The sequence below is a fragment of the Blautia sp. AM47-4 genome (assembly GCF_003479865.1).
GTDB classification, from domain to species: Bacteria; Bacillota; Clostridia; order Lachnospirales; family Lachnospiraceae; genus Fusicatenibacter; species Fusicatenibacter saccharivorans.
On sequence record NZ_QUHY01000009.1, the window covers coordinates 1 to 57,671 of the forward strand.

At 49.0% G+C, this 57,671-nt stretch carries 46 protein-coding genes and 3 pseudogenes (1 of these 49 running past the window's edge); 10 read left to right on the plus strand and 39 right to left on the minus strand.

Features of this window, described 5'->3' with window-relative positions; genetic code table 11:
• Positions 1-55: 55 nt before the first annotated feature.
• The 3 genes and pseudogenes from spoVG to DW965_RS07800 form a co-directional block, all read right to left on the minus strand.
• Positions 56-345, minus strand: a pseudogene (gene spoVG / locus DW965_RS07790) (septation regulator SpoVG).
• A gap of 28 nt (positions 346-373) precedes the next feature.
• A complete protein-coding gene (glgD, locus tag DW965_RS07795) occupies positions 374-1,489 on the minus strand; it encodes a glucose-1-phosphate adenylyltransferase subunit GlgD (RefSeq protein WP_119198219.1) in 1,116 nt (371 codons plus the stop codon).
• A 1-nt stretch (position 1,490) separates the two neighbouring features.
• Positions 1,491-2,762, minus strand: coding sequence for a glucose-1-phosphate adenylyltransferase (locus DW965_RS07800; protein ID WP_022463227.1), 1,272 nt, complete (start codon positions 2,760-2,762; stop codon positions 1,491-1,493).
• 560 nt (positions 2,763-3,322) lie between these two features.
• Here DW965_RS07800 and murC point away from each other — a divergent pair.
• The 5 genes from murC to DW965_RS07825 all read left to right on the plus strand — a co-directional run bounded on the left by murC (position 3,323) and on the right by DW965_RS07825 (position 11,276).
• Positions 3,323-4,714, plus strand: a complete 1,392-nt coding sequence (gene murC / locus DW965_RS07805; protein WP_119198220.1) for a UDP-N-acetylmuramate--L-alanine ligase — start codon at positions 3,323-3,325, stop codon at positions 4,712-4,714.
• Between the two features lie 535 nt (positions 4,715-5,249).
• Positions 5,250-6,413 (plus strand): DnaD domain protein, encoded by a 1,164-nt coding sequence (locus DW965_RS07810; RefSeq protein WP_119198221.1) that lies wholly within the window; start codon positions 5,250-5,252, stop codon positions 6,411-6,413.
• 21 nt (positions 6,414-6,434) lie between these two features.
• Complete coding sequence (locus DW965_RS07815) at positions 6,435-7,433, plus strand: ATP-binding protein (RefSeq protein ID WP_119198222.1); 999 nt, start codon at positions 6,435-6,437, stop codon at positions 7,431-7,433.
• The gene (locus DW965_RS07820) at positions 7,430-8,620 is read left to right on the plus strand and encodes a ribose-phosphate pyrophosphokinase (protein ID WP_117802611.1); all 1,191 of its coding nucleotides are present in this window, start codon (positions 7,430-7,432) and stop codon (positions 8,618-8,620) included. The genes DW965_RS07815 and DW965_RS07820 overlap by 4 nt, the downstream gene beginning before the upstream one ends.
• 223 nt (positions 8,621-8,843) lie before the next feature.
• Positions 8,844-11,276 (plus strand): GH36-type glycosyl hydrolase domain-containing protein, encoded by a 2,433-nt coding sequence (locus DW965_RS07825; RefSeq protein WP_118659506.1) that lies wholly within the window; start codon positions 8,844-8,846, stop codon positions 11,274-11,276.
• Positions 11,277-11,368: 92 nt separating this feature from the next.
• Here the strand turns inward: DW965_RS07825 and DW965_RS07830 are convergent, their stop codons facing one another.
• From DW965_RS07830 to DW965_RS07965, 29 genes and pseudogenes are all read right to left on the minus strand, one after another.
• A complete protein-coding gene (locus tag DW965_RS07830; protein ID WP_055219216.1) occupies positions 11,369-12,148 on the minus strand; it encodes a tRNA threonylcarbamoyladenosine dehydratase in 780 nt (259 codons plus the stop codon).
• 45 nt (positions 12,149-12,193) lie between these two features.
• On the minus strand, positions 12,194-12,649 hold the full coding sequence (locus tag DW965_RS07835; protein WP_117761736.1) for a threonine/serine exporter family protein: 456 nt from the start codon (positions 12,647-12,649) through the stop codon (positions 12,194-12,196).
• 70 nt (positions 12,650-12,719) lie between these two features.
• Positions 12,720-13,427: a threonine/serine exporter family protein gene (locus DW965_RS07840; protein WP_330421022.1), complete on the minus strand. Its 708-nt coding sequence runs from the start codon at positions 13,425-13,427 to the stop codon at positions 12,720-12,722.
• Positions 13,424-14,785 (minus strand): MATE family efflux transporter, encoded by a 1,362-nt coding sequence (locus DW965_RS07845; RefSeq protein WP_119198269.1) that lies wholly within the window; start codon positions 14,783-14,785, stop codon positions 13,424-13,426. The genes DW965_RS07840 and DW965_RS07845 overlap by 4 nt, the downstream gene beginning before the upstream one ends.
• A 142-nt stretch (positions 14,786-14,927) precedes the next feature.
• Positions 14,928-16,028, minus strand: coding sequence for a hypothetical protein (locus tag DW965_RS07850; RefSeq protein WP_118666814.1), 1,101 nt, complete (start codon positions 16,026-16,028; stop codon positions 14,928-14,930).
• Positions 15,986-16,417, minus strand: a complete 432-nt coding sequence (locus DW965_RS07855) for a helix-turn-helix domain-containing protein (RefSeq protein WP_119198223.1) — start codon at positions 16,415-16,417, stop codon at positions 15,986-15,988. The genes DW965_RS07850 and DW965_RS07855 overlap by 43 nt, the downstream gene beginning before the upstream one ends.
• 189 nt (positions 16,418-16,606) lie before the next feature.
• Positions 16,607-18,112: a serine hydrolase domain-containing protein gene (locus tag DW965_RS07860; RefSeq protein WP_119198224.1), complete on the minus strand. Its 1,506-nt coding sequence runs from the start codon at positions 18,110-18,112 to the stop codon at positions 16,607-16,609.
• Positions 18,113-18,138: 26 nt separating this feature from the next.
• A complete protein-coding gene (locus DW965_RS07865; protein WP_055219204.1) occupies positions 18,139-19,506 on the minus strand; it encodes a glycoside hydrolase family 32 protein in 1,368 nt (455 codons plus the stop codon).
• 32 nt (positions 19,507-19,538) lie between these two features.
• Positions 19,539-20,936, minus strand: a complete 1,398-nt coding sequence (locus tag DW965_RS07870; RefSeq protein ID WP_119198225.1) for a glycoside hydrolase family 32 protein — start codon at positions 20,934-20,936, stop codon at positions 19,539-19,541.
• 201 nt (positions 20,937-21,137) lie between these two features.
• On the minus strand, positions 21,138-22,949 hold the full coding sequence (locus DW965_RS07875) for an extracellular solute-binding protein (RefSeq protein ID WP_118700359.1): 1,812 nt from the start codon (positions 22,947-22,949) through the stop codon (positions 21,138-21,140).
• 124 nt (positions 22,950-23,073) lie between these two features.
• The gene (locus DW965_RS07880; protein WP_119198226.1) at positions 23,074-23,985 is read right to left on the minus strand and encodes a carbohydrate ABC transporter permease; all 912 of its coding nucleotides are present in this window, start codon (positions 23,983-23,985) and stop codon (positions 23,074-23,076) included.
• A gap of 19 nt (positions 23,986-24,004) precedes the next feature.
• The gene (locus DW965_RS07885) at positions 24,005-24,946 is read right to left on the minus strand and encodes an ABC transporter permease (RefSeq protein ID WP_022461554.1); all 942 of its coding nucleotides are present in this window, start codon (positions 24,944-24,946) and stop codon (positions 24,005-24,007) included.
• A gap of 141 nt (positions 24,947-25,087) precedes the next feature.
• Positions 25,088-25,243, minus strand: a complete 156-nt coding sequence (locus DW965_RS19100; protein WP_158565053.1) for a hypothetical protein — start codon at positions 25,241-25,243, stop codon at positions 25,088-25,090.
• Between the two features lie 251 nt (positions 25,244-25,494).
• On the minus strand, positions 25,495-26,472 hold the full coding sequence (locus tag DW965_RS07890; RefSeq protein ID WP_022461553.1) for a LacI family DNA-binding transcriptional regulator: 978 nt from the start codon (positions 26,470-26,472) through the stop codon (positions 25,495-25,497).
• Between the two features lie 327 nt (positions 26,473-26,799).
• On the minus strand, positions 26,800-27,729 hold the full coding sequence (locus tag DW965_RS07895; protein WP_022461552.1) for a DUF4097 family beta strand repeat-containing protein: 930 nt from the start codon (positions 27,727-27,729) through the stop codon (positions 26,800-26,802).
• On the minus strand, positions 27,726-28,127 hold the full coding sequence (locus DW965_RS07900) for a hypothetical protein (protein WP_119198227.1): 402 nt from the start codon (positions 28,125-28,127) through the stop codon (positions 27,726-27,728). Before DW965_RS07900 ends, DW965_RS07895 begins: the two co-directional genes overlap by 4 nt.
• 14 nt (positions 28,128-28,141) lie before the next feature.
• Entirely contained in the window at positions 28,142-28,342 is a 201-nt protein-coding gene (locus DW965_RS07905; RefSeq protein ID WP_119198228.1) for a DUF1700 domain-containing protein, read from the minus strand.
• Positions 28,339-28,656, minus strand: coding sequence for a PadR family transcriptional regulator (locus DW965_RS07910; protein WP_022461550.1), 318 nt, complete (start codon positions 28,654-28,656; stop codon positions 28,339-28,341). The genes DW965_RS07905 and DW965_RS07910 overlap by 4 nt, the downstream gene beginning before the upstream one ends.
• Positions 28,657-28,794: 138 nt before the next feature.
• The gene (locus tag DW965_RS07915) at positions 28,795-29,346 is read right to left on the minus strand and encodes a flavin reductase family protein (RefSeq protein ID WP_119198229.1); all 552 of its coding nucleotides are present in this window, start codon (positions 29,344-29,346) and stop codon (positions 28,795-28,797) included.
• 85 nt (positions 29,347-29,431) lie between these two features.
• Positions 29,432-30,556, minus strand: coding sequence for a non-canonical purine NTP pyrophosphatase (locus tag DW965_RS21130; RefSeq protein WP_119198230.1), 1,125 nt, complete (start codon positions 30,554-30,556; stop codon positions 29,432-29,434).
• A 12-nt stretch (positions 30,557-30,568) separates the two neighbouring features.
• Positions 30,569-31,504: a carbohydrate kinase family protein gene (locus DW965_RS07925; RefSeq protein ID WP_119198231.1), complete on the minus strand. Its 936-nt coding sequence runs from the start codon at positions 31,502-31,504 to the stop codon at positions 30,569-30,571.
• A 161-nt stretch (positions 31,505-31,665) separates the two neighbouring features.
• Positions 31,666-33,054 carry a 23S rRNA (uracil(1939)-C(5))-methyltransferase RlmD gene (gene rlmD, locus DW965_RS07930; RefSeq protein WP_119198232.1) on the minus strand — a complete coding sequence of 463 codons (1,389 nt, stop codon included), beginning with the start codon at positions 33,052-33,054 and terminating at the stop codon, positions 31,666-31,668.
• Between the two features lie 19 nt (positions 33,055-33,073).
• On the minus strand, positions 33,074-33,904 hold the full coding sequence (locus DW965_RS07935) for a deoxyribonuclease IV (protein WP_117509937.1): 831 nt from the start codon (positions 33,902-33,904) through the stop codon (positions 33,074-33,076).
• A gap of 60 nt (positions 33,905-33,964) precedes the next feature.
• Entirely contained in the window at positions 33,965-35,497 is a 1,533-nt protein-coding gene (locus tag DW965_RS07940) for an ATP-binding protein (protein ID WP_117509938.1), read from the minus strand.
• Positions 35,400-36,587 (minus strand): metallophosphoesterase family protein, encoded by a 1,188-nt coding sequence (locus tag DW965_RS07945; RefSeq protein ID WP_119198233.1) that lies wholly within the window; start codon positions 36,585-36,587, stop codon positions 35,400-35,402. Before DW965_RS07945 ends, DW965_RS07940 begins: the two co-directional genes overlap by 98 nt.
• A gap of 129 nt (positions 36,588-36,716) precedes the next feature.
• Positions 36,717-38,107: pseudogene (gene asnS / locus DW965_RS07950) on the minus strand (asparagine--tRNA ligase).
• Between the two features lie 76 nt (positions 38,108-38,183).
• Positions 38,184-40,652 carry a hypothetical protein gene (locus DW965_RS07955; RefSeq protein WP_119198234.1) on the minus strand — a complete coding sequence of 823 codons (2,469 nt, stop codon included), beginning with the start codon at positions 40,650-40,652 and terminating at the stop codon, positions 38,184-38,186.
• Positions 40,652-41,809 (minus strand): class I SAM-dependent methyltransferase, encoded by a 1,158-nt coding sequence (locus DW965_RS07960; protein WP_119198235.1) that lies wholly within the window; start codon positions 41,807-41,809, stop codon positions 40,652-40,654. The genes DW965_RS07955 and DW965_RS07960 overlap by 1 nt, the downstream gene beginning before the upstream one ends.
• Positions 41,810-41,956: 147 nt before the next feature.
• Entirely contained in the window at positions 41,957-42,382 is a 426-nt protein-coding gene (locus tag DW965_RS07965) for a hypothetical protein (RefSeq protein ID WP_082424871.1), read from the minus strand.
• A gap of 232 nt (positions 42,383-42,614) precedes the next feature.
• Between DW965_RS07965 and DW965_RS22515 the strand changes: the two are divergent.
• Both DW965_RS22515 and DW965_RS19105 read left to right on the plus strand, forming a co-directional pair.
• Positions 42,615-42,980 (plus strand): annotated as a pseudogene (locus tag DW965_RS22515) (TM7S3/TM198-like domain-containing protein); the annotation flags it as partial.
• A 515-nt stretch (positions 42,981-43,495) separates the two neighbouring features.
• On the plus strand, positions 43,496-43,636 hold the full coding sequence (locus tag DW965_RS19105; protein WP_158582819.1) for a hypothetical protein: 141 nt from the start codon (positions 43,496-43,498) through the stop codon (positions 43,634-43,636).
• 77 nt (positions 43,637-43,713) lie between these two features.
• On the opposite strand, the gene DW965_RS07975 is transcribed toward DW965_RS19105, so the two are convergent.
• The 5 genes from DW965_RS07975 to DW965_RS07995 form a co-directional block, all read right to left on the minus strand.
• A complete protein-coding gene (locus DW965_RS07975) occupies positions 43,714-44,973 on the minus strand; it encodes an ABC transporter substrate-binding protein (protein ID WP_119198236.1) in 1,260 nt (419 codons plus the stop codon).
• 119 nt (positions 44,974-45,092) lie between these two features.
• The gene (locus tag DW965_RS07980; RefSeq protein ID WP_119198270.1) at positions 45,093-45,758 is read right to left on the minus strand and encodes an RluA family pseudouridine synthase; all 666 of its coding nucleotides are present in this window, start codon (positions 45,756-45,758) and stop codon (positions 45,093-45,095) included.
• A gap of 895 nt (positions 45,759-46,653) precedes the next feature.
• Positions 46,654-48,942, minus strand: coding sequence for a hydratase (locus DW965_RS07985; RefSeq protein ID WP_199681635.1), 2,289 nt, complete (start codon positions 48,940-48,942; stop codon positions 46,654-46,656).
• 119 nt (positions 48,943-49,061) lie between these two features.
• Positions 49,062-50,153, minus strand: a complete 1,092-nt coding sequence (locus DW965_RS07990; protein WP_117762063.1) for a PucR family transcriptional regulator — start codon at positions 50,151-50,153, stop codon at positions 49,062-49,064.
• Positions 50,154-50,349: 196 nt separating this feature from the next.
• On the minus strand, positions 50,350-51,462 hold the full coding sequence (locus DW965_RS07995) for an ABC transporter ATP-binding protein (RefSeq protein WP_055219170.1): 1,113 nt from the start codon (positions 51,460-51,462) through the stop codon (positions 50,350-50,352).
• A 349-nt stretch (positions 51,463-51,811) separates the two neighbouring features.
• Between DW965_RS07995 and DW965_RS08000 the strand changes: the two genes are divergently transcribed.
• Positions 51,812-52,627 (plus strand): YesL family protein, encoded by an 816-nt coding sequence (locus DW965_RS08000; RefSeq protein ID WP_243036514.1) that lies wholly within the window; start codon positions 51,812-51,814, stop codon positions 52,625-52,627.
• 104 nt (positions 52,628-52,731) lie between these two features.
• Here DW965_RS08000 and DW965_RS08005 read toward each other — a convergent pair whose 3' ends face one another.
• Positions 52,732-55,410 (minus strand): sensor histidine kinase, encoded by a 2,679-nt coding sequence (locus DW965_RS08005; protein WP_119198238.1) that lies wholly within the window; start codon positions 55,408-55,410, stop codon positions 52,732-52,734.
• A gap of 16 nt (positions 55,411-55,426) precedes the next feature.
• Positions 55,427-56,122 (minus strand): response regulator transcription factor, encoded by a 696-nt coding sequence (locus tag DW965_RS08010; RefSeq protein ID WP_022461396.1) that lies wholly within the window; start codon positions 56,120-56,122, stop codon positions 55,427-55,429.
• 248 nt (positions 56,123-56,370) lie between these two features.
• On the opposite strand from DW965_RS08010, the gene DW965_RS08015 reads away from it, so the two are divergent.
• On the plus strand, positions 56,371-56,772 hold the full coding sequence (locus tag DW965_RS08015) for a GGDEF domain-containing protein (protein ID WP_256372851.1): 402 nt from the start codon (positions 56,371-56,373) through the stop codon (positions 56,770-56,772).
• 420 nt (positions 56,773-57,192) lie between these two features.
• Positions 57,193-57,671: the start of a magnesium transporter gene (gene mgtE / locus DW965_RS08020; protein ID WP_022461398.1), read on the plus strand. Its footprint extends 916 nt past the window's final position; 479 of the gene's 1,395 nt are visible here — the first part of the coding sequence; its start codon is at positions 57,193-57,195; the stop codon falls past the right edge of the window.

The following is a 57,671-nucleotide window of genomic DNA, read 5'->3' on the forward strand; positions in this document are numbered from 1 at the left end:
GGAAAACGTAACCACTTCCGTTTTCCGCCCGGGGGCATTCTTTCTTCCTTTTTGCTCAGGCCTCTGCAGCAGCTTCCTCTGCTTCCGCTTCTGCCATCGCCTGTTCGTACTGTTTCAGGATAATAGTCTGGATTTTTTCTCTGGTTCCAGAGTTGATCGGATGTGCGATATCGCGGTACTCCCCGTCCGTACCTTACGGCTCGGCATTGCGATGAACAGTCCTTTTTCTCCTTCGATTACCTTGATATCATGTACGACAAATTCGTCATCGATTGTGATAGACACAACCGCCTTCATTTTTCCCTCTTTTGTCACCTTGCGTACTCTTACGTCTGTAATGTTCATAAACTTTTATGCCCCTTTCACCCCATAATCAGATGGCGTATCTTTCGTTTTTCTCGACAACAATTTTGATGCCGTCCTCCCCACAGTGATAGGAGTTTGCACGGATGGTGTCCCTGCTCTCCACAATACAGTTTTCAATGTGAGTGTTGTCTCCGAGATATACATCATTTAAGATGATAGAATTTTTAATCACACAATTGTTTCCAACATATACCTTCTTGAACAAAACAGAGTTCTCAACCTGTCCGTTGATGATACAGCCGCTGGATACAAGAGAATTTTTCACTACACAGCCAGGATTGTATTTTGCCGGCGGAAGATCGTCGATCTTGGAGTAGATGCCCGGATACTGGCCGAAGAAGTAATCTCTTACCTCCGGTTTCAGGAAATCCATGTTGGTTCTGTAATAGGAATCTACGGTAGCAATGTTGCTCCAGTAGGTATTGATCTTGTATCCGTAAATCCGTTTCAGGTTTTTGTAACGGATTAAAATATCCTTTACAAAGTCGTAACGGTCTTCCTGTGCGCTGCGCTCAATCATTTCGATCAGCTGGCGACGGCGGATGACATAGATACCGGTAGAGATCACATTGGAGCTCGAAACCATCGGTTTTTCCTCGAACTCCTCGATGCGGCAGTCCTCATTCATCTTCAGGACGCCGAAGCGGCTGGTATCTGCTTCCTTGGAATCCGTGCATACCACAGTAACATCCGCACGTTTTGCAATATGATATTCCAGTACCTTATTGAAATCCAGTTTGTATACGCCATCTCCCGATGCGATGACTACGTACGGTTCATGGCTGTTTTTCAGCCAGCTCAGGTTCTGACTGATCGCGTCTGCCGTTCCACGGTACCACCAGCTGTTATCTGATGTAACGGTTGGAGAAAATACAAACAGACCGCCATGTTTTCTTCCGAAATCCCACCATTTGGAAGAGCTCAAATGTTCATTTAAGGATCTGGCGTTGTACTGTGTCAGGACAGCCACCTTCTGAATATGAGAGTTTGCCATGCTTGACAGCGCAAAATCGATGCTGCGGAAGCTGCCTGCGACCGGCATAGCTGCAACGGCTCTTTTATTGGACAGCTCTCTCATTTTGTTGTTGTTACCGCCTGCAAGAATAATTCCCAATGCTCTCATATTACTCACCGTCCTTTTCTACAATTGCTCCGCCGGACGGAAGTGTGCCATCCGGGTAATCCTCAAGGGAAGTTTCGCCGGAAATGCAGACATTCTTTCCAATGGTTACGCCATCCGGAATGACTGCCTTTTCTCCAACGGTCACAAGTCCGAATCCGTAAATATTCGGTTTTAAGACGTTCGGCGCTTCCTCGCCAACGCCCATCACAACATGTTTGCCGACATGTACGTTTTCTGCAATAATGGCTTTATTGACCTGGGTTCCCTCGCCGATTGTGCTGTGGCGCATAATAATAGAATCTCTTACAACAACACCCTTTTCAATGCGCACATCCGCACCGATGACGGAATTATGTACCTCTCCGTAGATTTCAGCGCCCTCGCCGATAATACAGCGGTCGATGACAGCGTCCCCGGAAACATACTGCGGCCGGATGATATCACCTTTGGTATAGATCTTCCAGAATTCCTCATATAAATTGAATTCCGGAATAATATCGATCAGCTCCATATTTGCTTCCCAGTATGAGCCAAGCGTTCCGACATCTTTCCAGTAGCCGTTGAACTCATACGCAAACAGACGTTTTCCGTTGTCGCGGCAGTACGGCAGAATGTGTTTTCCGAAGTCACAGCTCGGCTGATCCTTCAGGGCTGTCAGAGATTCCTTTAATGCTTTCCAGCTGAAAATATAGATACCCATAGAAGCGAGGTTGCTTCTCGGGTGCTCCGGTTTTTCTTCAAATTCGGTAATTCTTCCGTTTCCGTCTGTGATCATGACACCGAAACGGCTTGCTTCTTCGATCGGTACCGGCATACATGCGATGGTCACATCTGCGTGGTTTGCTTTGTGATAGTCAAGCATCACCTCGTAATCCATTTTGTAAATGTGGTCGCCGGAAAGAATCAGAACATATTCCGGATTGTATGTTTCCATATAAGCCATGTTCTGGTAAATTGCATTTGCAGTTCCTGTATACCATTCGCTGTTTGTACTTTTTTCGTATGGCGGCAGAACGGTTACGCCGCCTTCGTTTTTATCGAGATCCCACGGAATACCGATTCCGATATGGGTATTCAGCCGCAGCGGCTGATACTGGGTCAGTACACCTACCGTATCAATTCCTGAATTGATACAATTACTGAGCGGGAAGTCGATGATTCGATACTTTCCGCCAAATGCTACTGCCGGTTTTGCCACTTTCTCCGTGAGCACACCGAGACGGCTTCCCTGGCCGCCTGCCAGCAGCATTGCTATCATCTCTTTCTTAATCATGCAATCACCTCTTGTCGTATCTAAAGATTTGCAGTAACTGTAAGAATGTACGGCATACTTCCTGTCTGCCTTCAGAAATGATCCCCTGTCGGTCCTGGCTTTTCATATCCACGCACTTCTTTGATAACTACAAGGTAAATTATACCACACTTCCGTCACATTGTGAACGTTTTTTATAATTTTTCTTTATTTTTTTCTTATATTTTATTGCTTTTGACTATACATTTTTCAACTTGCCAGAATCGCATCATGATTTTCAACAATTTTCGACAATCCGTTTATTTTTTTTACCAGTTTTTGTCACTTCCCGTCGTTTTCATTTTGCAACATTGCATTTTGCACATAGTCTGCTCCATAATGTTTATTTATTATTTTTTATTTCATTTTCCTTTTCCTTTGCTTTTTTTCTTTTACTTTTCCGGCAAATACGTGTATACTATTAGCCAGAACAGTTCCGGCCGGATTCCGGGGAAACGGCTTTGGATTTTACTCTGTTCTTTCCTATGATTAATTGAGAAAATTTCCCCAATTCAGTGAAAAGACACATTGAAGGAGATACTATGTACGAAGTAGATTTCAGTAAACCAATCCATATACATTTTATCGGCATCGGCGGCATCAGCATGAGCGGCCTTGCTGAAATTCTTTTAAAAGAAAATTTTACGATTTCCGGTTCCGATGCAAAGGAAAGTGACCTGACCCGCCACCTGACTTCTCTTGGCGCACAGGTTTTCTACGGCCAGAAGGCGGAAAATATCATTCCTGGCATCGACCTTGTCGTTTACACCGCAGCGATCCACCCGGACAACCCGGAATTTGCCGCCGCCAAAGCTGCAGGCATTCCGATGCTGACCCGTGCTGAACTGCTTGGACAGATCATGCGCAACTACAATACGCCGATCGCCGTTTCCGGTACCCACGGAAAGACGACGACAACCTCCATGCTCTCCCACATTCTGATGGCAGCCGACTGTGACCCAACGATTTCTGTCGGCGGTATTCTTCCGTCCATCGGCGGAAATATCCGTGTCGGCCATTCCGAAACTTTCCTGACCGAAGCATGTGAGTACACCAACAGTTTCTTAAGTTTCTTCCCGAAAATCGGCATCATCCTCAATATGGATGCGGATCATCTTGACTTTTTTAAGGATATTGATGATATCCGCCATTCCTTCCGCGAATTTGCCCGTCTGCTCCCGGCCGACGGCATGCTGATTATCAACGCCGATACGCCGAAATACGATTACGTAACCGAAGGCCTTGGCTGCAAAATTGTCACCTACGCGCTGGAGAATCAGGCTGTCGCTGATTATACCGCTGCCAACATCACCTACGATGAGTTCGATCACCCGTCCTTCGACTGCATCTGCCGTGGCGAGCTGCGCGGTCGCTACACGCTGATGGTTCCGGGACTTCACAACGTTTCCAACGCCCTGGCTGCCATTGCACTGGCCGATGAACTGCAGCTGCCGGAAAACGCCATCCATGAAGGCTTTTCCACCTTCCGCGGAACCGACCGCCGTTTCCAGTATAAGGGTACATACCACGGAGCAAAGGTGATCGACGATTATGCGCATCATCCAACCGAAATCCGTGCAACGATGGAAGCCGCTGAAAACTGTGCGCACAGAACACTGTGGTGCGTCTTCCAGCCGCATACCTACACCAGAACGAAAGCGCTGCTCGATGATTTCGCCGCCGCTCTTTCCCTGGCAGACCATGTGGTTCTCGCCGATATTTACGCAGCCAGAGAAACCGATACGCTCGGCATCTCCTCCAAAGATATCCAGGAGCGCATTGTAAAACTCGGCACTGCCTGCGAATATTTCCCATCCTTTGCGGAAATCGAAAACTATCTGAACGAAAATCTTGCCGAGGGCGACATGCTGATCACCATGGGTGCCGGAGACGTTGTAAAAATCGGTGAGGAGCTTCTTGCTTCCGAAAAATAAAATCATTCTTTCGCTTTACCTGCTCCCTGTGGAAATGGAGTTTTCCTTTTTTCCACAGGGTCTTTTTTTGCTCCGAATCCACACAATCTGTCTTTTCGCCAAATAGTTACGCACATTTTTATTCACAGCTATTTTCCTGTATTTTCGCCTGTTTTCAGAGTTATCCACATTGTCCACAATTTTATACACATTTTTACGATCCACACAATGTGGATTCCCTGTGTATAACTTTGTTTACATAACGATATCACCAGAAAGTCCTATACTTCCCTGTTTTCCTCCATTTTTCAACATTTTTGGTAGATGATAATATTTCACAAAACGGATTTCTCCACATTATCCACATTGTCCACAGTCCTTTTTCATCCACCGTGCCTTTTTCCCGGAATGTTTTTTCCGCAAAACACCTATTCACTTGTCGAAAATACTGTGTTATACTTGGTTGTGTATGAGAAGGCAAGACGTATAATAAAAAACAGATCGCTAAAAGTAAAAATCTGCCGCACGATAAGAACAGGATGGTGTAATTTTGAGTATGCTGACATTAAACAATGACTGCCTGGCCAGTGTGACTGCTGTGCCGGATCTTTTTCTGGAACAATATATGCCCGCAGCCAACGGAGAATTTGTAAAAGTGTACCTTTATCTGCTGAAGCTGGTCAAAGACCATCAGCAGGATTCCACTCTGTCATCGATGGCAGATTTTTTTTCCTGCACGGAAAACGATATCGTCCGGGCGCTGAAATACTGGGAGAAGCAGGGACTCCTCTCGCTCTCCTACACCACTGGGGAAAGCGTTCCGACCGGAATCGCCTTTCTGCCGCTTGTCCGGAAGGAAGAAAGCGGAATCCTTCCAACACCGGAATCCTCGATTTCCGGCCCGATTGCGGCTGCACCGGCTGTTTCTGCTGTATCCGTTGAAATCCCGCAGACGGAACAGACCCCGGCTCCATCACCACAGCCGGCCGTTTCTGCCCCATCTGCCTCTTCTCCGGCAGATGATCTTTCCAGTTCCGGTATTTCCAGACAGTCAGCAGAAAAAAAACACGCTCCCGGCAGCCGCGAAGAACTGCAGCACGTTCTTTACGTTGCGCAGACGTATTTCGGTCATCTTCTGTCGCCGACGGAAATCGAATGCATCATGTTTTTCTATGATGATCTCCACTTTTCCGCGGATCTTCTGGAATACCTGGTGGAATACTGTGTTTCGAAGGGAAGCACCAGCATCCACTACCTGAAAAAGGTAGGACTCGCCTGGCAGGAAAGCGGAATCCGCGATGTTGCCTCTGCCAAACAGGAGACCACGACATTCAACAAACATTACTACACAATTTTGAAAGCATTCGGCATCCGCAACCGCGCACCAGTGGAAAAAGAAGCCGAGATGATGGACCGCTGGCTGAATACCTACGGTTTTACGATTGATCTTATCACCGAAGCCTGTCAGCGCACCGTTTCCAAGATCGGCCAGCCGAGCTTCCAGTACGCGGAAGGCATTCTCTCCAAATGGAAGGAACAGGGCGTCCGCTCCATGGCAGACGTCGAACAGCGCGATGCGGAGCACCAGAAAAGGAAGAAAACCGCTTCTGATCAGAATGCGGCACGAAAAACCGCTCCCGCTGCTTCAAGTAACCGCTTCAACAATTTCCATCAGAGAGAATACGACTACCAGAAGTTAGAAGAACAGCTTCTGAAATAACGCCCGGAGGACGAAACAACTATGGCACTGACAAACCCGCAATACGATGCGATTATGCGCATGTACAACGAACGGCAGCTCCGCCACCAGAGAGAACAGCAGGCGCACATCCGCATTGCTTATGAAAAGATTCCGCGCCTTGCGGAAATCGACGCCGAGATTGCATCCCTCTCGGTTCGGAAAGCAAAAGCGATGCTGAACGGAGACGCTTCCATGGATCTCGACCTGAATGCTGCCATCCGTGACCGTTCCCAGGAACGCGCGGCGCTCCTTTCCATGCACGGCTACCCGGCAGACTATCTCGAGCTGACGTATGACTGCCCGCTCTGCCGCGACACCGGCTACATCAACGGCACGCAGAAATGCGCCTGCTTCAAAAAAGCTGCCGTCGATCTTCTGTACCGGCAGTCCAACGTGGAGGAGCTTCTGAAAGCCGAAAATTTCAGCCAGTTCTCTCTGGATTACTACTCGGACAGCCTGACCAGTACCGGAACACCGCTCACTTCCCGCGAGGCCGCTGCTGCCGCGCTCGAAAAAAGCCAGGCGTTCGTCCGCAATTTCGGCTCGTCGTTTGAAAATCTCTTCTTTTACGGCGACACCGGTGTCGGAAAAACGTTTCTTTCGCACTGTATTGCCCGCGAGCTGATCGAGCAGTCGTTCTGTGTGATTTATTTTACTGCATTTGATCTGTTTGACCTGTTTGCACGCTACACCTTTTCCAGTTCAGAAGAAGCAAAAGACGCTCACGCCAATATCTTTGACTGCGATCTTCTGATCATCGATGATTTAGGTACGGAACTGACCAACAGCTTCGTCTCTTCCCAGCTCTTTCTCTGCATCAACGAACGCATCCTGCGGAAGAAATCGACGATCATCTCCACGAACCTGCCCCTTGACCGCTTCATGGAGACGTACTCGGAACGTACCTTTTCACGAATTTCAAGTAACTACACCATCATTAAACTTTTTGGAAACGATATTCGGATCCAGAAAAAACTTTTGGGAGGAACCAAAGCATGAGTAAGGGAACTGAAGGACATTTTGACACACTGCCAATCGGAAGACTGGGACTGATCCCGCTGAACAGCAGCGCCGCACTTGGAAAAAAGGTCGACGATTATCTGGTCAGCTGGAGAAAGGGACGCGGCAATGAATTTGCGGAAAAATATGTCGCTGCCTATGAAGGATATGAGCGTGACAGCTACATTATCCAGTCTCAGGTTCCGCGTTTCGGTTCAGGCGAGGCAAAGGGTATCATCAACGAATCTGTCCGCGGTGACGATATCTACATTCTGCTCGATGTCTGCAACTACAGCCTGACCTATTCTCTGTGCGGCTACACCAACCACATGTCTCCGGACGACCACTTCCAGGATCTGAAGCGTGTCATCGCAGCCATCGGTGGAAAAGCCCGCAGAATCAATGTCATTATGCCATTCCTGTATGAGAGCCGCCAGCACAAGAGATCTGGAAGAGAGTCTCTCGACTGCGCACTTGGTCTGCAGGAGCTGACTGCTATGGGCGTAGAAAACATCATCACCTTCGACGCCCACGACCCGCGTGTCCAGAACGCGATTCCGCTGCATGGATTTGAAACCATCCAGCCGGCTTACCAGTTCATCAAAAACATCCTGCGCAATGCACCGGATATGAAGCTCGACAAGGATCATCTGATGGTCATCAGCCCGGATGAGGGCGGTATGGGCCGTGCTATCTACATGGCAAACAACCTCGGTGTTGACATGGGTATGTTCTACAAACGCCGCGACTACTCTACCATCATTGACGGACGCAACCCGATCGTTGCCCATGAGTTCCTCGGTGCTGATGTCAAAGGTAAGGATATGATCATCATCGACGATATGATCTCCTCTGGCGAGAGTATGCTGGAAGTTGCCAAACTCTTAAAGGATCGTGAGGCACGCAACATTTATATGTGCTCGACCTTCGGACTGTTCACCAGCGGCCTGGATAAATTCGACAAGGCTTATGAGGAAGGACTGTTCACAAAAGTTCTGACCACCAACGTCGTATACCAGACACCGGAACTTCTCTCCCGCGAGTACTACATCAGCTGCGACCTGAGCAAATATATCGCACTGATTATCGACAAGCTGAATCACGACGCCTCCATCAGCGGACTGCTGGATCCGGCGGATCGTATTCAGAAAGTTATTAAGAAATTTAAGAATCACGAGAAGATCTGATATTCCAGGGTTCGAATTTGGAACCCGCCAAACATGAGGAAGTAGCGCCAGCGGATTCCGAATATTTGCAGAATCGCGGAACAATTCGTGAATATCCACAAACGCCGAAACTGTCACGAAAACGGTTTCGGCGTTTTTTTATATTTTTAGCAAATTCTTGCTAGTTTTTTCTTTTTTCGGCTGTATAATGAAATTACATTGTACGACGAAGGAGGTATCACACATGCAATTTGGACATTTTGATGATGCGAAAAAAGAGTATGTCATCACAAGCCCGAAGACTCCGCTTCCGTGGATCAACTATCTGGGATCTGAGAACTTCTTTTCTCTGATTTCCAATACCTGCGGCGGATACAGCTTCTACAAGGACGCAAAACTTCTGCGTCTGACCCGTTACCGTTATAACGATACGCCGCTCGATCAGAACGGACGCTACTACTACATCAAGGACGGCGATACCGTCTGGAACCCGGGCTGGCAGCCGACCCAGACGCCGCTCGATTCCTACGAGTGCCATCATGGCCTTGGCTACAGCCGCTTTGTTTCTTCCAAAAACTTAGTTGCCGCTGAACTGACCGCTTTTGTTCCGCTGGCAGATTCCTGCGAAGTAAACCGTCTCATGCTGACCAACAACGGCACCGAAGAAAAAACACTGGCTCTGACTTCTTTTGTAGAGTTCTGCTTCTGGAACGCCGTGGACGATATGACCAACTTCCAGAGAAACTTCAGCATCGGCGAAGTTGAGATCCAGGGTTCTGAGATTTACCACAAAACTGAGTACCGCGAGCGCCGCAGACATTACGCTGTTTATGCAGTCAACTGCCCGATCGACGGATACGATACCGACCGCGACGCTTTCCTTGGCGCTTACCGCGGAAATGACCGCCCGGAGACGGTTCTTCGCGGCACTGCAGGCAACACCGTCGCCAGCGGATGGGGTGTGATCGGTTCCCACCACATCGACGTTACCTTAAAACCAGGCGAGTCCCGCTCCTTTATCTTTGTTCTCGGCTACTGTGAGAATGCAGCGGATGACAAATGGGAAGCTCCTGGCGTGATCAACAAAAAGCCGGCAAAAGAGATGCTCTCCCACTATCAGACCGACGAGCAGGTTGACGCAGCACTTGCAGAGCTTGCTTCCTACTGGGAAGGCCTGCTGGCAAAATATGCGCTCTCCTGTGCAGATGAAAAACTGGGACGCATGGTCAACATCTGGAACCAGTATCAGTGTATGGTTACCTTCAACATGTCCCGTTCCGCATCCTACTTTGAGTCCGGCACCGGCCGTGGCATGGGCTTCCGTGACTCCTGCCAGGATCTGCTCGGCTTCGTTCATCTGATCCCGGACCGCGCAAGAGAGCGTCTGCTCGATATTGCCGCTACCCAGTTTGAAGACGGAAGCGCATACCATCAGTACCAGCCACTGACGAAAAAAGGAAACATGGATATCGGAAGCGGCTTCAACGATGACCCGCTCTGGCTGATCGCCGGATGTGCCGCCTATATCAAAGAGACCGGAGATTTCTCTATTCTCGACGAGCAGGTTGATTTCGACAACGATTCCACCAAGGCTCAGCCTCTGATGGAGCACCTGAAACGTTCCTTCGACTTTACCGTAACCCATCTCGGACCGCACAAACTGCCGCTCATCGGCCGTGCAGACTGGAATGACTGTCTGAACCTGAACTGCTTCTCTGCAGAGCCGGGCGAACCGTTCCAGACGACAGGACCTTCCGAGGGACCGGTTGCTGAGTCCATTTTCATCGCCGCTATGTTCGTAAAATACGGCAAAGAGTACGCAGCCATCTGCCGCCGCAGAGGCAATGAGGAAGAAGCTGTTTACGCAGAAAAAGAAGTCGAAAAAGTTTACCAGGCAGTGCTCGATGCAGGCTGGGACGGCGAGTGGTTCCTGCGTGCGTATGACGCTGCAGGTGAAAAAGTCGGCTCCAAGGAATGTGAGGAAGGCAAGATCTATATCGAGCCGCAGGGCTTCTGTGTTCTTGCTGAAATCGGCGTCAAAGAGGGACTGGCTGAAAAAGCACTGACTTCTGTCAAAAATATTCTGGAAACCAAATATGGCGTTGTTCTTCTGCAGCCGGCTTACACCAAGTATTACCTGAATCTTGGTGAGGTTTCCTCCTATCCGCCGGGATACAAAGAGAATGCTGGTATCTTCTGCCACAACAACCCATGGATCTCCATCGCTGAGACCGTTGTCGGCCACGGAAACCGCGCATTTGATCTGTACCGCAAGATCTGCCCGGCTTACATTGAGGACATCAGCGAGATCCACCGCACCGAGCCGTACGTCTACTCTCAGATGATCGCCGGAAAAGACGCTGCCCACTTCGGTGAGGCAAAGAACTCCTGGCTGACCGGTACTGCCGCATGGACTTTTGTCAATGTTTCCCAGTACATCCTCGGCATTCAGCCGGATTACGACGGACTTTCCTTAAATCCGTGTATTCCGTCCGATATGGAAGAGTTCAAGATCCGCAGATACTTCCGCGGTGCATGGTATAACATCACCTTCCAGAATCCGGAGCACAGGGAGAAAGGTATTTCTTCCCTCACGGTAAACGGAACCGCAGTAGAAGGAAATCTGATTCCGCTCACCGAAGGCTGCACCGAATATGATGTTGTTGCCGTAATGTAATTTTTCAAATTTCAAATCTCCATAAACATAAGGCGAGCCCCGGAAAGCACAACTGCTTTTCCGGGGCTCGTCCCTTTTATTCTTATGTTTTCTTACGGTAACTGCCGTCTCTCTCTGACACCGGAAAGATCTTTGATGACCTCTCCCGCCAGAATCAGTCCTGCTACGGACGGCACAAACGCTACGCTGCCCGGGATATCACGCCGCTCCGTGCATTTTCTTGCAGCTCCCGGAGGACAAATGCAATTTGTCCGGCAGCTGATGCTCATATCCTCAAGCGGACGGAGGGATTTTTCCTCTGAATAGACCACTTTCAGTTTCTTCACGCCGCGTTTTTTCATCTCACGCCGCATGACCTTTGCCAGCGGACACATGTTCGTTTTATAGATATCCGCCACGCGGAACTTCGTCGGGTCCAGCTTGTTTCCAGCTCCCATGCAGCTGATGACCGGCACATTGCACGCTTTGGCGCGCATGATAATCTCAATCTTCGCTGTCACGGTATCAACAGCATCCACCACGTATGAATACTTCGAAAAATCAAAATCGTCCGCATTTTCCGGCAGATAAAAGCATTTGTATACCTCTACCTCCGCTTTCGGATTGATATCCAGAATGCGTTCTTTCATTACGTCTACTTTATATTTTCCGACACTGCTTCTCGTCGCAATAATCTGACGGTTGATGTTGGTGAGGCAGACCTTATCATCGTCTACCAGCACAAAATGGCCGACACCGCTTCTTGCCAGCGCCTCCACGGTATAGCCGCCCACGCCGCCGATACCGAAAACGGCAACGGTTGCATCCGCCAGAAGATCCATGCTCTCCTGTCCGAGCAGAAGCTGTGTTCTGGAAAACTGATTTAATGCCATTTGTTTTCCTTCCTCCTTGCTTATAATCTCTACTACAATAATAGGTTATTTGCTTTTGTCTGTCAACACCTTACGGAACCAGCTCTGCGGAAACTCAAAAACAAAGAGAATGCCAAGCACAATCGCAACTGCATCCTTCAGTGTCAGAAATCCTCTTGCACCGGCGCGCTCCAGATCATTGGTTACCACGTAAAAAGCAGTCCAGTAGATGCCGCTTCCCGGCACCAGCGGGAAAATACCCGCAATCAGAAATACCGTTACCGGGCAGCGCTTGTACACCGCAAAGCTGCGCGACAGAAGGATGACGAGCACCGTTGCAAAAAAGATGGACACCGGCTCTGTCGTATGCGGGAGGATCAGTTTATAGCAGATCCAGCCGCAGGCACCTGCCAGTCCGCAGTACAGGTAGTATTTCCGCGGCACCTGGAACAGCAGCGCAAACGCAATCGTTCCGACGCAGGCGGCAAAAAATTCCGCAATCAAACGAATGGTATCACTCATAGCTGCAGCCCTCCCGCCAGTTGATGATATCCTGTGATAATCAGTCCGACGCCGAGCGCAATGCAGAACGTCACAAGCAGTGCATCGAGCATCCGCACCGAGCCCGCGATGTAGTCTGATCCGCGATATCACGAATAGCATTCGTGAAATTGACCCCGGGCACCAGCGGAATAATCGAACCGATGATGACCTTGTCCAGATGGTGCCCAATCCCCGCCTGATACAGAAAAACGGCAATCAGCGTGACAAGCGCGCCGCCGGAAATATTCGTCGCAATCTTTGACATTCTGCCACGCAGCAGGTACAGCAGATAGAAATACAGAACAAAGCCCGACAGAAACGCTACCATGCTGTCCACCACATCGCCGCCGAACAGAAAACAGAAACAGGCGCTTCCGACACCGGATGCAAGCACCTGGTGCCATCTTGGTTTGTCCGGCATCCGCTGAATATCGAGCAGCCAGGCCTTCGCCTCCTTCGGCATGTGCAGACCCTCCTCGATTTCACGGGAGAGCTGGTTGACTGCCGTTACCTTGTCGAGCCGCGCCGCCGACAGCGGAATGTGACGCACGCGGGCAAATTCCTGCTTTTTTCCGCTCTCAGCTGTCAGGAAAATACCACTGCTCAACACAAACGCATCGCTGGAGTCAACGCCATACGCCCGCGCAATGCGGTCGATCGTCTCCTCCACACGAAAGATTTCCGCGCCGCTCGCCAGCAGGATGTCTCCCGCCAGCGATGCCACATCAAGCGCTTCTCTCGTCGATTCTGCGTTCATCTTTGTTTTCCTCCTTTTTCAAAACCGTATACCCATTTTCCTTTCAAAAACAGATACAGGAAAATGACAGAACTGATACTCCAGGTCAGCGGGTAAGCCCAGAAAATCACGCGGATATCCGGGATCAGCCGGACCGTCACGGTAATGTAGCTGACGCGGAACAGGCACCAGACGCAGAGCATGACAACCATGGGAACCGCGGCGTGCCCGGAACCGCGGAGCACAGCCGCGATGCAATGAGAAAACGCCAGCAGAAAATAAAACAGTGCAATCGTTCTCGCCTGCATCACGCCGTAATGGACAACGGCCGGATCGCTGTTAAACGCCGCAATCAAAGTCGGTGCGGCCGCATAGATCACAAACCCGATCAGCTCGGCGATGGTAATGGAACAGAGAATGCCAAACCGCGCTCCTTTTTTCGCCCGGTCATACTGTTTTGCACCGAGATTCTGGCTGACAAACGTCGTTAATGCCATCGTAAAGCATGTAACCGGAAGGAATGCAAAGCCCTCGATTTTTGCATATGAACCGCAGCCTGCCATCGCCATTTTCCCGAATGCATTGATGTTCGTCTGCACGAAAACGTTTGCGATCGAAATAACCGAGTTCTGGAAACCGGACGGCACACCATTGCGGATGATTTCACCGAGCACTCTGCCGTCGAAGCGGATTTTGCGGATGGAAAGACGATACTCTTCCTTCGTCCGCAGCAGATGGATCATACAGAGAATCGCACTTGTAAACTGGGAAATGACCGTTGCAAGCGCTGCCGCACCGACCCCAAGGCCAAGGCCGCCGATAAAAAGCAGATCGAGCGCAACATTGATGCACGACGATACGATCAGATAGATCAGCGGGTGACGGCTGTCGCCAACGGACTGCAGGATGCCGACGAAAATGTTATACATGATAAAACCAAGAGATCCTGCAAAATAGGTACGGAAATATTCGACGGACTGCGGCAGGACATCGGACGGCGTTCCCATCAGCACGAGGATTTTCGGCGCCAGATACATGCCAAGCACCGTCAGCGCTGCACCGGCCGCCAGGCCGAACGCCACGGTCGTATGGATCGCTTTCTGCAGATCTTCCCGGTTTTTCGCTCCGTAATACCTTGCAATGACGACGCCTGCGCCCATTGCGATACCGTTAATAAAACCAACCATCAGAAAGATCAGATTGCCCGAAGAGCTGACCGCTGCCAGCGCGTTGCTTCCCAGAAAATTTCCTACAATCAGCGAGTCGGCCGTATTGTACAACTGCTGGAACAGATTGCCAAGGAACAGCGGGATCGCAAACAGAATCATCTTTTTTGAAATACTGCCCTCCGTCATTCTTGTTTTACTTTCTGTACTCATTCGTAAAAACCCCCATTTCTTTTTCGTACAGTCAAAACCGGTCATCCGCAGGTTCCCGCCCGGTGCGTGTCCAGCCTTCTTTTCAGCAGACACGCACCGGAACTCACCCGAGATGACCGGTTTGGAAATATCCTTTTTTCTATTATATCGAACCTTCTCTGGAATGACAAGCCACAAATTCATGCAGAATGGCTTCGACACGTTCCAGCATCTCCTCTTCCGTGCAGAGTTCTTCCGGTTTCATGGATTCCAGGTAATCGTAGAATGCCATAAGAACGCTTGGCTCCCGGATACCGAGGTAAATCAGCCGCTCTGTCCGCGTCTGGAACAGAAGATAGCCCTCGTTTGCATTGACCGAAATATTCAGCGCATGCTCTGCTCTCTCTTTCGTTTCCCGGATCATACGAAGATTTGCGCGATCCCGCAGCGCCAGAAAGCGGCGGATCAGGGCGATACGCTCGTCAAAGTCCAGCGGAGAATAGCATTCTTTTGGATACTCATCCACGCGCCCCGTTTCCAGGAAACTTTTGATGCCATCCTCTGAAAAAAACATCGTCGTTTTTTTATCCAGTACCTGTGTCTGCATCACCTTTGCGTACTGTGCAACCGCCCGTATCATCTGCTCACGCCCCGGCATTTCTTTTACGAGATGGCGCTCCAGCATTTCTGCTGTCAGAAGGCCGGAAAGACACGGCATTCTCTGGAAGAAATACCGCGGGGAATCTGATGCGATAAAGTGACGAATCAGTGTTTCCGTATAGCCAAGCTGGGACTGTACCGTGTCAAGACGTTCAAACAACGGCTCCGACTGTTTGAAATAGCCTTCAAACATCTCGCGCATCATCCGCAGCGTCGTCTCCTCCCGGAACAAAAGTGCATTCTGGTAATCGGCGCTGAAAGCAAGCGCACAGTGCTCCGTCAGGATGAGGTACGGGAAAAGGCGGAACTCATTCAGCCGTGCCGTCACATTGTCGTAGTAGTACCGCGCACGGTAATCGCAGCCGCAGGCACAGATCGGGAGAATTTTCTGCAGACAACTCAGGTTGTAATTTTTCCGCATCGAAACCATCTTCTCGTTGTTGTTCATGCAGAACAGATGTTGAATCGTCAAATTCGGGTTCTGTTCCCCGAATACCTGCAGAAGTTCCATGGCAAAATCGAAGTCCGGCTGGACCAGAACGGAAATTTTTCCGTCTTCTTTTACAGCTTCACCGAAAAACAGCTGCAAAATTGCATGCCGCACATGCACTGTGCCCCGAAAGGGAATCTCTCCGCTACCCCCCCCCCGTTCAATTCCAGTTTTGCAATCTCCGCCTCATGGAAGATATATTCCTTTTTCCCCTCGCGGCAGCTGAACGTTTCAATCAGTTCTCCGACTGATTTGCGCCGGTAATAAACCTCTTCACCCATCTGGGTAATGTAAAATGCATCCATGAAATCTGTTTTTTCCCGTGGCGTCAGCTGCATGAACTGTGCCATCTTCCGCACAACATCCTCCCCGGACGGATTTCGTTTTCCATTGATGATCTTATACATGGAAGAACGATCGAGTCCGCAGAACTGCGAAAGCGGGTAAACCCCGACATCTTTCATGGTGATATATTCGGATAATAAATCTGAAAAAACTGACATAGAGCCTCCTGTATCTCGATATTTTGCGTCGATTCTTTTCCAATATAGGTAAAAGTTTACCATATTCAGGGAGACTTGGCAATTCTTCCGTTCGGCTTTGCATATCGTTTTTCTTTTTTTACAGGATTTTCACACTGTTATGGAAAAACCGACGGAAAATTCCGCCGGTTTTTCTCTCTTTCGACCTGTTTAATCTTTTTTTATTCCAAATACAGTCAGTGCCTGACGTGGTGAAATACCGAGTCCACCGACACTAATCAGCGTATCCTCTGCCTCCAGCAGAAGATTTTCCTCCTGGAATCTGACGATCATGCGGCCACCACTCAAACCGTCCATCCGCCGAATCTCCATCTCGAGCGTATTTAGCGTACGCCATGCAGCAGAACCAGCATAAATATGGTCATCCGCTTCACTATAGGCGAAATCCCGGCGCATGGAGAGGACAAATTCCTTTTCTTTCCCGCCTTCTTGTACTTTCCAGTACATCTTATCGCAGCCAAAAGCGAATCGCATCTCCTGAATCGGACTTGTCTCCAGCGAAAACAGGCCGCTTCCGCCGATCAGAATTTCTGCAGAATCCGGCAGCTGCTGGTTGTCCATCAGCGGAACAGATACATAAACATGCTTACTTACCTTTTCTTCCATAAACGGATTTCTCGTTCCTCTGCGCGGCTGCAGTGCCAGCTGCGCGGTACGCTCTTTTACCGCACCGGCAAGCGGGGACGGCGGCAGCTCTCCTGCCTCTTTCTTCACATACGGGATCAGTTCCTCCTGCAGTGCACTCAGCTCCTCCTGCGTCTGTTCTGTTGCTGTTGTCAGGATCACAATCAGATCGAGATCCGGGAACACAACGCCGAACTGACCGTACGCACCATCTGCGCGGAAGGAGCCCGGATAACGGCACATCCAGCACTGATAGCCGTAGCCCTGCGCCCAGTCTTTTACGTGGCCTTCCGAATCGCCCTCCGTCTCAATCTGCTTGCGGCAGGCGCGTTCAAACCAGTCTTTTCGAAGCAGCTGCTTTCCTTCCCACTCACCCTGTCTGGACAGAAAATACGTGAATTTTGCCATATCCTCCGTTACCATCTTCATACCGCCTCCACCGAGCTCCGTTCCGTCTCCGAGCAATGCACAGGTAAGGGATGTGATGCCAAGCGGCTCCAGCAGACGGGATTTCAGAAACTCTGTAACATTCTGTCCCGTTTTTTTCCGCAGAACGGCAGCCAGCATGTTGGTTCCGGCTGTATTGTATTTATAAAACGTTCCCGGCTCATGGAGCACCGGATGATGAAGAAAGGTAGAAATCCAGTTTTCGGAATTGTCCATAATCTCCGTCTCGTGGCCGCACCCCATAATCAGCAGGTGATGCAGCGTGATTTTTTTGAGATTTTCGGATGGATTTTCCGGCAGCAGGTCCGGAAAGATATCGACAATTTTCTCATCCAGCGATAAGATTCCCTCCTGCTCGGCAAAACCAATCGCCGTTGCTGTCAACGATTTGCTGAACGAATACAGTGGATGACGGAATTTTTCATCATACGGCTTCCACCAGCCCTTCGCTGCACACTGTCCATGGCGGATCACCATAAAGCTATGCAGCTCAATCTGGCTTTCTTCCATCCGGTCGAGAAAATTCAAAATTCCTTTGGAGCTGATTCCAGCTGATTCCGGTGTCACATCTTTAAAGTATCCCATTTTGCTTTTCCCCTTTCTCGCAGCCCTTATGCATCAATTTCGTAAAGTTCGACAGAAAGATCGCCCTTCCAGCTTACACGGTCGTACGGTGTCTCCGGATAAACCACTGTGGAAATAGCATCTACGCCGTCCTCAGCAAACAGTTCCAGAATAGAAACATCAAAAACAAGCTCCAGATTCCATGCTCCGTCTTTCTTTCTCGCTGCGGTGCTGATGGAATATTTTTCCGTCATGAAGTGCTCACTGAATTCTTTGTAGCCCGCCATGGTACGGTCAACCGTGATTTTGGTGTCAGTTACATAAATCTTCAATTTCTGTCCTACTGAGTTTTTCAGGCAAATTTTCGCATCTCCTTTTCCGGAAACCTTCAGTCCAAAGGTCTCTGTGCGGATCGTTGTATGATTCTCGATCGGATAGCTGCTGTGGCGAAATTTTTCCAGTCCGGCCGGAGCAGCCACGAGGGTCAGCGCACCATCTACTTCTGTCAGGGACAGCTTTCTCGCCAGGGTTGCCTGGCCACAGTACTCTTCTGTCGGAGTCTGTGCTGCATACTGCCAGTTCATACCCCATCCCATCAGCAGAACATCTTTCGCATTCTGGAATGTAACGGCTGCATAGTTGTCGAAGCCTTCATCCAGCCATCTCGGCTCATCGGACGGATAGGTGCAGAGGAATTTTTCTCCATCGAAATCACCCAGGAAATACTGCATTTTGCAGTGGTCGTCCTCGGAGGCTTTTGTCATGCTGACAACAAGAACCCATACATTTTTCCCCTTATACTCAATCGGGAACAGATCCGGGCATTCCCACACCCCCTTCACATGATTTCCTTCCGGTCCGAATTCTCCTGTTTTCTCCCAGTTTTTCATATCCTGGGATGCGTAGAAGAAGACACGGTCCTGCGCTGCAAGAACAAGACTCCAGCATCTTCTGACCGGATTCCAGAACGCTTTCGGGTCACGGAAATCGGAAATTCCCGGGTTTTTGATGACCGGATTCAGATATGACTTTTCAAAATGCCGGCCCTTATCATTGCTGTATGCAATACTCTGCTGTTCCAAACCGTCCTTGTGATGGCTGGTATAAATAGCAATGATCGGCGGGTTTTCATTGGTACCATACTCAGAAGAATTCTGCGTATCATACACAGCACTTCCCGAAAAGATAAATCCCAGTTCATCCGGATAAAGTGCGATCGGCTGATGCTCCCAGTGAATCAGGTCGCGTGATGTTGCATGGCCCCAGTGCATCGGTCCCCAGCTGGTATCATACGGGTACTTCTGATAAAAGAAGTGGTACACGCCATCTACATAAACCATGCCATTCGGATCATTCATCCAGCCTTTTTCCGGCGAAAAATGGATTTTCGGTCTATAATCTCTTTTTTTCATCATTTTTGTAAAACCTCCCAAAATAAACATATCCCCTATTTTTTAATGGTGTACATTTTCACTTCCAGATCTCCGTCTGTGGAAACCACCTGATACGGAGCATCCGGGTAAACGCATACGGAAGCGGTCTCCAGACCACCATCTGCATAAATCTCCAGATAGGAAACGTCAAAAATAATCTCCATGTTGACATTTCCGCGCATGTAACGTTTTGTTGTAGATACCAGCAGATCCTCTTTTTTGAAGAGCTTCGGATCTACATCCTCAAAGTAACTAAGGTCGCCGCTCTTAGAGCGGTCCACCGTGATGCTGTCCACCGTCACTTCGATGACTACTTCCTCACCTCTGCTGTTTTTCAGTGCAATTCTTCCGAAATTGCCCTGCACGAGAAGTCCAAAGCTCTCGGTCAGCAGCGGCTTCTGATTTCCGATCGGGAAGGCACCCGCACGGTACTCATCGATCCCGAACGGTTTTGTTTTCAGGCGGTAGCCCTCATCGGTCTCACAAAGCGAAAGTTCTCTTGGCAGTGTCATCAGACCGGAATACTCACCGGTCGGAACAAAGTTCGCGTAGAGAGGATTAACGCCCCATCCAAGGTAAACCGGGCGGTCGTAGTTTCCATACGTTACGCCGGCATAGTTGTCGAATCCGAAATCAATCCACAGCGGCTCGTCTGTGATCTCGGTGCACTGGAAGGTATCTCCATCAAAATCGCCGACGAAATACTGTATATTGGCACGGCCTTCGGTTCCCGGATGTATCATGCTGACTATCAGAATCCATTTGAATCCGTCAAATTCATTTCCTGTTTTAGCACGGATCAGATCGGTGCATTCCCATACGGTCGGCACTTTATTGACACCGACACCGAACTCGCCTGTTTTCTTCCAGTTTTTCAAATCCTGGGATGCGTAAAACTCTGCGTGATCGCCGGATGCCAGAACAAGGCTCCAGCAGTCCTTTTTATCATTCCAGAAGACGCGCGGATCACGGAAATCCGGTGCGCCCGGGTTTTTGATCACCGGGTTGCCATAATATTTTTCAAAATGCTTTCCCTGATCCAGACTGTATGCAATACACTGCTGCTCCAGGCCTGTTTCCATATTGTGCGCCGTGTAGACAGCCACCATCGGCTTCTCACCGTATTTCGCAAATCCGCTTGTGTTATTTTCATCGTATGCCATACTTCCGGAGTACATCGTTCCGATCTCATCCGGGTACAATGCGATCGGCAGATGCTCCCAGTGAATCAGGTCTTTCGATACTGCATGACCCCAGTGCATCGGTCCCCATACAACGTCATTTGGATTGTGCTGATAATACAGGTGCCAGATACCATCGATATAAATCAGTCCATTTGGATCGTTGTTCCAGTTTTTCTCCGGTGTAAAATGAATGTTCGGTCTAAAATCTCTTTTTCCCTGTTTACTCATGTAATCCCTCTTTTCCTATTTTATCTTTTTCCATTTGAAACTTCAACAAAAAAGAAATAAGAACGAAATAGTCTTCTTTTTAAATATGGCCATGTTATATGGGATACAACATGGCCACCTTTAGAATTTCTTTAGTTGTAGAACATCAATTGCAAATCGTTTACGTTACTGTTTTTTTCGTAATCGCTTTTCGCCCGATTTTTAGTTTGCTGCAGAAGCTGCTCGATCTACTGCGCCCTGGTAAATCTCAACCAGTTCATTCAAGCCAGCGCCTTCCAGCTCTGTTTTATAGGAATCCCAGCTTGCATCATCAACGCCGCCGGTTACCCATGTGGTGATGTAACGATCAACAATATCGGAGATGGTCGGCTGAATCTGTGCCAGACGCTGAATCTCTTCCTGGGTCATCAGAACACGCGGAATAGTGTCATACTCTTCCATGATGTCATCTTTACCGTTTTCTTTCTGCATCTCCAGAAGTTTCACAGCATCGAAGGTGTATCCGCAAACGGTGTCATAGTACTCGTTCTGAACGATCATAGAACCACGGCAGGTTGTGGAGTTTACACGAGCCTCACCAAAGTTCTTATAATCCGGATTCAGAGGTTTGTAGTTTCCATTTTCATCAAGTGGTGTACGAAGAATGCCGTCCTCGTCTTTCTCATAGTTGTATCCGATTGCACCCCAGTTAGATGTAACAGAAATTTCCGGATCGCCTACCATGTAATCTACAAATCTTGCAACAACGTGCGGGAATTTGCAGGTTGTTGTAATTGCTGTATCGGAAGAATCCTGCAGCTCAGAGTAGTTACACTCGAAACCGGTCATACCGTCTTCGCCCTGCAGTCTTGGAACTGCTACGTACTGATCATGTACTTCCTGGTTTGTAATTTCCTGATCGCCCCAAACACCGAAGGAACCGATCTTTGCAACGTTCTCTTTGATCAGGGAAGCGTTGAATGCCATACTGGAGTCTGCCTCGAAGGAGCCGTTCCAGATCAGTCCTTCTTCATACAGCATATTGAAGAATTCTGCTGTTTTCTTGAATGCTTCGTCTGTTGCAGTGAAGGTAACTTTTCCATCAACCAGTCTTAAGTGATCCGCATATGCATTTCCGCCGCAGTAGGAGTCAGCGCATCCGAATGCACCTGTGAAACGATAGAACAGGTTGTAGGAACCAAAGGTATCGGTTGCACCGAACCAGGTTGCCATTGGGATTTCATCAGCTTCGCCGTTGCCGTTCAGATCGCCGCCGTCGCGGAATGCTTTCAGGCAGTCTACCCACTCGTCTACGGTTGTCGGCACTTCTTTGCCTACTTTATCCAGCCATGTTTTGTTAATCACGAATGGTCCAGGTGTTAATACAAGACCTTTCATTTCCTCTACGTACGGGAATCCATATTTATGGCCGTTCGGAGCGGTGATTTCAAGCTGATACTGCTCATTGTCATCGAGGAATGCTTTCAGGTTCGGCATATACTCTTCGATCAGGCCTTCGGTTGGAAGGAATACATCCTGGTCTGCGTACTGAACTACGGTGTTTCCGGATTTACCATCGCCGAAGTTCCAGAATACATCCGGAAGATCCTGTCCGGAAGAAAGCATCAGGTTGATTTTCTCTGTTGCGCTCTCCTGCGGGATCGGCTGCCAGTCAAACTCTACTCCTGTGTCCTCGAACCATTTCTTGCACATAGCCAGGTCGCCTACTTCTACGGTTCTGTCTGCAGAGTTTACGATCAGAGCGGAAATTTTTCCGTATTTCTCTTCGAATTTTGCCGGATCTTTGATGATCGGAAGAGTACCATCGAGCTGGATGATTCCCTCATCTACTGCTTCCTGCTCTTCTGCTGTGAGACCTGTGTCACCTGCCTCTGTACCGGATGCAGATGTGGTGTCTCCTCCTGTGCTTCCTGCACCGGAGCTGCTTGAGCTGCCCGAGCTGTTTCCACAGCCTGCGAGCATGCTGGTTACCATAAGGCTTGCCAGTAATACGGATACGATTTTTTTCTTCATATTGTTCCTCCTTTATTTTGCTGCCTTTTCCGGCAGTGAAATACGTTAGTATTTTTGTGTTCCTACACATAAATCATGTCTGCTATATCCATGAATTCTGCAACAATAAATTTTCTGTTCTGCATCAGCCCTTGACTGCACCGATTGTAACACCTTTTGCGAAATATTTCTGCAGGAAAGGATATACGCACAGCAGCGGGAATGCAGAAACAACTACAACGCAGTATTTTAACTGCTCAGCCAGTTTCTGTTTTGTTACCATCTCAGAAGCACTACTTCCCATCTGGTTGGACTGATTCATCAGTACCAGATTTCGAAGAACGACCTGAAGAGGCATCTTGCTGTCATCCTGTAGGAACATCAGCGCGTTGAAGAACTGGTTCCACATTGCAGTCGCATAGAACAGACACATAACTGCGATGATCGTTTTCGACAGCGGAATTGCAATTTTGAAGAAAAATCCAAAGTCGCTGCAGCCGTCGATTTTTGCTGCTTCAAGAAGCTCGACCGGAATACCGCTTTCAAAGAAGGAGCGGCATACGATCAGGTTATAAGCGGATACTGCTACCGGAAGAATCATTGCCCATGTTGTGTTGTAGATGTGCAGCTGCTGTACAGTTAAGTACATCGGAATCATACCGCCGCTGAAGAACATCGTGAAGGTGAACAGGAACATGATTGGTTTTCTTCCTACCATATCGTATCTGGAAAGTGCATAGCCGGCCGGAATGGTGCAGACCAGGGAAATCAGCGTTCCTATTACGGTATACTTGATGGTGTTTGCATAGCCGGTCCAGAGCGGCTGATATTTCAGTGTGGTTTCATATCCGTTGGTGTACCACGCTTCCGGATAGAGAAGGAATTTACCGGAGCTTACAACAATCGGGTCTGTAACAGATGCCAGAAGCACGTAGTACAGAGGATATACAATTGCGATACAGACAAGGATCATGATAACGGTATTGATCACAGTAAAGACCTTGTCTCCCGTACTCATTTTTACTTTTTTCTTTTTCACAGTGTTATTATTTGCCATTTTTCAAGCCCCCTGACTCTTAGAAAATACTGATATCGCTGGTCTTCTTTGCAACTGCGTTTGTGATAACCAGAATAATGAAGTTTACAACGGAGTTAAATAAGCCAACGGCTGTCGCAAAACTGTACTGTGCGGTCTGGAGACCTACTTTGTATACGTATGTCGAAATGATCTCACTGACGGTTGTGTTGGTACCGTTCTGCATCAGATAAGCTTTCTCATATCCCACGTTCATAATGTTACCTACCTGAAGGATCAGCATCAGGATGATGGTCGGCATAATCAGAGGTAAATCAATGTAAAGGATCTTCTGAAATCTGGAAGCACCATCCATCGTTGCTGCTTCGTAATATTCCGGGCTGATTGCGGTCAGTGCTGCGATGAAGATGATGGCGTTGAATCCCATCGTCTGCCAGATGTTACTTCCGATGAAAAGTTTGCGGAAGTACTCCGGAAGGCTGGTGAACATGATTGCTTTTCCGCCGGCTCCCATAACCGCGTGGTTTACAAGACCGTTTGCGGAAAACAGTACGGAAATCAGGCTGACTACAACTACGTTTGACATAAAGTACGGTGCGTAGGAGATGGTCTGGATGATTCGTCTCGGTCCGCTTCTCTGTACCTGGTTCAGTAAGAGTGCGAAGATAACCGGAATCGGGAATCCGATGATCAGGCTCTCCAGACTGATGACGATCGTGTTCTTGATTGCCGTCATGGCAATACTGGTACTGAAGAACATCTTGAAATACTTGAAGATCGGATCTGCCCACGGACTTCCCATGATTCCCATGCGGCCTTTAAAATCTTTAAAGGCGATGATCAGGCCGTACATTGGATAGTAAGCAAAAACGATCAGCCAGATCAGTGCAGGAATCAGCAGGATGTACAGCTGCCAGCACGAGAGCGCTTTTTTCAATTTTCCACTTTCTGCCGTTTTCGGCGATGACGTTTTTTTCTTCATAGTTCCCTCCTTATTTCTCTAAAAGCTTTACCAACCGCTTTTCGTTCCACATTTGCATCGTTTCCGTTTTGGCACTTTGCCTTGTGGAACCTGTTCCATACCTGTATCATAGTACGCAGTTCGCCCAATGTCAACAAATCATCAATATTTTTTCGTCATTTTCAATATTTTCACAATTTTTATTTTGTGTTTTTGTGCAATATGCATCCTGTTTTTCATAAAATTCACACTTATCTTCTTTCTTCTCCCATTCTCCTGTTCCACATGTTCCGCTGTTCCATGCTTTTCCTGTTCCATATGTTCCACTTTTCCGTTTTTCACTATTTTTTCGACAATTGCAACTGTTTCAGCAGCGATTTCATATCCTTTTGCTCAGTCTTTCTGCCCTTTTGCCGTATATAAGTTGGTTTTATTTCATTTTTATTTTATACATGAAAAAGAGACACCCTTTCTTTTCAGATCGAGTGTCTCTGATATCTGTTCTTCTTCTGTTCTATCGCAATCCCGGAAAATGATGCAAAATTCGGTAATTCCCTGTTTTGTTATCTTCAGGTACTTTCTCCTTTTCGGAAGGTCACATCCACAATCTGCTCCATCTCCTCAATCTTCTTTCCGTCAATCATGCGGATGATTGTGTCCACGCTCCGCTTTGCGATTTCCGGCACATTCTGACAGACCGTCGTCAGCTCCGGTGTCAAAAAGCGGGTAAAATCCAGGCCGTCGTAGCCAACCACCTTCAGTTTTTTCGGAATCTTAATCCCTTTTTTCTGCAGCATCTTCATGCACGCTGCCGCTGTGACATCGGCTGTAAAGAGTCCATCAATTCCATCAAAATGGCTGATGTATTTTTTCCAGATCGTCGGGCCGCTCTGAAAATTCAGAATCTTGCTTCCGGCATCAATCGCTGTAATTTTACATTTATGCTGTTTGCAGACTTCCGCAAACCGTCGGTAACGATCCATGGAGCAACCACGCTCTGTTGCACTCGATGCAAAATAGAGCACATTCTTACATCCTGCGCTCAAAAGCGCCTGCGCCGCAAGCTCACCGCCGCGCTTATGGTCGGAATGTATACACGGAATCCCTTCGGTGACGTAGCGGTCAATCATGACAATCGGACGGTGAATTTCCGCCAGGCTGACAGAAGACGGGATATCCGCACAGCAGATAATGCCGTCCATGACATTTCGCTGCAGCATTTCCACAAATTCCTCGATGCGGTTCGGATTGTCCCCAACCTCGCAGAGCATGCACTTGTAGCCATTGGTGTACAGATTATTCTCGACATGTTTCACCAGAGATGCCATAAACGGATGTGAAAGATTCTTAACAACAATTCCGATAAAACCGGACTTGTTGCGGAACAGGTTCTGGGCAAGCTCATTTGGTTTATAGTTCAGTTCCTCCACTGCCTGCATGATCTTCTGTTTTGTTTCATCGGAAATATACCCGCTCCCATTGAGTGCACGGGATACCGTTCCGATTCCTACTCCCGCTTTGATCGCGACATCTCTAATACTTGCCATAGTTTCTCCTAACTCCTATTCTGACACTGGGCTGTTTTCTCTGACTCGTTCCGGCTTTTCCCCCGCTGCCGGTCTGTGGAGCCCGTTCCACAATGCTTGATTACTTTTATTTTAAAGCACCGCAATCTACAAATCAAGTTAAAAGCTGAAAATTTAAGTACAAAAAACAAGCGACTGTTTGGATCATTTCCCTTTTTCTGGTGAAACCATCCAAACAGCCTCCTGTGTTTTTGTCACTTTTGTCTTATTTTCCAAAAACGCTCATTCATGCGGGCATGCTTTGCGATTTTTCTGGAATTTCATATGTCCCTGAACATTCAGAAACGTTTAATCGTTTTCCAACGAGATATCACCATCCTTTGTCATCAGTGTGATTCTGCCCGCTGGCTGATCCGGTACATAAGAAAAGCTCTGCTCGTCCTCCTCTTTCTGCATCAGATTCTCCATGGTATCCGGTACATCGATCTCCCCAAAATCTGTCTTTGCCGTAATTTCCAGCCGTTCCAGATCTTTTTTACCCAGTTCAAGTTCAATATCGCCGTAGGAGTTTTCCACCGACACGTCTCCGGAAAGCTTCGTATTTTGGATTTTCGCATCGCCATCCTCCAGCGTGATCGACCCATTCTCCCACGTTCCGCTCTTCAGTTCCACATCACCGTAATCTGCTTTGCATTTGATATTCTGCATGTCACATCCGAAAAGTGTGATATCTCCATCCGCATTTTGCAGTCTTCCGCTTTCCGCCTGGATGCCATTCATCTGCACATCACCGAATCCCATCGTTACCTCTATTTTTTTCAGTACCTTCTTTTCCGGTACATACAGAATCACTCCTGTTTCCGACTGTTTACCGCCACTTAAGATTTCTTCCGTAAAGTCAATATTAATGTAAATCGTATCGGACACTGCGCTTGTCTCTTCGATGCTCAGAACACCGTCCCGCACGCGATATTCCACTGCAGTCTCTCCTTTTTTCGACGGAATCCGCCAGGCGAGATAACAGGAATCGTCACCGGACGGAAGGATGTTCAGGTCGCCGATCGTAAGGTCTGCCTGCAGTTCATCAAAATCATCAAGTTTTATCTTTTCCTGTGTGGAAATGCCGTCTTCCTTCTTCGCAGAACCGCTCATCGCATTCAGATCATACGTTTCCGCGTATGCTTTTCCGCCGCTTGCCCATCCGCTGAACATCAGCACTGCACCGGCAATACAGCAGGCACATCCTGTCAGTAATGCTGTTTTTGTCCATTTTTTCATGATCTGCTTCCTCCTTTTTTCGTTACCTTACGTGTACACCACACGAACAGCCGTCCCATCCATTTTGCAAAGTATACGCCGAACACCGCGCACAGAATACTGATTCCCAGCATGAAAACGCCCATTCCGGTAATAAAGCAGAATCCGCCGAAGGAAACCGAGACTGCCAGAATGCCGCGCAGCAGCATCTTAATTCCGGCGGCCACGCCGACAACTGCAATCAGAAAGACGCTCATATCAAGCAGTGCCGCACAGAGGGCCGCGCAGAGCAGAACGATGAGAATGCTGATCAGAATCGGGGCTCCGATCGGGGCTGCAAACAGGGCGAGAATCGCGATCCAGACGACGTTGGCGCCTGTCGTTTTTTTCTTCTCTTTCTGTTTTTCTTCCTTTTCCATTGCCTCGCGTTCATCTACTTTTTGTCCAGAAGATTCCGCATCAGCTCGGCGGCTGCCTGTTTCGGTGTTCCGAGTTCTTTGATCACGGCCTGCTCATTTTCCGGACCGGCATCTGCAAAATACTCGGTGAAGTATTCCATCGCATCTTCATAGTCGCTCTGCGGAAGCTTCCTCAGATACTTTTCCAATTGTTTCAGATATTCCCCACTCGTCATTCTTTTTTCCTCCACTCGATGATGTTGTCAATGGTGTCACGATAGGACTTCCATTCGCCCTGCAGGTACGCCATCTGTGTTTTTCCTGCTTCTGTGATCGAATAATACTTCCGTTTTCTGCCCTGGTACTCTGCGGAATACGTCGTCACGTAGCCCGCCTTTTCCAGTTTTTTCAGGATCGGGTACAGTGTCGACTCTTTGATGTCTGCAACCAGTTTGATCGTCTGGCTGATTTCATATCCATAAGAATCTTCCCGATTCACAATCGACAGGATCATAAATTCGATCAGCAGTGCTGATACCGGAAAATACATAAAAAACCACCTCCGTTAGTTTCTGATATGTAAAATATTTATATATATAATTTATACATATCATAAGACGATGGAGGCGGTTTGTCAAGGGGAATATATAAAATTTTTACATATTCGCTGTCATGTCATCATCTGTGTTTATTTCAGGGCTTTTCCGGAACCGAATGCGTCGCCGACTTTGTCGCCCATGGCGAGATAGGTGTTGTTGACCGGGTCGAAGGCGATTGGTTTCAGTTTTTTCGGGTCGATCTTTCCGTCGGTCAGAACGCTCTCGTCTGCGCAGACGTTCACGATCTCGCCGACCAGAATGCCGTTGTCAAAGCTTTTCACTTTGCACTCCAGTGCCATCGGAAGCTCGTCGATCAGCGGCGCGTTGACGAATTCGCTCTTCGTTGCATGGAAACCGGCGCGTGCAAATTTATCCGAAACTTTTCTGCCGGACTCGATGCCGACGTAATCGCAGCCAACAACAGTATCCTCGGTTGCCATGCTGACGGTGAAGGCACCGGTTGCGGCAAGGTTGTCTGTTGTCTTGTGGTCGCCCATGCTGATGGAGATCTCATTGAAATCTGTGACTACACCCCATGCAGCATTCATGGCATCCGGGTTGCCATCTTTGTCGTATGTTGCAATAATCAGAACCGGAAGTGGATACATGTTTGGTTTTGCTCCAAAATTTACTCTGCTCATGGTTGTTCCTCCTGTTTTGCTTGATTTTCTTTATTATAACGCTTACAGCAAACTTTAACACAAGAGATTTTCTCTGCAAATTTTCTTAATCGTTTAATTTTCTCGTCATATCATGCCATTCCTCGCCGCCCCAGGTGGATGCGGAGATTCCCTCGTCGCGGAAATTCATCTTTTTGTACATCTCCACCTTATCCTGCAGGCAGGTCAGAATGAGCTGTTTTCTTCCGTTTTTCTGTTCCCGGCGGCTGTACTCTTCCATCAGCGCGCGGGCGATTCCCTGGCCGCGGTATTCCGGCAGGACACTGAGACCCAGCAGCATGACGTTTTCTCCCTTCGGGTCGTACAGACTGATTTCATCGAAAAAGGCATCACGGAATTTTGTCTCGTTTGTTGCAAGTCCGTTCAGCGTTCCGGCGATTTTTCCGGTTTCTTTGTCTACTGCCGCCAGAAACAGCTCCGGCGCGTACTGCACCCGCTCGCGCATGCTCTTTTCGGAGCACGCCTCATTCGGCGGAAAGCACGCCAGCTCAATGGCAACGCCCTGTTCCATTTCATCCTGGCGGATGGTTCGAAGTTCATATCGTTCCATTTTATGGTATTCCTCCATTGCCCGCTCAAAAAACTGCAGAAAACCGTCTTCCACGGCAAGCTGATCGAGCGCGGCTTCTTGCTCATTCAGATCGTAATAATATTTTCCGGTCCGCAGATCGATCGACAGACGGTCGAGCGGAAAGCCTTTTTTGCTCATCGGATGGGGTGTGCTGACCATGCGGAAAGGAGCGCTCTCCATTGACGGGTCCATCGCGTCATAGCGGTGGTCCGCATCAAGAATCAGCGAAACTGCGTTTTTGTAGCGTCCCGTCAGGCCGCCGTACTTTTCTGCAAGGGCAGCGTAATGCGCGGTCATTTCTTCATCGGACAGATACTTTCCGTTCACGGTCCGCACATGGACGCCGGGCTGGTCGTCCTCTGCCACGTTGTCAAAATACAGACCGGAATCACAGGAGAACACCGGCATATGAAGCGCGTTGAAATACGCCTCCACCTTTTTCCTGGCATTTTCCAGCGGCGTTTTTCCATCCTCGATAATCTCTGGCTGCTTAACACCGCCAAGATCTTTCAGCCCGATCAGCTCAATCCCAAGACCGGCAAGGCGATGACGCATCGCGTCGAGTTTTGCCGGGTTGCCGGTTCCGTACAGTAACTTCATTTCTGCCCCCTTCTATGCCTCGATGCCGAACTCTTCCGGGCGGAAGCGCGGGCAGACATTTTCCGACGATGTGATGACGGATGCAGCAAGACGCGTACCGATTTCAACTGCCTGGCCAAGCGTTTTTCCATAGGTCAGACCGGCGGAAACACCTGCACAGAACGCATCACCGGCTCCTGTTGTATCTTTTACCTGTACTTTCTGCGCCGGGCAGAAGCCGCTCTCTCCGTCTGCTTCCGCATAAACCACTCCGTCGCCGCCCATTGTTACGACCATGGCCGGAACATTTGCCGCTTTCAGACGCTCGGCGAGAATCTTTTCCATCTCGACCGGTGTTTTTTCGCTGTAATCATCGGAGAAGAAAACGCCTGCCTCGAGCTGGTTGCAGATCAGGCAGTCAAATTTCTGCAGAAGATCTCTTCTGCTGACTGCGATGTTCATGTTGCTGACAACGCCGTACAATTTTTTATCGTATTTTTCACAGAGCTGTACCAGCTTTTTGATGATCTCTTTGTCCATATCGATCTCTGCCACAATGGAATCGCAGTTTTCGATAATTTCATCTCCGTTTTCTTCCAGAATATCGAGAATCGGCATCAGGTTCGGGCGCTGGGAAATGGAGCCCGCCAGGTCACCGTTGTGATCGAAGACAGCAAGCCATGTTCCCATACCGTTCGGGATTTCTTTCATGTATTCGGTATTGACTTTGTGGCGCTGCAGTTTGCGCACAACATCCTCGCCGAGTGCGGTATTATCCACGATTCCAAGGAAGGTCGGGCGCAGTTCCAGGTTTGCGATATCCTCCACCACGTTTCGGCTCACACCGCCGTGGATGTATTCGACATGGCCGGCGTTTCTGCCGTCCGGGACGTAGATGTCCTCTGGAAAACCTTTGATATCCACAAAAACTGCTCCTAATACTACGATTCCATTTTTATTTACTGCCATGTTTCTTTTTTCCTCTCCTGTTTTTTCATTCCTTCTTTTTTCAGACAAGCCTCTTCGTCTGTTTCACGAAATTTCTGTCTTCTCAGCATCCAAATAATGTAAGGCACTTTTACATTGCTGCTCTCTGCTACTGTCTCGACAGTTGAGACAGTGAAGAACGCTCAACTCCTACACAATCCATCCGCTCTGACCTCTGATTGGCCATACACTCGCAGGGAGTTGAGTTGCCGGATTTCACCGTCTCGACCTGGAAGCTGGTCCTTATTTCTTTGTTTTGACATCAAGACTACCGTCTCCACATGCTCCGACCACGCGAACATATCATACCCCCATGCCTCTTCTGCCTTATATCCGTGTTTCGTCAGATACCGCAGGTCTCTCGCCAATGTCTCCGGATTGCAGGAGACGTAGACCACTTTTTTCGGTGAAAGGGTTACGACAGAGGACAGAAAGGCTTCATCACTGCCGGCTCTTGGCGGGTCCATGAAGACGACATCGGCTTTTTCGCCTTTTTCGGCCATGGAGACCATGAAGGCGCCGGCGTCGTTCTGGTAGAAGGAGACGTTTTTGATTTGGTTTCGTTTGGCGTTTGTTACGGCATCGCGGACGGCGTCCGGGTTCAGTTCGACGCTGATGACTTCTCTGGCATCGCGGGATGCGATGAGGCCGATGGTTCCGATTCCGCAGTAGGCGTCCATGACGCGTTCGTTTCCGGTGAGACCGGCCAGGGAGATGGCTTTTTCGTACAGGTTTTTCGTCTGAACCGGGTTGACCTGGTAGAAGGACTGCGGGGAGATGCGGAAGGTGCAGCCGCAGAGTTCATCCTCGATGTAACCGCGTCCGAAGAGGACAATGTCGCGTTTTCCGAGTACCATGCTGTCGGTGCGGTCGTTGACGTTCAGTACGATCGTGGTGATCTCCGGGTGGAGTTTGCGCAGGGCCTTTACGAAGTTGTTTTTTGACGGGAAGACTGGTGATACGCAGACGAGGACGACCATGATCTCGCCGGAAGCAAAGCCGGTGCGCACCATGACGTGGCGCAGGAGGCCGTAGCCGCTGTCCTCGTTGTAGATCATGATTTTGAAGCTCTTCAGCAGACTGCGGATATCGCGGATGATGGCATCGGCACGCTGATCCTCGAGCAGGCACTCATCGACCGGAACCACTTTGTGTGTGCCCTTTTCATAAATGCCGGATATGATCGTTCCGTCTTTTTTGCGTGCAAAGGCGGAATTGACTTTATTCCGGTAATGATAAGGATTTTCCATGCCAACCATGCCTTTGACCGGGACGATGCCCTTCAGAGTCTTCTTCAGGAACTGCTCTTTTTTCGCGAGCTGCTCTTCGTAGGAGAGGTTCAGATATGTGCATCCGCCGCATTTTTTCTGATAAGGACATTTCGACGATGATGAACTCTTTTTCTGCTTTCCTTTTTCCGGTGCCACGCTCTTTGTTTTCTCGATACGAACAGCTTTCTTTTTATTTTCCCTGTCGAAATACGTCTTTTTTCTTCCGTCAGATCTTTTATTCTTCTCTCTCGTGTTTTCCACTTTCTCTTACCTTCTTCCTCTATTTCGCAAACCCGCGCAGCAGCGCGATCTCTTTTGCATATCCGTCCAGCTCATTCGGTGTTTCCAGATAGAACGGCAGTCCCGCCAGCGCCGGATGTGTCACAATCCGCTCAAATGCCGCAAGTCCCAGCGATCCCTCGCCGATCTTCTCATGGCGGTCCTTATGGCTCTCAAACGGATTCTTGCTGTCGTTCAGATGAACCGCTTTCAGCTTCGAAAGTCCTACCACGCGGTCGAACCTCTCAAGCACATCATCGAGGTGATCCACAATATCGTATCCCGCATCGTACACATGGCACGTATCTAGGCAGACACCCATGTGGTCTTTTAATTCCACGCGCTCCAGAATCGCCGCCAGCTCCTCAAACGAGCGGCCGACTTCGGTTCCTTTTCCTGCCATCGTCTCAAGCAGCACCGTGGTCGTCTGCTCCGGTTTTAAAATTTCATTCAGCATCTCCGAAATCAGACGGATTCCCTCTTCCGCCCCCTGTCCGGTATGACTGCCCGGGTGGAAATTGTAGCAGTTTCCCGGCGTATACTCCATCCGTTTCAGATCATCCGCCATCGTCATCCATGCAAACTCTCTCGTGTGCGCATCCTTCGAGCACGGATTCAGCGTGTACGGCGCATGTGCCAAAATGCGCTCGATTCCATGCTCCTTACTGTAAGAAAGAAACGCTGCGACATCCGCCTCGTCGATGGCTTTCGCCTTGCTTCCTCTCGGGTTTCTTGTAAAAAACTGAAAGGTATTCGCCCCGATGGACACCGCCTCTTTTCCCATGGCAAGATATCCTTTGGACGATGATAAATGACATCCTATTGTCAGCATAACTTTTATTCTCCTTTATTTCCAAACCACAACTCACCGATTCTCTGCGAGCCGCATTACTTAAAGCACAATTTTCCGGTACGGAATTCCCATCTCCGAGAGTGCTTCCTCCTCCCGCTTCTGACACGTAAAGAGCAGCACCTGCGTCCGGTTTTCCGCCAGCCATTTCAAAGTTTCTTTCAGCCGGTTTTCATCGTAAAACGCAAACGATTCATCGAGAATCACCGGCAGCTCCTCCTCGCCGCAGAGCACATCCATCGCCGCCATGCGGAGCGCAAAGTACGCCTGCTCGATCGTGCCGCGGCTGACCTGTTCAAGCGGCACATATTCGTCTGCGGTGTGAAGGCCGATCCGCAGATTCTCATCCATATTCACCTGCAGATAGCGACCATTCGTCAGCGATGACAGCGTTTTTGACATCTGCTGTTTTAAGCGGTCGCCGATCCGACTCTGCATCTGTACGGAGAGACTCTGGATCGCCTCCCCCGCTAGGGAAAGCGCATCGAGTTCTTCCTGCAGATGATCTTTTTCCGTCATGGAAATGCAGAGCTCTTCGTATTCACTCTGCAAGTTCGACAGCACCGTCTGTTTCTGCCCCAGCTCCTGCTTCAGGCGGTCCACATTCCACTGCTGGCGGCGGATCGCCTGCTCCTCCGGCTCCGTCACGACCTGCTCGACCTCCGTTTTCCGGTGACGGAACAGACTGTACGCCAGATACAAGAGCGCCGCAATCGCAAGCCCGAGTCCCGTTCTCGTCAGCAGCGAATCAATATGGAAGAACTGCAGAATGCATAAGAACAAGAGAAATCCAGCCAGCGCCACGCACGCGGCACCCCATTTGCGGCTCTTCCGAGATTCTTTTTTCATCTTCCGCACCCGTTCGATCGGCACATCCTTCTGATAAATATCCCGCTTCATCTGCTCTTTCGCCTGCTGCAGATTCTCCTCGCTCTGACGGCACTCCTCCGTAAAAACGGAAATTTTCGTCTCAAGTTCTTCCTTCCGTTTTTCCAGTCCCGCCAGCGTCTTTTTCTGTTCCTGCTCCAGGCGCTTTCTCTTCTGCTTCAGCAGATCCAGCGCCGCCGCCACATCGAGCTCTCCATCGCTGCTCCCCTGGTAATTTGCCATATAGTTCCGCAGCTCATCCGCAAGCCCTTCCTCGGTTCTGCCTTTTAACTGCCCGATCGAAGCCGTATTATCATACACAATCTCACTGACACCGCCGAGCAGCATGGAAAGATCGCCGTCCTCCACGGAGAGCACCTCGCCGTCCGTCAGGCACACCAGCTTTGCATTGGCGTTCTGCCGCCCGAAATTCCGGGTCAGGCGGAACCGTTTGCCGCCGCTTTCAAGCACCATCTCTCCCGCATAGTATGCCGGATTTTCCCATGGCTCATAACGACTGTAGACATCATTTTTTGCCGCCCGCCCCCGGCCGCGTGTCATGCCGAACAGCATGCTGCGGATGAAAGTATGGACGGTCGATTTTCCGCTCTCATTTTCCCCGCTGATGAGCTGAATCCCATCGGAAAATTCCAGTGTGCGGTTCTGCATTTTTCCAAAATTGCGGATTTCCAGTTTTTCTATTTTCATCTTCTATACCTCCCGCAATCTTTTTTTCAGCCGTTCCTGCGTGCCGCCAGCAGCGCCTCGAGACCATAGTCGAGCGCCTTCTGTGACTGCGCATCCGTCTTTGTTTCAAACGCTTCAATATAGCGCTGATCAGACTAGCGCCATACGTTTTCTTCAGCTGTTCCAGATCGTACGCCGGACGTGTTTCATCCTCCACGGAGATGACTCTGCCGCAGTCCAGCAGCCGTTTCGGAGAAAATTCCAGCTCGGCGGCACGGTGTCCCACAAGTTTCAGGCGGATGATTTTTCGGATCTTCCCATCCTCCCGCAGCGCCAGCTCCTGTTTCAGCTTCGTCTCCAGCGCATACTGTGTCAGATCCTCCGTCACGTTCAACACCAGATCTTCGTACTCATATCTGGCAAACGGCACAAACTGAATCCGCGTGCCGTGCTCGTCCACCGTTCCGCGGATGTAGCCGTGCGGCCCCAACTGCGTCTCATCCGTCGGTTCGAGTGCGCCTGCGTATGCCATTTTGTCGGGAATAAGAATCCCCGGCTTATGAATGTGCCCGCACGCAATATAATCAAACCCAGCCTGCGCCATGCGGCCCGGATTCCACGGCATGTGGCGGGCATCGCCGCCGTGCGCGAGCAGCAGATGATATTTCATTTTTCCCTCCGGCCGCACGCCGTCCAGCCGGTTTTCCAGAATCTCTTTTTTGTCGTAACTGCATCCGTACACCGCCGTCTTCTTCTCCGGGACTTCAACACACTCCGGCTCCGGCGACAGGAGCATTACCACGTTGTCTGCCCAGTCGAAACCGCGGTAAAAGCTCTCCCGCTTCACATAATCGTGGTTTCCGGCAATCAGCACGACGATCGTCTCCGGGATGGAAGCAAAGAGATCATTAACCTCTTTCAGTTCCCGCAGAAGCGGCTGGCACTGAAACAGATCTCCCGCAATCAGCAGAAAGTCCGTCTTTTCCCGACCGGCCAGGCGGATGATCCGCCGGAAGCTCTCCCAGATGGCCTCCCCTCGCTCCTCGCTCCAGGGAAATCCCGCATCCGGCTGCATGCCGAGATGCACATCCGCAATATGAATAAACCGCATAGGCGCATACCCCTTTCTGGATTCATTTTCTCTATTACTACAATACGGACGTCAGGTGCACCAAATCCACATTGGATTCCACTGCACCCGGCATCCGTATTTTTTAAGTTTCTATATCACTTTTCGTAATTACAGCTCGCAGTTGTTTACTGTTCTCGGGAACGGGATGACGTCGCGGATATTGCCCATTCCGGTCAGATACATGACGCATCTTTCAAATCCCAGTCCGAATCCTGCATGGTGGGTAGAACCATATTTTCTGAGGTCCAGATAGAATCCGTAATCTTCCTCAGCAAGTCCCAGCTCTTTCATACGGCCAAGCAGTTTCTCGTAGTCGTCCTCACGCTGGCTTCCGCCGATGATCTCTCCGATGCCAGGAACCAGACAGTCCATAGCGGCAACGGTCTTGTTGTCATCGTTCAGCTTCATGTAGAACGCTTTGATCTCCTTCGGATAATCGGTAACGAAAACCGGTCTCTTGAAGATCTGCTCGGTCAGATAACGCTCATGCTCGGTCTGCAGATCGCATCCCCAGTATACTTTGTAATCGAATTTGTCGTTGTTTTTCTCCAGAAGCTCGATAGCCTCGGTGTAGGTTACACGGCCGAACTCAGAATTTACGACATGGTTCAGACGCTCGATCAGTCCCTTGTCCACGAAACTGTTGAAGAACTGCATTTCTTCCGGTGCATGCTCCATAACGTAGCGGATGACATATTTCAGCATTGCCTCAGCAAGCTCCATATCGTCCTCCAGATCAGCGAAAGCGATTTCCGGCTCGATCATCCAGAACTCTGCTGCATGGCGGGTGGTGTTGGAATTTTCTGCACGGAAAGTCGGTCCGAAGGTGTAGATATTGCGGAATGCCTGTGCAAAGGTCTCGCCGTTTAACTGTCCGCTTACGGTAAGGCTTGTCTTCTTTCCGAAGAAGTCCTGTGTGAAATCAACAGCGCCGTCCTCGGTTTTCGGAATATTGTCAAGATCCATGGTGGTTACCTGGAACATCTCGCCGGCTCCCTCGCAGTCGCTGCCGGTGATCAGCGGGGTGTTGACATAAACGAAGTCTCTCTCCTGGAAGAACTGATGGATCGCATAGGCGCAGAGGGAACGAACACGGAATACTGCCTGGAAGGTGTTGGTTCTCGGACGCAGATGGGAAATGGTACGAAGGTATTCCATGGAGTGGCGTTTTTTCTGCAGCGGGTAATCCGGTGCGGAAACGCCCTCTACGGTAATTTCTGCCGCCTGAATCTCAAACGGCTGTTTTGCCTGCGGGGTAGCAACGAGGGTACCTTTTACGATGATGCTGCGCCGACGTTCATTTTGGAAATCTCAGCGAAGTTTTCCATCTCATCGTGGTATACGATCTGCAGGGTTTCGAAATAGCTTCCGTCATGCAGAACGATGAAACCAAAGGTTTTGGAATCACGTACGCTGCGCACCCAGCCGCCTACGGTTACTTCTTTGTCCAGGTATACTTCCCGGTTTTTATAAATCTCTCGGATGGTTGTAAGTTTCATTGTCTTTTTTCTCCCTAAATATTCATAGTGCTTTCTTTATTCTAGCACTTTTTGCGTCATTAGAAAACCCCGCAAATCACTCGATCTTTACTTTTTTAATATAACTGATGAAGACATTGCCGTTCTGTGCGAACAATGCATCGCTGTCATCGTCAGAAAGTGCAGTTGTCTCGCCCGTTGCCGGGTTATACAGCCAGGAATTTCCAAAAATATCGTATCCAGTCAGAAGCAGACTCTCGTTCGCGCCGGTCTTTACAACAACGCCGTAGCCGCTGCTGATCATGTAGAGAATTTCTTCTCTTGTGCAGCCCGTCAGGTTCAGCAGTTCGTAATCATCACCGAGTGACTCCTTCAGCACGTTTTCGTCCAGAGATGCACTCTGAAATCCCGACGGCATCGTTGTCTCGTCGAGGCGCATGCCCTGCTGGCGGTTTCCGCGCTCCCACACATAGGACTGGCTGCTGTTCAGCACAACGCCGACATTCTCATCGGCAAGCTGTACGGCCTCGGCCGGGGAGCTTAAAATGGCGATCAGTTTTCCTTTTCCATATACATAGTAAAGATCTGCGCTGCCCGTGTCGTACGACATCGTAAGATCGGTCCGTAAGGTTGAATAGATATATTTCGGTGTCAGTGTCAGAAGCGACTGTGTTTTGCCGCTCGTCGAGAATTCCAGAAGGAACTGCTGCTCTCTTCTGTCGTCCACCGTTGCCAGGCGGCCCGTCACCAGTTCCTGGCTCTGCTGCTCGCCGTTCATGATGTGATCCTCCGGCGCATCCGCATAGCCGTTTTCCTGGCGTACCACGCGGTCCAGCTCCAGAAGGCCGTCCGAAATCGACACGCCTGTCACATAATAGCCGTCCTGGTGATACTCTTTTTTCACGGTTCCGTCGATGCTGACAATCCGCACCGTATGCATAGCGAAAACTTCATTGCCGGAAATATCTTTTAAAATATCGCTGTCGTTTGCCATACCATAGACAAAGTCTTCATTGATAAAGCCAAGTGCCCGGATCTTCTGTCCGTCATCCGCCGCAAAGCGCTGCGTTTCCCCGCTCTCCAGATTCATCACGGTGATGTTCATCGCACTGCTTGCATTGTCCGCATCCATCCACGCGATGCTCTCCTGGCTTTCCGATACTACAAAGCAGTCCTCCGGGATACTTTCCCGGACCACCGTCGTCGTGCCGGTTTCAATATCTACCTTACACAGGTTCTCATTCAGATAGAGATACATCTCTCTCTGCTTGTTGACGTAGGAGAGGCGGTCGAGCTGTTTTTTCAGCATCTCGTAGGAAATATCCGCCGGAACGAAAATCTCCTCGGTTGCCACATTCCGCTCGGCGCGATAATAGTAAACGGCTGCTCCCACTTCACCCTCGTGGTTTCCGCGGTTCATATAGCCATAAACAACAAACGTCACATCGCCCGCATCATCCACACGTACAATGTTGACATCATGCTCTCCGTGCTGTTCCCGGTCATCCATGCTGCCGTTCTCACGGAAGCTGAAAACGCGGATCGTCTTGTTGGCGCTGCGGTTGTAGCACCAGAGATCACCGTTTACTACAAATGCGACAATATCACCTGCCGTATTCGTCACATACTTGGTATCCTCGCCGGTCACACCGAGGTTAATGCCGGATTTCGTCAGAACACCAAGCTCCGGATCAAAGATCTGCTGTGCGCTCCGCTCGAAGTCCAGCAGAATAATCTCTCCGTCGGACTCTCGCATCCGGTAGAACTCGCTTACGGTATAATACTCCGTCTGTCCGTTCTCATCCTGCGCACTGATCATGTACTCCTGTTTGATGCTGGTCGTCGTCTCATTCGCTTCTTTGATCTGCTGCACCGGCTGCTGTACGATCGTCGGTGCGAGGCTTCCCCAGGAAATCTGGTCGAGGCTGGAATGAATGTTGACATTGAGGAATGAAGAATTATCCCCCGTCTCATCCGGCTCAAGCTGCGGAACGAGCGCTTCCGCCTGCGTTTTATCCAGGCATGTCTGCGCAAACATCTGCGTGTAGGCCAGATAATCGCCGACCTCCACGCCGTTGCGCTGTACAATGCGGGTGTAATACCAGGCAGACTGGCCGTTTCCGTAGGCAACCTCGAGCTTCAGCGTATATTCCTGATTCATCAGAATCGCGGTCTCTAACTGGAAGTCTGCTTTCAGATAGCTTCCGTCCTCGTCAAACGATTTCAGCACCGAGTTTTCAATCAGCGCTCCGCCGTCTGTGCTTTCCACCGTATAGGTCACGTTTTTAATTTTCTGTCCCTTCGCATCAATTTCCAGCGTAAGCGAACGGTCCATCGGCAGCGGTGTCAGGTTTTCTCTTGTCGTTACGCCGTTCATCTCCTGGCGGTATCCGTACATGCGGTTCACTGTCGTGTCCGCGGTCTTCATGTACAGCACCGGAAGACTCGCTGCGTCCAGATCGGTCGCATTCTCCGTCGTCTCGTGGCTCATCAGGTGTGTAAACACACCGACTGATGCGGCAAAAACAAGAAAAAGGATCAGAATCCTTGCTGCTCTTTTATTCATCACGGCTCCTCCTTTTCTGCGAGGAGGTCTGCCAGTGTCGGCTTCACATGGTACGCTTCCATGCACGCTTTCAGTTCTTCCGGCAGTTTTTTCGAGCCTTCCTGGCGTTTTACCGCGCGGATCAGAAGGTTCTTCGGCGTGTGCTCCATGTCGATGAATTCGAGAATCTGTGTCTCATAACCTGCATTCTCCAGAAGCTTTGCCCGGATTCCGTCGGTCAGAAGCGCCGCCATACGCTCTTTTAGGATGCCGTAATCCATGATCGGATACAGTTCTTTGTTTGCAATCTGGCGGTTCAGCTCATGCTGGCAGCACGGAACGGAAAGAATAACTTTTGCATTCCATTTGACGGCCTTTTCCAGCGCATAGTCAGTCGCCGTGTCGCACGCGTGCAGCGTCACCACCATATCGACCTCGTCGCGGCCGGTATAAGAAGCGATGTCACCCTGATAGAAATGCAGCTTTTCATAGCCATATTTCTCTGCCAGTCCGTTGCAGATTGCGATGACATCCTCTTTCAAGTCAAGTCCGATGATATTGACATCCAGTTTTTTCAGTTCGCGGAAGTAATAATACATCGCAAACGTCAGATACGATTTTCCGCAGCCGAAATCGAGAATCGTGATCTCGCGGTCCGATGGGAGCTGCGGCAGGATATCTTCGATGAACTCCAGAAAGCGGTTGATCTGGCGGAACTTGTCGTAGCGGGTCCGCACGATTTTGCCTTCTTTTGTCATAACACCGAGATCCTTTAAAAAAGGAACCGGGATTCCTTCTTCCAGAATATACCGTTTCTTCCGGTTGTGCGCCAGATTGACGGGTTTGCCGGTTCCTTTCATATGCGGTTTCTTTTTGATCGTCATCGTTCCCTTTTTGCTGACCAGAACGGATGCTGTGCAGGTGTCGGATTCGAGCTGCATCTGCTTGAAGGTTCCGTTCATCCAGTCTCTGATCCGGGTGATCACGTCGTCTTTTGTCATATTTTTATGAAACTCCTTCGTGCCGACGGTCTCCTGGCACTGAAAGAGCAGTTTTCCTTTTATTTCAACCGGGCGTATTCTCACTTTGGACACTTCACTGTCCCCTCTTGGGCCGCTGATCGTGATACGGTACAGCCCTTCCCGGATTTCATCCTGTAATAATTTCTGTAATTCCATTTATACTCTCCAAACTTTCTGAATCGTTTGTAAACATGTGTAATAAAGCCCCTTACAACCCCGCTAATATTGTAATCTGTTTTCCGCAAAACCACAACAGAAAAATTATTAAAAATGTGTTACCCTCTTATTACTTTATGGCGCGGTTTAAAGCCACAGATTGTAATAATGTTTCCTCCTGCTCCGCCTCCGGAACATTTCATTATAAAAAAGAACGCCGATCAAATCGAGCAGTTCCTCTTCTGCCGTTTTCTCATCCTTCCCGCCGTTTTCCCTGCCGTACTGACGTGCGATATTCCGGCAGGTGTGCTCCATCATGAGCCGGTCCGGGAATTCGTCGTACATCATGCTGCCGCGGTAATCCATGCGGTCACACTCTGCCTCCACCAGCCGCTGCAGATCAGATGCCGTCCGGGAATAATACGACTGCATCCGCTGCCGTTCCCGCGCTTCCTGCTGCTCCTCCATACTTCTTCCCCATAAGGGCTGTGCCGCAAAAAACGGCTCCGGCCGCTCCATCGGATTTCCCTGATAGGAATTTCTTCTATTTTCATACACTCTATCCTGATTCATGCCTGTTTTATTTCCTTTTTGCTCTTCCTTATACCATATGCACACCGCCGCCATTCTGCCGTTTCCCAGATCTCAAACACAATTTCACTTGCCAAAACCGCCGTTCCGTACTAAAATACAACCTGTATCTATTTTTCCGATACATCATATAGGAGTGAATATCATGAATCTGAATATGCAAGCTTTCAACATCAACACGCTGCTTGGCGGTCTCGATAAAGTCCGGGACGTCATGGGTGTTTACCAGCAGCAGCTTCTTCTGATTGTGATTGTTTTTGCCCTGCTGAACTGTTTCTTCGGCTATGCGCTCCGCAAGCTCTGGAGCGTCATTCCCGGATTTTTTCTCGGCGCGGCCGCCGGTTATGCAGCGGGTACCTACACGAATCAGACCACGACGATCACCCTGGCGCTTGCCGTCGGCACCGGTCTTCTGACCGCAATCATTGCCTTCGTCCTCTACCGGATCGGACTTTTTCTTCTGATCTGCGGGCTTGTCGGCTTTTGCCTCTGGCATCTCGTCAATCCAAACGATATCACAGGTTATGGACTCGTCGCCCTCGTTGCTTTCGTGATCGGCCTGATCTGCGTTCCGTTCGAACGCATTTCCGTAATCCTGGTCACCTCCATCTGCGGCGCCCTCACGACGATCCGCATGGCATATTTCTTCAAGGACCTCGATCTGAACATGATGTTCTGGATTGTCTCTGCCATTCTCGCCGCAGCAGGCATGCTCTTCCAGTTTAAACCGTGGAAAGAGGCGGACTACTGGGAGGATGACGACGAAGAAGAACGCGAACACCGTGCAAAAGCGCGCGCCAGACGGAAACGCAGATCCGGTTTCGATCCTCTTCCATCTAGAAAGAAGAAAAAGAAACGCCGCGGCTCCTCTTCCTCTTCTTCCGGCAACGCAAGAGATCCGTACCGCAGCTATCAGAAACCGTCGAACCGTACCCGTGTTTCGCAGAACACCATGTACGATTTCCGTTTTGTTCCGGAAGAACCTGACGATGACGACGATGAGGAAGATCTTCCAAAAATCATCCGCCGCAGGCATCCGCAAAACCGGCCGCTCCGGAGGAGTTTGACGAAGAAGAAACATCCCCAAAAGCTTCCATGGGCGACACGAAGCCGTATACCTCTCCTTCCAAACCGCAGATCACCGAGGACGGCATCCCGGATGTCGATCTCTCCGCGATCCGGCAGCAGATTTCCGAAGAGGTACAGAGAATTTACGAAGACGATCAGAACTCGTAATCCGCACTGCAGCGCAGAAAACCCGGCAGGCAAAGGAACATTCCCTTGTCTGCCGGGTTCATTTTTTATCCTGATTTTCAGTTATAAAGATACTTCTGATTTGTCTCCAGATCGATCGTGTCTTTGTCGATCCACTGATATCCCGTATCGATCTTCTGATCTACCGGAAGTCCCTGAATCGCGCGGACGGCCGCCACGATTGCCGCATAGCCAAGACCGTACGGATTCTGCGTTACGGTACCGTACTCGCGTCCCTCCTGGATCGCTTTCTGCTGTTTTTCACCGGAATCAAAACCGACTATCTGAATCTGCTCAGTATTTTCCATATCTGCCAGCGCATCCAGCGTCTGGTCTGCCATGTCTTCGTTCGTACAGAAGATGCCCTTCAGAGCCGGGTAGGTTTCAAGTGTATTTTTCAGCATGTCCGCGATGGATTCTTCTCCATCTCCGTAATTCACCTGAACCACTTTCACATCGGTATATTTTTCTTCGATCTCTTTTTTAAATGCTTCCACGCGCTCTACGCTGCTCTCGGTGTTGTACTGATGTGCAACAATCGCAACCTCTCCGCTGTTGCCGATGGCCTCGCAGAGATGATCTGCCGCAAGCTTTGCTGCCGCTGCGTGATCAGTCGCACATGTCGAGGTGATCAGATCACTCTCGATACCGGAATCCGCGATGACGACCGGAATCTGGCTGTCGGAAGCCTCTTCCATCTGTGCCTGTCCCGACTGCTGGTCAATGATGCCAAGGATCAGCGCGTCCGGATTTTCCGAAATGACAGAGTCGATGATATTGATCTGAGAGTTGGTGTCACTTTCATTTTCCGGGCCTTCAAATGTCATATAAACTTTGTCGTTTCCGGTGTAGCCAAGCGAGGCGTTCAGATCGTCAAGTGCCTGCTGCGCACCGGCTTTTACGGCTTTCCAAAAACCGGCACTTAAGTCTTTTGCAACCACGGCGATGTAAGAGCCTTTTTCAACAGTAAGTCCATCCACGGTGTCGTACAATGCTTCCATGCCGTCTTTGTGCGGAACGGTGATTTCTATTCGTTTTTTGTCTGCTTCTTTTCCTTCATCTCCAGAGCTTTCAGAAGATGTGGATGCACTGGCTGACTCTGCTGTAGAATCTGCGCTGGACGATGAGGCCTCCGGCTTTCTTCTGCCGCCGGAGTTTCTGTCACTTCCTGAGACGACGATGCTGCGGTGCTCTTGTCTGTCACTGCTTCTTTTCCGCATCCAGCTGCCGAGCACAGCAGGATTCCGGAAAGCAGTACTGCAATCATTCTGCGTTTCATAATTCTCCCTTTCTGCTTTGCCTGATGAATCATTTTCCATTACTTTTTACAGTTTTGTTACATAACCTTTCTCTATTATACACAAACCGTAAAAATAGTCCAGTCCTGTTTTCTTATGATTTTCTGAACTTTTTTGCAATTTCACATAGCTCTGAATAGTTACACAAAGCTGTGGAAGATTTCACCTTCTGGTTTTACGGTAAACGAAAGCTGTTTGCCTGTCCGCGGATGCTTCAGCTCGAGATGATGCGCGCACAGCGCCAGAGATCCTTTCTCCTTCGCCCCATATTTTGCATCCCCCGCCAGCGGATATCCCGCATGGGAAAACTGGACGCGGATCTGGTGGTGGCGGCCCGTTCCGAGGTGGATCTGCACCAGGGTTCGGTTCTCCTGTGTCCTTATCACTTCATATTCCAGCACCGCTTTTTTCGCTCCGGCGGTGCCTGGCTGTACGACGCGGGATGTGTTGCTCCGTCCGTCTTTTACAAGGAAATCCTCAAACTTCTGCACGCCCTGTTTTTCGATTTTTCCCTCACAGACGGCGAGATACTCTTTCTTCATCGTCCCGTCCTTCACCTGCCGTCCCAGTTTTCCTGCGGCGTCTTTGTTTTTCGCAAACACCAGCACGCCCTCAACCGGCTGATCGAGCCGGTGAACGACCGCCAGATATGGAATCTGAGTCCGCGCCTGACCCGGTGTTTCCGCCCTTGCCTGCTTCGCCAAATAATTCAGCAGCGCATGCTCCAGATCCATCTGTCCCATCCGCGCATTCTGCACTGCCATACCCGCGTGCTTGTGAACAACAAGAATATCGTTATCTTCCATTAAAATATCTTCTCTGCAAAATCCAGCCACTTTCTTCTCCTGTTCTGACTTCTTATTTTCGATACACGGATTTCTCCGCTGTTATGCTTTAAGAAGTATGCACCATTTCCGCCGCATCTGTCAAGAAAAACATGCCCGGCGGACGAATTACACAACACAGAAAGCGATCGCCATACCAATCATTTTTTCTGATACAGCGACCGCTTTTTCTTTATTTTCCATATTCAGTTTTTTCTCTACTTTCAAGGATTTTCACTGGTTTTCTTTCTTTACCGATCTGTGATCTTTGTTTTCGCTTTCGTTTGATATTTCAAAGATCGTTTCTCTTCCATTTCCCTGTTGTAGATTTTCTTTTTTTCGGGAAGATGTTCTTTTTCAGAGGCTTTTCCTTTGCGGTTAAGATTTCCACTCCGAAAATCTTTTCCTTAGGATTTCCTAAGATCTGCTCTGATCTCATGTTTATCAAAAGGTTTTCTTTCGAACTTCTTTTGTATGGATCTTTATCTCAGGTTTTCTTTCCTTTCGGAAGTCTCTCATCTTAAGAACATCTTCCTTTTCCCTTTTTCTCCATTCTTCTATAGAAGATTTCTCGTCTCTTTCTATGAAAATGGTTTGTTCTCTTGAAAAGGGGGTCCCAAGTCTTTCTCTTTGTACCTCTTGGTTAGGTTTTTGTTTTCTTGTTTCTTTGTGATTTTAATATAACAGATTCGCCAGAATTTGTCAACACATTTTTAAAATATTTTTACTGTTTTTTTATATCGCTTTTCCTTTTCTTAATTATTGTGTTTATTTTCTGAATTTTATATTGTTTTCTGATATTTTGTTTCAAATAAGTGCGCAGAAAAAGAGCTATGAAACAGACTTTTCTCCTGCCACACAGCTCTTTCTCAAATACTTATCCTCTATAATAGTTGATCAGGCATCCCTTGCGGATGATTTCTCTCTCATCATCGGTCAGCGCGCCTAACGTCATCTCGAACGGAACAAGTGCTCCGTCTTTTACAACGTGCGCTTTGATCACATCGGCTTTCTCTTCCACTGCCTTGCGGATCTCCGGTACAAAGATGTAATCTCCGTTTGTAAACGGCAGATCTCTCTCCGGGATCAGGAATGGAAGCATGCCCCAGTTGATCAGGTTGGAGCGGTAGCGCTTCGTTGCATACTCGTTGGCGATGTTTGCCCAGCCGCCTAATACCTTCTGGCAGGAAGCTGCCTGCTCACGCGCAGAGCCGTCGCCCGGTTTTACAGCGAAGATGGTGGATCCGACACCGACGTTTGTCTTGTCGATATCCGGGTACTGGGTATGGATGGCTGCGAAGACCGGTTTCAGTTCCGGAAGTGCCTCTGCCGGGCAGTTTCCTTCCTGGATGGCTTTCTCTGCAACCTGTACTTCTTTTGCACGTCCCACATAAGCCGGATCTTTTCTGGACAGGGTAAACTCTGCCAGTCCAAGCGGGTTGGAACGGAAGGACGAAGTCTCGCCGGATGGAATCAGCTCGTCGGTGGTCGTAACCGGATCATGGATCTCAGAGACAACCTTCAGAATCAGGTTCTCAGCAAGCTGCGGCATTGCCGGCCAGTCTTTGATGTTCGGTCCGAACTGAATTTCAACAGATGGATCTGCCACGCCCTTGCTGTCGAAGACACGGTTCTCGTAAATCTTCTTGTCGAAGTGGTATGCCGGTTTGGTATACGTTCCGGTAAACTCATCTGCTGCAGTCAGAAATCCCTTGTTTGCTGCGGTTGCGGCGATGGAACGTGCATCCATCAGGGCAACGGAAGAAATCTGGCCGTTCTGGATCTTGGATCCCTCGCGGTTCGGGAAGTTTCTGGTGGAGTGACGGATTGAGAACGCATTGTTTGCCGGAGTATCGCCTGCGCCGAAGCACGGTCCGCAGAATGCGGTTTTTACGATCGCACCGGTTTCCAAAAGGTCTGCCAGTTTTCCGTTTCTTGCCAGCTCCATATAGATCGGGGTACTTGCCGGGTAAACACTTAAGGTGAACGCATCGTCGCCAATGCTGTGGCCTTTCAGGATATCGGCTGCGTCGCAGATGTTCTCAAATCCGCCGCCGGCGCATCCTGCGATGATTCCCTGGTCTACCAGGAGTTTTCCGTCGTGTACTTTATTTTTCAGAGTGAACGGAACTTTTCCGTCGAGGCTGATGGCTGCTTTCTTCTCTACATCGCGCAGGATGTCATCGAGGTTTGCTTTCAGCTCTTCAATGGTATAAACATTGCTTGGATGGAACGGCATCGCAATCATCGGTTTGATCTTGTCGAGTTCTACTTTTACAACGCCATCATAATAAGCAACGGCGCCAGGATTCAGCTCTTTGTAGTCTGCGCTTCTGCCGTGGATCTGATAGAACTCGCTGATCTTCTCATCGGTTCTCCAGATGGAGGACAGACACGTTGTCTCGGTTGTCATAACGTCCACACCGATCCGGTAATCTGCGCTTAAGGAAGATACGCCAGGTCCTACGAACTCCATAACTTTGTTCTTTACGTAACCATTTGCAAAGACTGCACCGATGATGGCAAGTGCAATATCCTGCGGTCCTACGCCCGGCTGCGGTGCGCCTGTCATGTAAATTGCGATCACTCCCGGCATAGCGATATCATATGTTTTGGAGAGAAGCTGTTTTACCAGTTCCGGTCCGCCCTCGCCCATGGCCATGGTTCCGAGTGCACCGTAACGGGTGTGGGAGTCGGATCCGAGGATCATTTTTCCGCCGCCGGCAAGCATCTCGCGGGCAAACTGATGAATTACTGCCTGATGAGGCGGTACATAGACGCCGCCGTACTTTTTCGCACAGGTAAGACCAAACATGTGGTCATCTTCGTTGATGGTTCCGCCGACTGCGCAAAGGGAGTTGTGGCAGTTGGTCAGCACGTACGGTACCGGGAATTTTTCCAGTCCTGACGCGCGCGCGGTCTGAATGATTCCAACAAAAGTAATGTCATGCGATGTAAGTTTGTCAAATTTGATCTGCAGATTTTCCATGTTGCCGGAAACATTGTGGTCTTTTAAGATTCCATAGGCAATGGTTTCTTTTGCAGCATCCGCCGGACACGGCACAGCGCCGGTACGCGCTTTGAGTTCCGCGCGGCCTTCTTCTGTATCCGGGATGATATCGATTCCGTTGACAAGGTATGCACCTGTGTTCAGTAATTCAATCATGTCGTTCCTCTCCTCTTGTTGTTGATAAAATGTCAGGGTCAAAAAGTCTTTTGACCCCTTCGATACCCGGATTGCTCCGTGCTTTGCACTCCCGCAATCCTGTACGGCTCTGAACGGTTTTACAGATTTTCGCTGTTGTTCATATACGTCATGTAGCTTACGACCATCATGGCAATTTTAAAGGTCAGCGCATCGTCAAATTTACGAATGTCGAGTCCTGTGCTCTTCTCGAGCTTCTCCAGACGGTACACCAGAGTATTTCTGTGTACATAGAGCTGACGGGATGTCTCGGACACATTCAGGTTATTTTCAAAAAATTTATTGATTGTGGTCAGTGTTTCCTCATCGAACGTATCCGGCAGATTTTCGCCGAAGACTTCGGTCATAAACATTTCGCACAGCGGAATCGGGAGCTGATAGATCAGACGGCCGATGCCGAGGTTGTTGTACGGTACCACGTTTTTGTCTGCGTAGAAAATTTTTCCTACTTCGAGTGCCATCTTCGCCTCTTTGTAAGAACGCGATACACTCTTGATCTCGTTGACCGGATTTCCGTAGGAAACGCGCACCTGGGACATGGCCTCCGCATTCAGCATATCCACCAGCATTCTTGCGGTCTGGTTCATATCCTCGAAGGTGTCGGTATCCTTCAGTTCTTTTACAATGATAATGCTCTTCTCATCGACTGCGGTGATGAAATCTCTCGGTCTTGAAGCAAAGAGGCTCTTTACTGTCTCCTGTGCGCTGATGTCTTTTTCCAGCTTCGTCTCTACCATGTAAACAACGCGGCGTACATCTGTGTCGATGCGAAGCTTTTTCGCGCGGTTGTAGACATCCACCAGAAGAAGATTGTCGAGAAGAAGGTTCTGGATAAAGTTGTTTTTGTCCAGACGCTCTTTGTATGCAATGATAAGATTCTGAATCTCACATACGGCAACCTTTCCGATCATATATGCATCGTCGCTGCTTCCTTTAGAAATCAGAATATACTCCACATTCTGGTTGTCATATACTTTAAAATAATGATATTCCTGTACAATCTGGCTGTCCGCAGCGGATAATACAAAAGAACGGATGCTTTCTGCATCAATCGCGGTTTCCGGGAATGTGGTCACCAGCAGAACACCATCCGTATTCGTCACACATAAATCAATTCTCGTAATATTTCTTAATTCATCAAGGGTTTTCTGTAATACCTGACTTGATACCAAATCTGCCACTTCCTTTCTCCTGGCGTATTTTACTCCAGGGTGCATCTTATCTATAACTATAGCTTATTTTTTTCTCATTGGCAACTATTTTTTGCTTCGCAAAAGGAGGGCGGTGCATATGCAAAAAGGACCGGCATCCGAACGGATGTCGATCCTTTTCTCTATGTTTGCGCATACGCGCTGATGTTCATATGGATTAGTTGGTAATGGTGATCTCTGTCTCTTTGTCGAACAGATGAACTTTCTCCATATCCAGAGCAAATTTAACGGTATCACCGCTTCTTGCAGTTGTACGAGGATCTACGCGGGCTGTCATCGGGAAGCCTTCGCAATCGAAGTACAGGTAAACTTCTGCACCTAACAGCTCGTATACGTTGATCTTGCACTCAACTACGCTGTCTTTGGAAGTTTCGATGAACATCTGAGAATCATGTACGTTCTCAGGACGGATACCCATAACAACGGTCTTTCCGTCATATCCGCCGTCGATAACAGCTTTTGCTTTGGAAGCCGGCAGTTTCATGTTGTATTTACCAACAGTAAGAGTAACGTCGTTTCCGTTAACTTTTACTTTTGCATCCAGGAAGTTCATCTGCGGAGATCCGATGAATCCTGCAACGAACAGGTTGCCCGGTGCGTTGTACAGGTTCTGCGGGGTATCTACCTGCTGAACAACTCCGTCTTTCATAACAACGATTCTGGTACCAAGTGTCATAGCCTCGGTCTGGTCATGTGTTACGTAGATGATGGTAGCGCCCAGTCTCTCATGCAGTTTGGAAATCTCGGTACGCATCTGTACACGAAGTTTTGCATCCAGGTTTGACAGAGGCTCGTCCATAAGGAATACTTTAGGATCACGTACGATGGCACGTCCCATAGCAACACGCTGTCTCTGACCACCGGAAAGAGCTTTCGGTTTACGGTCAAGCAGTTTCTCCAGGTCAAGGATTTTAGCTGCTTCTTTAACCTGTTTGTCGATCTGATCTTTCGGAACTTTTCTCAGTTTCAGACCGAATGCCATGTTATCATATACGGTCATGTGCGGATACAGAGCGTAGTTCTGGAATACCATTGCGATATCACGGTCTTTCGGCTCTACATCGTTTACTACTTTATCGTCAATTTTCAGAGTACCATCGGAGATCTCCTCAAGACCTGCGATCATACGAAGTGTTGTAGATTTACCACATCCAGATGGTCCTACGAAGATGATAAACTCTTTGTCAGCGATTTCCAGGTTGAAGTCTTTTACTGCTTCAAAACCGTTCGGATATCTTTTTGTAATGTGCTGTAAAGATAAACTTGCCATTTTTGAATCCTCCCTAAATGAACATCATGCGTTTTATTATGAGTTTTGCATTTGCATCTCTCTTGCTTATGGGACTAGTATACCTTTTCTACCCGCATTCGACCATGCCACAATTACACAAACTTTCCTCCGGCAGATTGGCAATTCTGCTTTCGGATTTTCTCGAACCGTTCTCTTCTGTCCACTTTGCACAAACAAAATGTTCACTCTTATACAAAATGACGAAACGAAAAGTTTATATTCTCTTCATTGCATTTTTCTGAAAAATTCGCTATACTTTTCTATGATGTCTGCCAGCCGGAACGTTAATCGGCGGCACACTTAATTCAACAGAAAAGAGGAACAAATTATGAGTTTTTTTAGCCTGGACAGTAAGTTCTCGCAGATTATGGGCCGTGTCTTCGACCTGATGATGCTGAACATTATTTTCCTTATTATGTGTATCCCGATTGTGACGATCGGCGCAAACTTCACAGCAATGTACTACGTCACCCTGAAGATGATTAAAAACGAGGAGACGTATATCTTCCGTACCTACTGGAAATCGTTCCGTGAAAACTTCAAGCAGGCAACTGCTATCTGGCTCATCCTGCTGGCGGTTCTGATTGTCCTGATTCTCGATCTTTTGCTGGTCATGAAAATGCCGGGCGCCATCACCTACCTGCGTTTTGTTTTCCTGGTACTGATCTGTTTCGAAGCCATGGTACTGTCCTATGTTTTCCCGGTCCTGAGCCGCTTTGACAATACTGTAAAAAACACGATCAAGAACTCCATCCTGATGGCAATCCGCCACCTGCCGTGGACCATCATGATCCTGCTCGTCAATCTCTGTCCGCTGCTGATCTATGTATTCTCCACGACAAAGATTGTCAGCTATCTGATTCTTCTGATGTTCCTTCTGGGCTTTTCCACGGTAGCGCTTGGATGCTCCTGGTTCTTCGTAAACAAAATCTTCCCATTCTATATGCCTGAGGAAGAAAACGAGGTTCTGACACCGGAAGAAGAATCCTTGCGGGCACTGGAAGCAATGGACAGACCAAGCCCGCTGACTGAACGTTCCGATGACGCTGCTCCGGCTGAAACTACCGATGCTGCAGAAACTGCTTCGGAAGAGGAATCTGCAAGCCCGGCTGAACAGACAGAAACAGACGAAACAAACGAATAAATAAACTGCATTTCATAAACAACTCCCCGCCGGGAACCGCATCTGCTGCGTGTTTCCCGGCGGGGAGTTGTCGTTTTCTATTCTCTTTTATTTTTCAACACTTCTCAGGCATCCTGCTGTGCTTCCTCCTGTACCGCTTCCGGTACGATCATCGGAGGCATCGGTTTTTTCTCCTTTACAGCTTCATCAAACGTAATCGTAACCTTGAACAGGTCGCCGTCCAGATAAATGTTGAAGCTTCCATGCTGCAATACCGTCAGGTTCTTTGCGATTGAAAGACCCAGGCCGCTGCCCTCGGTGCTCCGGCTGACATCGCCGCGGATAAAACGCTCCGTCAGTTCATCTGCCTGGAAGTTCAGCGGGTTCTCGGAAATGTTCTTAATCGAGAGCTGAATCTTTCCGTCTTTTTTGATGGCATCCACATAAACCCGTGTTCCCGGCATGGCATATTTGCAGACATTTACGTACAGGTTCTCAAGCACGCGCCAGATGCGGCGGCTGTCCGCACGGATCAGAAGCGGTTCCGGCTGGAGAATACAGATCAGGTCGAGATTGCGGCCTTCGAACCGCTCCGCAAATTCTCCGTTCACCTGCTGTACCAGTTCATTCAGGTTCAGGTTCATGAATTCCAGTTTAATATTTCCGGAGCTGATCTTCGATGCCTCGACAAGGTCCTCCGTCAGCTGTTTCAGGCGCTGTGATTTTTCGTCGAGTACGCGGATATAATCTTTCGCTTTCTCGTTTTCAATATTTTCCCGTTTCAGTAGATCGACATAATTAATAATAGAAGTAAGCGGTGTCTTGATATCGTGGGATACGTTGGTGATCAGATCCGCTTTTAAGCGCTCGCTCTTCATCTGCTCCTGCACTGCCGCTTTCATTCCCTCTCCGAGCGAATTGACAATTCCGGCAAGCTGAAGGTTGTCTTCCCCCTGCAGCTCCGTCAGGTCAATCTTGTAATCCAGATCGCCCGCAGCAATCTCTTTTAAGCCATGTTCAATCTGTTTTCTTCCGGATGCCTCGCGCAGCAGAAGAAGCAGCACTGCGGCATCCATCACCAGGGTAAGGAATACGCCGAACATTCCGAAGCCGCAGCAGAGAATGATCTGCACGCCGCAGAAAACGCAGAACATAAGGATCGTTCGCTCCGACTCCTGTCTGCCTTCATAGAAGGTTCTTCCGGCAGACACGATCCGGTGGCCGACGCAGTACAAAAACGACTGTTTCCAGACGTTGCGTGCTTTGATCCGGCGCACCAGTGAGCAGTACGGAATCAGTGTGATCAGAAATCCGGCGAGGATGCCCGATGCGGCCACCAGGCTTCGCCATGTATCTGCTTCATTTCCATAGGATCCGCTGTAGATGTAGTTTCCGTCAAAATTCTGGATATAATGAACGCCGCCGTAGGAAAGTTCGATGCAGACAGCAACGATTCCAACTGCTCCCATCACAATCAGGATGGCGGCTGCAGCTGCGATTTCCGTGTACCACTGATCGAAAAAGTAAAGGCGGATTTCTTTGTTTTTTCCATTTCTTCCTGCCTGCAGTGTGAACAGGACCAGGCAGACCAGCGTTCCGATTCCGCCAACTGCAATCATCAGAAGAAGGAGCTGCATTTTCGGAAGCCACTGGCTGTAGATCTCACTGTACTGGGAGAAATAGTCGCTTGCTGCCAGATCCGGATCCAGTGCAACAAAGATCTTCTGATAATTATCTGCAATCTGATTGTTCAGTAGATAGCTTCTCGCTGCTTCCACGGCCGGGCTGTTTTTTCTTGTTGCATAAGAACGGACTTTGTCGGCACCGCCGGTCCGGTCAACAGCAAAGGCGAACGGATAGGGCGATTTCTGCGCAATGGCTATTGTGTAACCATTTTTCCAGGAATCCACATTCGTATAGATATTTCCTTCTTTATCCTCCAGACAGTACCAGAGATTGTCATCGTCCGCATCGACGCTGATGCCGCTCTCCTGGTTTTTAAAAGCAGCAACTTCTTCCGTGACCCCGGAAAGTGTCATATACAGATCGCGGATGGATACCTTTTTCAGATTTGCCGCCGCGTACTCATAGAGGTACGTTCCCGCTTTCGTTTTCTGCGTTTCCAGGCTCATTCCCTGATCGTATAGATACAAAAACTGGGAGGAAACATCAGCAGGATCAATTTTTTTCTCTTTCAGGCTTTTCACTGCATTATCGGAAGGAAAGTAGACCTCGCCGTCCGGGGAAAAGCTGTCAAACGTCTCTGCATCTGCCGCGCTCACTTCTTCGGTGAGTGCGGCTACATCCGTCTCTTCTGTTTCCTGGCTCACGTCAGTTCCATCTTCGTATGCAAGATAGGCTTCTTTGTCAATTCCGGCATCGTTCGTCGCATAATTGTCCGCAGTATACGCTGCCACCTCATTGAGGTCTGCGCTGCTGCCGTCATCGTACATCTTGACAAGCTGGTCAATGGTGTACGTTGTACTTATCCCGCCGCTTCCCTCTCCATCGGTTGCAAAGGCACGGTAATCAATCTCTTTTGTTCCGTCGTATCGACCGTTTGTGCCGAATTTACTCATATCATTATAGTAGCTCATGACGTTATGAAGCTGCCGCTGCACCAGTGTGCCGCATGCGGTGGTTTCTTCAAACGCATACTTTTTTGCTGCCGCATTCGGCGTCAGGCCGACGCTGGAAAGCATCAGTGTCTGAATGCCCCCGAACAGCGCACTGGCGGCAAAAACGATCAGCAGAAGAAAAACGATCAGCTTCCCCGTCAGGCTGTAGAGTTTTCGTTCTTTCACAATTATTCACTCCTTATTATTGTTTCTCAATCTTATACCCAATTCCCCATACAACTTTCAGATAGCGCGGCTCCTTCGGGTTGATTTCGATTTTCTCACGGATGTGACGGATGTGGACCGCAACGGTGTTGTCCGCACCGATCGCCTCCTCGTTCCAGATGCTCTCGTAGATCTGTTCAATCGAAAATACCTTGCCTGGATTTTTTACCAGCAACAGGAGAATATTGTATTCGATCGGGGTCAGTTTGACTGGTTCGCCCTCGACGCTGACTTCTTTTAAATCGTCGTTGACGAGAAGACCCCCGACCTGATACACATTTTCTCCGTCATCCGCCGGAAGATTTCCAAGTTTCGTGTAGCGCCGCAGCTGAGATTTCACCCTCGCCACCAGCTCGAGCGGATTGAACGGCTTCGTCACGTAATCATCCGCGCCGATGTTCAGTCCCAGAATTTTGTCCACATCCTCTGATTTTGCGGACAGAATAATGATCGGAATACTGCTCTTTTCCCTGATTTTCAGCGTCGCACGGATGCCGTCCAGTTTCGGCATCATGACGTCGATAATCAGCAGCTGAATCTCCTCCCTCTCGAGCATCTGGATGGCCTGCATGCCGTCATATGCTTTCAGCACATGATAGCCCTCCTGGGTCAGATAAATCTCAATGGCGTCTACAATCTCTCTATCATCATCACATACTAAAATGTTGTACATTTCTTCTTTCTCCACCTTTCATTTTTTCTTTTCCGGCACTTTTTTTCCGCGCCGGACCTCCCACATGATTCAAAGATGATTGTACCGCAAATTCCCTCAAGTTGCCAGATGTCTTTTGTTTTCATCTTTACTGTACCAAAGGAATCTTTAGGTCCGCAAAGGAAAATCTTAAGTTTCTATAAAGTTTTGTCTGTGAATTCAGAGCTCAAACATTTTTTAGACAATTGCAATTATTTTCTTAGCACATCCTGCTTGCCGTCTATGCGGATCTCAATAATTTAAAGATCATCAACGACCGGTACGGGCATGAAGAAGGGGACTTCTCCATCCGCCTTGTCGGACAGTTTCTGCAGGATGCCATCGGCAAACGCGGTGTCTGCGGACGCATCGGCGGCGATGAATTCGCATGTCTTGTTCCGTGTTCCGACGAAACAATGTCCAGGGATCTGTACCGGACGCTGCACTCCGCATTCGACATTTTTAATAGAACGAGCGAAAAAGCATATAATATTACCGTTTCCACCGGCTTTTATCTGCTTCCGAAAGACATGGATTCCACACTTCCGGAGATGCTCGCGCATGCGGATGCAATGCTTTACGAGGAGAAACAGAAACGAGATAAGAATGTTGCGAAAATTTTACCAAAATAGGAATTGATTTTTTTCTGGAAAGCAGTTAGAATACTTGAGGGATGATTTTTGAATCCCGTATTTCAAGCGAAACAGACCGGCAAAAACGGCTGTTTGATCAAAAAATTTCTAAAAAAAGGCAGGTGAACAGAATGGATAGTTGTGATTCTCATGGGCGAAGTACCAGCATAGGACGGGAACCGGAAAATATGCAGGATGACGGCCATCCTTCTGTCCTGCTTTAATCTTAAATATTTTCCCTTCTTATCCTATGAAAACCCGAAGTAAGACACATGATCCAAACCAGTTTTGAAACGTAATTCTCTGGTTCTTTTTTCGTGTGCTTTTACTGCCCTGTGAGGGTTCCAACATGCTTTTTCGCACCGACAGCACGCATGTTTTTTTCTGCTGTCAAAAAAAAGAATGGAGGATAACGAAAAAATGGAAAAACGAGTACAGGATTATACCCAGGAGATCCTGGATACAATCCGCAGTAACTCTTCTCCGGCTGTCATGGGCAGCCGCCTGGAAGATTACCACGAAAATGACCTGGCAGATGTTCTGCCGCTTTTAACGGTTCCGGAGCGATGCAAACTGTACCGCATTCTGGACACGGACATGCTGTCCGATATTTTTGAGTATGCTGAATCCGACAACGTAGCCGAGTACCTCGAAGAGATGGATGTCAAAAAAGCCGCTTCCATCCTCTCCAAAATGGAGACCGATGCACTGGCCGAGGTTCTGCAGAAACTCGACAAAGCAAAGAAAAAACTTCTGATCGAACTGCTCGATCCGGAAGTACGCCACGATATTGAGATGATCGCCTCCTTCGATGAAGATGAAATCGGTAGCCGCATGACGACAAACTGCATCATCATCCGCGAGGATCTGAATGTCAAACAGGCGATGAGCAGCCTGAT

Coding starts and splice junctions, on each gene's coding strand:
- glgD (WP_119198219.1), bottom strand. CDS start 1,489: ATGAGAGCATTGGGAATTATTCTTGCAGGCGGTAACAACAACAAAATG.
- DW965_RS07800 (WP_022463227.1), bottom strand. CDS start 2,762: ATGATTAAGAAAGAGATGATAGCAATGCTGCTGGCAGGCGGCCAGGGA.
- murC (WP_119198220.1), top strand. CDS start 3,323: ATGTACGAAGTAGATTTCAGTAAACCAATCCATATACATTTTATCGGC.
- DW965_RS07810 (WP_119198221.1), top strand. CDS start 5,250: ATGCTGACATTAAACAATGACTGCCTGGCCAGTGTGACTGCTGTGCCG.
- DW965_RS07815 (WP_119198222.1), top strand. CDS start 6,435: ATGGCACTGACAAACCCGCAATACGATGCGATTATGCGCATGTACAAC.
- DW965_RS07820 (WP_117802611.1), top strand. CDS start 7,430: ATGAGTAAGGGAACTGAAGGACATTTTGACACACTGCCAATCGGAAGA.
- DW965_RS07825 (WP_118659506.1), top strand. CDS start 8,844: ATGCAATTTGGACATTTTGATGATGCGAAAAAAGAGTATGTCATCACA.
- DW965_RS07830 (WP_055219216.1), bottom strand. CDS start 12,148: ATGGCATTAAATCAGTTTTCCAGAACACAGCTTCTGCTCGGACAGGAG.
- DW965_RS07835 (WP_117761736.1), bottom strand. CDS start 12,649: ATGAGTGATACCATTCGTTTGATTGCGGAATTTTTTGCCGCCTGCGTC.
- DW965_RS07840 (WP_330421022.1), bottom strand. CDS start 13,427: ATGAACGCAGAATCGACGAGAGAAGCGCTTGATGTGGCATCGCTGGCG.
- DW965_RS07845 (WP_119198269.1), bottom strand. CDS start 14,785: ATGAGTACAGAAAGTAAAACAAGAATGACGGAGGGCAGTATTTCAAAA.
- DW965_RS07855 (WP_119198223.1), bottom strand. CDS start 16,417: ATGTCAGTTTTTTCAGATTTATTATCCGAATATATCACCATGAAAGAT.
- DW965_RS07860 (WP_119198224.1), bottom strand. CDS start 18,112: ATGGGATACTTTAAAGATGTGACACCGGAATCAGCTGGAATCAGCTCC.
- DW965_RS07865 (WP_055219204.1), bottom strand. CDS start 19,506: ATGATGAAAAAAAGAGATTATAGACCGAAAATCCATTTTTCGCCGGAA.
- DW965_RS07870 (WP_119198225.1), bottom strand. CDS start 20,936: ATGAGTAAACAGGGAAAAAGAGATTTTAGACCGAACATTCATTTTACA.
- DW965_RS07875 (WP_118700359.1), bottom strand. CDS start 22,949: ATGAAGAAAAAAATCGTATCCGTATTACTGGCAAGCCTTATGGTAACC.
- DW965_RS07880 (WP_119198226.1), bottom strand. CDS start 23,985: ATGGCAAATAATAACACTGTGAAAAAGAAAAAAGTAAAAATGAGTACG.
- DW965_RS07885 (WP_022461554.1), bottom strand. CDS start 24,946: ATGAAGAAAAAAACGTCATCGCCGAAAACGGCAGAAAGTGGAAAATTG.
- DW965_RS19100 (WP_158565053.1), bottom strand. CDS start 25,243: ATGGAACAGGAAAAGCATGGAACAGCGGAACATGTGGAACAGGAGAAT.
- DW965_RS07890 (WP_022461553.1), bottom strand. CDS start 26,472: ATGGCAAGTATTAGAGATGTCGCGATCAAAGCGGGAGTAGGAATCGGA.
- DW965_RS07895 (WP_022461552.1), bottom strand. CDS start 27,729: ATGAAAAAATGGACAAAAACAGCATTACTGACAGGATGTGCCTGCTGT.
- DW965_RS07900 (WP_119198227.1), bottom strand. CDS start 28,127: ATGGAAAAGGAAGAAAAACAGAAAGAGAAGAAAAAAACGACAGGCGCC.
- DW965_RS07905 (WP_119198228.1), bottom strand. CDS start 28,342: ATGACGAGTGGGGAATATCTGAAACAATTGGAAAAGTATCTGAGGAAG.
- DW965_RS07910 (WP_022461550.1), bottom strand. CDS start 28,656: ATGTATTTTCCGGTATCAGCACTGCTGATCGAATTTATGATCCTGTCG.
- DW965_RS07915 (WP_119198229.1), bottom strand. CDS start 29,346: ATGAGCAGAGTAAATTTTGGAGCAAAACCAAACATGTATCCACTTCCG.
- DW965_RS21130 (WP_119198230.1), bottom strand. CDS start 30,556: ATGAAGTTACTGTACGGAACCGGCAACCCGGCAAAACTCGACGCGATG.
- DW965_RS07925 (WP_119198231.1), bottom strand. CDS start 31,504: ATGGCAGTAAATAAAAATGGAATCGTAGTATTAGGAGCAGTTTTTGTG.
- DW965_RS07935 (WP_117509937.1), bottom strand. CDS start 33,904: ATGCTGACAATAGGATGTCATTTATCATCGTCCAAAGGATATCTTGCC.
- DW965_RS07940 (WP_117509938.1), bottom strand. CDS start 35,497: ATGAAAATAGAAAAACTGGAAATCCGCAATTTTGGAAAAATGCAGAAC.
- DW965_RS07945 (WP_119198233.1), bottom strand. CDS start 36,587: ATGCGGTTTATTCATATTGCGGATGTGCATCTCGGCATGCAGCCGGAT.
- DW965_RS07955 (WP_119198234.1), bottom strand. CDS start 40,652: ATGAATAAAAGAGCAGCAAGGATTCTGATCCTTTTTCTTGTTTTTGCC.
- DW965_RS07960 (WP_119198235.1), bottom strand. CDS start 41,809: ATGGAATTACAGAAATTATTACAGGATGAAATCCGGGAAGGGCTGTAC.
- DW965_RS07965 (WP_082424871.1), bottom strand. CDS start 42,382: ATGAATCAGGATAGAGTGTATGAAAATAGAAGAAATTCCTATCAGGGA.
- DW965_RS19105 (WP_158582819.1), top strand. CDS start 43,496: ATGGGCGACACGAAGCCGTATACCTCTCCTTCCAAACCGCAGATCACC.
- DW965_RS07975 (WP_119198236.1), bottom strand. CDS start 44,973: ATGGAAAATGATTCATCAGGCAAAGCAGAAAGGGAGAATTATGAAACG.
- DW965_RS07980 (WP_119198270.1), bottom strand. CDS start 45,758: ATGGAAGATAACGATATTCTTGTTGTTCACAAGCACGCGGGTATGGCA.
- DW965_RS07985 (WP_199681635.1), bottom strand. CDS start 48,942: ATGATTGAATTACTGAACACAGGTGCATACCTTGTCAACGGAATCGAT.
- DW965_RS07995 (WP_055219170.1), bottom strand. CDS start 51,462: ATGGCAAGTTTATCTTTACAGCACATTACAAAAAGATATCCGAACGGT.
- DW965_RS08000 (WP_243036514.1), top strand. CDS start 51,812: ATGAGTTTTTTTAGCCTGGACAGTAAGTTCTCGCAGATTATGGGCCGT.
- DW965_RS08010 (WP_022461396.1), bottom strand. CDS start 56,122: ATGTACAACATTTTAGTATGTGATGATGATAGAGAGATTGTAGACGCC.